The 56,715-nt window shown below is 71.7% G+C and carries 55 protein-coding genes (1 of these 55 only partly in view); 39 read left to right on the top strand and 16 right to left on the bottom strand.

From position 1 onward, the window contains the following. Positions 1-422: the beginning of a DUF4139 domain-containing protein gene (locus tag ACLJQE_RS30270; RefSeq protein ID WP_410642897.1), read on the bottom strand. 1,135 nt of this gene lie to the left of the window's left edge; the window shows 422 of its 1,557 coding nt (coding positions 1-422); the start codon lies at positions 420-422; the stop codon falls past the left edge of the window. A gap of 84 nt (positions 423-506) precedes the next feature. On the opposite strand from ACLJQE_RS30270, the gene ACLJQE_RS30265 reads away from it, so the two are divergent. Both ACLJQE_RS30265 and ACLJQE_RS30260 read left to right on the top strand, forming a co-directional pair. Next, positions 507-2,306 carry a Xaa-Pro dipeptidyl-peptidase gene (locus tag ACLJQE_RS30265; protein ID WP_410642896.1) on the top strand — a complete coding sequence of 600 codons (1,800 nt, stop codon included), beginning with the start codon at positions 507-509 and terminating at the stop codon, positions 2,304-2,306. 116 nt (positions 2,307-2,422) lie between these two features. Then, on the top strand, positions 2,423-3,820 hold the full coding sequence (locus tag ACLJQE_RS30260; RefSeq protein ID WP_410642895.1) for an FAD-binding oxidoreductase: 1,398 nt from the start codon (positions 2,423-2,425) through the stop codon (positions 3,818-3,820). 4 nt (positions 3,821-3,824) lie between these two features. Here the strand turns inward: ACLJQE_RS30260 and ACLJQE_RS30255 are convergent, their stop codons facing one another. Then, positions 3,825-4,466, bottom strand: a complete 642-nt coding sequence (locus tag ACLJQE_RS30255; protein WP_410643145.1) for a response regulator — start codon at positions 4,464-4,466, stop codon at positions 3,825-3,827. Beyond that, on the bottom strand, positions 4,463-5,575 hold the full coding sequence (locus ACLJQE_RS30250) for a sensor histidine kinase (RefSeq protein ID WP_410642894.1): 1,113 nt from the start codon (positions 5,573-5,575) through the stop codon (positions 4,463-4,465). Before ACLJQE_RS30250 ends, ACLJQE_RS30255 begins: the two co-directional genes overlap by 4 nt. A gap of 95 nt (positions 5,576-5,670) precedes the next feature. Between ACLJQE_RS30250 and ACLJQE_RS30245 the strand changes: the two genes are divergently transcribed. Further along, positions 5,671-6,525 carry a M23 family metallopeptidase gene (locus ACLJQE_RS30245; protein WP_410642893.1) on the top strand — a complete coding sequence of 285 codons (855 nt, stop codon included), beginning with the start codon at positions 5,671-5,673 and terminating at the stop codon, positions 6,523-6,525. Positions 6,526-6,718: 193 nt separating this feature from the next. Beyond that, positions 6,719-7,786, top strand: coding sequence for a DUF4192 domain-containing protein (locus ACLJQE_RS30240; RefSeq protein ID WP_410642892.1), 1,068 nt, complete (start codon positions 6,719-6,721; stop codon positions 7,784-7,786). Between the two features lie 737 nt (positions 7,787-8,523). On the opposite strand, the gene galE is transcribed toward ACLJQE_RS30240, so the two are convergent. The 3 genes from galE to ACLJQE_RS30225 all read right to left on the bottom strand — a co-directional run bounded on the left by galE (position 8,524) and on the right by ACLJQE_RS30225 (position 11,501). Further along, positions 8,524-9,504, bottom strand: a complete 981-nt coding sequence (gene galE / locus ACLJQE_RS30235) for a UDP-glucose 4-epimerase GalE (protein ID WP_410642890.1) — start codon at positions 9,502-9,504, stop codon at positions 8,524-8,526. 99 nt (positions 9,505-9,603) lie between these two features. Next, entirely contained in the window at positions 9,604-10,788 is a 1,185-nt protein-coding gene (galK, locus tag ACLJQE_RS30230; protein WP_410642889.1) for a galactokinase, read from the bottom strand. After that, positions 10,785-11,501, bottom strand: coding sequence for an iron dependent repressor, metal binding and dimerization domain protein (locus tag ACLJQE_RS30225; protein WP_410642888.1), 717 nt, complete (start codon positions 11,499-11,501; stop codon positions 10,785-10,787). The genes galK and ACLJQE_RS30225 overlap by 4 nt, the downstream gene beginning before the upstream one ends. Before the next feature lie 113 nt (positions 11,502-11,614). On the opposite strand from ACLJQE_RS30225, the gene ACLJQE_RS30220 reads away from it, so the two are divergent. The 3 genes from ACLJQE_RS30220 (at position 11,615) to ACLJQE_RS30210 (ending at position 16,527) form a co-directional block, all read left to right on the top strand. Next, a complete protein-coding gene (locus ACLJQE_RS30220) occupies positions 11,615-12,460 on the top strand; it encodes a sulfurtransferase (RefSeq protein WP_410642887.1) in 846 nt (281 codons plus the stop codon). Between the two features lie 213 nt (positions 12,461-12,673). After that, a complete protein-coding gene (locus ACLJQE_RS30215; RefSeq protein WP_410642886.1) occupies positions 12,674-13,843 on the top strand; it encodes an acetoin utilization protein AcuC in 1,170 nt (389 codons plus the stop codon). A 2-nt stretch (positions 13,844-13,845) separates the two neighbouring features. Then, the gene (locus tag ACLJQE_RS30210) at positions 13,846-16,527 is read left to right on the top strand and encodes a GNAT family N-acetyltransferase (protein WP_410642885.1); all 2,682 of its coding nucleotides are present in this window, start codon (positions 13,846-13,848) and stop codon (positions 16,525-16,527) included. 130 nt (positions 16,528-16,657) lie between these two features. Here ACLJQE_RS30210 and ACLJQE_RS30205 read toward each other — a convergent pair whose 3' ends face one another. Together ACLJQE_RS30205 and ACLJQE_RS30200 are read right to left on the bottom strand one after the other, a co-directional pair. Next, complete coding sequence (locus tag ACLJQE_RS30205) at positions 16,658-17,680, bottom strand: acyl-CoA dehydrogenase family protein (protein WP_410642884.1); 1,023 nt, start codon at positions 17,678-17,680, stop codon at positions 16,658-16,660. A gap of 23 nt (positions 17,681-17,703) precedes the next feature. Further along, positions 17,704-18,867 carry an acyl-CoA dehydrogenase family protein gene (locus tag ACLJQE_RS30200; RefSeq protein WP_410642883.1) on the bottom strand — a complete coding sequence of 388 codons (1,164 nt, stop codon included), beginning with the start codon at positions 18,865-18,867 and terminating at the stop codon, positions 17,704-17,706. Between the two features lie 103 nt (positions 18,868-18,970). Here ACLJQE_RS30200 and ACLJQE_RS30195 point away from each other — a divergent pair, with 103 nt between their 5' ends. The 13 genes from ACLJQE_RS30195 to ACLJQE_RS30135 all read left to right on the top strand — a co-directional run bounded on the left by ACLJQE_RS30195 (position 18,971) and on the right by ACLJQE_RS30135 (position 30,533). Beyond that, a complete protein-coding gene (locus ACLJQE_RS30195; RefSeq protein ID WP_410642882.1) occupies positions 18,971-19,162 on the top strand; it encodes a ferredoxin in 192 nt (63 codons plus the stop codon). 83 nt (positions 19,163-19,245) lie between these two features. Continuing rightward, complete coding sequence (locus ACLJQE_RS30190; protein ID WP_410642880.1) at positions 19,246-20,103, top strand: 3-oxoacyl-ACP reductase; 858 nt, start codon at positions 19,246-19,248, stop codon at positions 20,101-20,103. Next, on the top strand, positions 20,100-20,858 hold the full coding sequence (locus ACLJQE_RS30185) for a glucose 1-dehydrogenase (RefSeq protein WP_410642879.1): 759 nt from the start codon (positions 20,100-20,102) through the stop codon (positions 20,856-20,858). The genes ACLJQE_RS30190 and ACLJQE_RS30185 overlap by 4 nt, the downstream gene beginning before the upstream one ends. 99 nt (positions 20,859-20,957) lie before the next feature. Further along, a complete protein-coding gene (locus tag ACLJQE_RS30180; RefSeq protein ID WP_410642878.1) occupies positions 20,958-21,746 on the top strand; it encodes an MlaE family ABC transporter permease in 789 nt (262 codons plus the stop codon). Further along, positions 21,746-22,594: an MlaE family ABC transporter permease gene (locus ACLJQE_RS30175; RefSeq protein ID WP_410642877.1), complete on the top strand. Its 849-nt coding sequence runs from the start codon at positions 21,746-21,748 to the stop codon at positions 22,592-22,594. The genes ACLJQE_RS30180 and ACLJQE_RS30175 overlap by 1 nt, the downstream gene beginning before the upstream one ends. Continuing rightward, the gene (locus tag ACLJQE_RS30170) at positions 22,591-23,925 is read left to right on the top strand and encodes an MCE family protein (RefSeq protein ID WP_410642875.1); all 1,335 of its coding nucleotides are present in this window, start codon (positions 22,591-22,593) and stop codon (positions 23,923-23,925) included. The genes ACLJQE_RS30175 and ACLJQE_RS30170 overlap by 4 nt, the downstream gene beginning before the upstream one ends. Then, complete coding sequence (locus tag ACLJQE_RS30165; protein ID WP_410642874.1) at positions 23,922-24,959, top strand: MCE family protein; 1,038 nt, start codon at positions 23,922-23,924, stop codon at positions 24,957-24,959. The genes ACLJQE_RS30170 and ACLJQE_RS30165 overlap by 4 nt, the downstream gene beginning before the upstream one ends. Continuing rightward, the gene (locus ACLJQE_RS30160) at positions 24,956-25,987 is read left to right on the top strand and encodes an MlaD family protein (protein WP_410642873.1); all 1,032 of its coding nucleotides are present in this window, start codon (positions 24,956-24,958) and stop codon (positions 25,985-25,987) included. Before ACLJQE_RS30165 ends, ACLJQE_RS30160 begins: the two co-directional genes overlap by 4 nt. Then, positions 25,984-27,177, top strand: a complete 1,194-nt coding sequence (locus ACLJQE_RS30155; protein WP_410642872.1) for an MCE family protein — start codon at positions 25,984-25,986, stop codon at positions 27,175-27,177. Before ACLJQE_RS30160 ends, ACLJQE_RS30155 begins: the two co-directional genes overlap by 4 nt. After that, a complete protein-coding gene (locus ACLJQE_RS30150) occupies positions 27,174-28,340 on the top strand; it encodes an MCE family protein (protein WP_410642871.1) in 1,167 nt (388 codons plus the stop codon). Before ACLJQE_RS30155 ends, ACLJQE_RS30150 begins: the two co-directional genes overlap by 4 nt. Next, positions 28,337-29,569 (top strand): MCE family protein, encoded by a 1,233-nt coding sequence (locus ACLJQE_RS30145; protein WP_410642870.1) that lies wholly within the window; start codon positions 28,337-28,339, stop codon positions 29,567-29,569. The genes ACLJQE_RS30150 and ACLJQE_RS30145 overlap by 4 nt, the downstream gene beginning before the upstream one ends. After that, positions 29,566-30,054: a hypothetical protein gene (locus tag ACLJQE_RS30140; RefSeq protein WP_410642869.1), complete on the top strand. Its 489-nt coding sequence runs from the start codon at positions 29,566-29,568 to the stop codon at positions 30,052-30,054. Before ACLJQE_RS30145 ends, ACLJQE_RS30140 begins: the two co-directional genes overlap by 4 nt. Beyond that, entirely contained in the window at positions 30,051-30,533 is a 483-nt protein-coding gene (locus ACLJQE_RS30135; RefSeq protein ID WP_410642868.1) for a hypothetical protein, read from the top strand. The genes ACLJQE_RS30140 and ACLJQE_RS30135 overlap by 4 nt, the downstream gene beginning before the upstream one ends. Here ACLJQE_RS30135 and ACLJQE_RS30130 read toward each other — a convergent pair. Beyond that, positions 30,530-31,009, bottom strand: a complete 480-nt coding sequence (locus ACLJQE_RS30130; protein WP_410642867.1) for a hypothetical protein — start codon at positions 31,007-31,009, stop codon at positions 30,530-30,532. The genes ACLJQE_RS30135 and ACLJQE_RS30130 overlap by 4 nt on opposite strands. Positions 31,010-31,072: 63 nt before the next feature. Here ACLJQE_RS30130 and ACLJQE_RS30125 point away from each other — a divergent pair, with 63 nt between their 5' ends. From ACLJQE_RS30125 to ACLJQE_RS30115, 3 genes are all read left to right on the top strand, one after another. Then, positions 31,073-32,314, top strand: a complete 1,242-nt coding sequence (locus tag ACLJQE_RS30125; RefSeq protein WP_410642865.1) for an aminotransferase class I/II-fold pyridoxal phosphate-dependent enzyme — start codon at positions 31,073-31,075, stop codon at positions 32,312-32,314. A 116-nt stretch (positions 32,315-32,430) separates the two neighbouring features. Next, positions 32,431-33,405 (top strand): ferritin-like domain-containing protein, encoded by a 975-nt coding sequence (locus ACLJQE_RS30120; protein ID WP_410642864.1) that lies wholly within the window; start codon positions 32,431-32,433, stop codon positions 33,403-33,405. A 66-nt stretch (positions 33,406-33,471) separates the two neighbouring features. After that, positions 33,472-34,578, top strand: a complete 1,107-nt coding sequence (locus ACLJQE_RS30115) for an FAD-dependent oxidoreductase (protein WP_410642863.1) — start codon at positions 33,472-33,474, stop codon at positions 34,576-34,578. Between the two features lie 287 nt (positions 34,579-34,865). Here ACLJQE_RS30115 and ACLJQE_RS30110 read toward each other — a convergent pair whose 3' ends face one another. Further along, the gene (locus ACLJQE_RS30110) at positions 34,866-35,915 is read right to left on the bottom strand and encodes a LacI family DNA-binding transcriptional regulator (RefSeq protein ID WP_410642862.1); all 1,050 of its coding nucleotides are present in this window, start codon (positions 35,913-35,915) and stop codon (positions 34,866-34,868) included. 160 nt (positions 35,916-36,075) lie between these two features. Between ACLJQE_RS30110 and ACLJQE_RS30105 the strand changes: the two genes are divergently transcribed. Genes ACLJQE_RS30105 through ACLJQE_RS30090 form a run of 4 tightly spaced genes read left to right on the top strand, consistent with a single transcriptional unit; the run spans position 36,076 to position 40,559 of the window. Beyond that, entirely contained in the window at positions 36,076-37,356 is a 1,281-nt protein-coding gene (locus tag ACLJQE_RS30105; RefSeq protein ID WP_410642861.1) for an extracellular solute-binding protein, read from the top strand. Continuing rightward, positions 37,356-38,288, top strand: coding sequence for a carbohydrate ABC transporter permease (locus ACLJQE_RS30100; RefSeq protein WP_410642860.1), 933 nt, complete (start codon positions 37,356-37,358; stop codon positions 38,286-38,288). Before ACLJQE_RS30105 ends, ACLJQE_RS30100 begins: the two co-directional genes overlap by 1 nt. 8 nt (positions 38,289-38,296) lie before the next feature. Beyond that, a complete protein-coding gene (locus tag ACLJQE_RS30095; protein WP_410642859.1) occupies positions 38,297-39,181 on the top strand; it encodes a carbohydrate ABC transporter permease in 885 nt (294 codons plus the stop codon). A gap of 16 nt (positions 39,182-39,197) precedes the next feature. Next, positions 39,198-40,559, top strand: coding sequence for a GH1 family beta-glucosidase (locus ACLJQE_RS30090; RefSeq protein ID WP_410642858.1), 1,362 nt, complete (start codon positions 39,198-39,200; stop codon positions 40,557-40,559). Between the two features lie 122 nt (positions 40,560-40,681). On the opposite strand, the gene ACLJQE_RS30085 is transcribed toward ACLJQE_RS30090, so the two are convergent. Then, positions 40,682-42,478, bottom strand: coding sequence for an AMP-dependent synthetase/ligase (locus ACLJQE_RS30085; RefSeq protein WP_410642857.1), 1,797 nt, complete (start codon positions 42,476-42,478; stop codon positions 40,682-40,684). A 127-nt stretch (positions 42,479-42,605) separates the two neighbouring features. On the opposite strand from ACLJQE_RS30085, the gene ACLJQE_RS30080 reads away from it, so the two are divergent. The 8 genes from ACLJQE_RS30080 (at position 42,606) to ACLJQE_RS30045 (ending at position 48,153) form a co-directional block, all read left to right on the top strand. Next, on the top strand, positions 42,606-43,016 hold the full coding sequence (locus ACLJQE_RS30080) for a polyketide cyclase / dehydrase and lipid transport (protein WP_410642856.1): 411 nt from the start codon (positions 42,606-42,608) through the stop codon (positions 43,014-43,016). Between the two features lie 22 nt (positions 43,017-43,038). Further along, complete coding sequence (locus ACLJQE_RS30075) at positions 43,039-43,833, top strand: metallophosphoesterase family protein (protein WP_410642855.1); 795 nt, start codon at positions 43,039-43,041, stop codon at positions 43,831-43,833. Between the two features lie 27 nt (positions 43,834-43,860). Beyond that, complete coding sequence (locus ACLJQE_RS30070) at positions 43,861-44,295, top strand: SRPBCC family protein (protein WP_410642853.1); 435 nt, start codon at positions 43,861-43,863, stop codon at positions 44,293-44,295. 1 nt (position 44,296) lies between these two features. Then, positions 44,297-45,430 carry an ArsA family ATPase gene (locus ACLJQE_RS30065; protein WP_410642852.1) on the top strand — a complete coding sequence of 378 codons (1,134 nt, stop codon included), beginning with the start codon at positions 44,297-44,299 and terminating at the stop codon, positions 45,428-45,430. Further along, positions 45,427-45,891: a hypothetical protein gene (locus ACLJQE_RS30060; protein WP_410642851.1), complete on the top strand. Its 465-nt coding sequence runs from the start codon at positions 45,427-45,429 to the stop codon at positions 45,889-45,891. The genes ACLJQE_RS30065 and ACLJQE_RS30060 overlap by 4 nt, the downstream gene beginning before the upstream one ends. 15 nt (positions 45,892-45,906) lie before the next feature. After that, positions 45,907-46,845 (top strand): ROK family protein, encoded by a 939-nt coding sequence (locus tag ACLJQE_RS30055; RefSeq protein ID WP_043783421.1) that lies wholly within the window; start codon positions 45,907-45,909, stop codon positions 46,843-46,845. Positions 46,846-47,007: 162 nt separating this feature from the next. Further along, complete coding sequence (locus ACLJQE_RS30050; RefSeq protein WP_410642850.1) at positions 47,008-47,298, top strand: hypothetical protein; 291 nt, start codon at positions 47,008-47,010, stop codon at positions 47,296-47,298. A gap of 12 nt (positions 47,299-47,310) precedes the next feature. Continuing rightward, positions 47,311-48,153 (top strand): NUDIX hydrolase, encoded by an 843-nt coding sequence (locus ACLJQE_RS30045; RefSeq protein WP_410642848.1) that lies wholly within the window; start codon positions 47,311-47,313, stop codon positions 48,151-48,153. Here the strand turns inward: ACLJQE_RS30045 and ACLJQE_RS30040 are convergent. Genes ACLJQE_RS30040 through ACLJQE_RS30030 form a run of 3 tightly spaced genes read right to left on the bottom strand, consistent with a single transcriptional unit; the run spans position 48,150 to position 50,571 of the window. Then, complete coding sequence (locus ACLJQE_RS30040; protein WP_410642847.1) at positions 48,150-49,289, bottom strand: glutamate--cysteine ligase; 1,140 nt, start codon at positions 49,287-49,289, stop codon at positions 48,150-48,152. The genes ACLJQE_RS30045 and ACLJQE_RS30040 overlap by 4 nt on opposite strands. Positions 49,290-49,300: 11 nt before the next feature. Then, on the bottom strand, positions 49,301-49,807 hold the full coding sequence (locus ACLJQE_RS30035; RefSeq protein WP_410642846.1) for a hypothetical protein: 507 nt from the start codon (positions 49,805-49,807) through the stop codon (positions 49,301-49,303). Beyond that, entirely contained in the window at positions 49,804-50,571 is a 768-nt protein-coding gene (locus tag ACLJQE_RS30030) for an alpha/beta hydrolase (protein WP_410642845.1), read from the bottom strand. The genes ACLJQE_RS30035 and ACLJQE_RS30030 overlap by 4 nt, the downstream gene beginning before the upstream one ends. Positions 50,572-50,784: 213 nt before the next feature. Between ACLJQE_RS30030 and ACLJQE_RS30025 the strand changes: the two genes are divergently transcribed. Together ACLJQE_RS30025 and ACLJQE_RS30020 are read left to right on the top strand one after the other, a co-directional pair. Beyond that, a complete protein-coding gene (locus tag ACLJQE_RS30025) occupies positions 50,785-51,546 on the top strand; it encodes a lysophospholipid acyltransferase family protein (RefSeq protein WP_410642844.1) in 762 nt (253 codons plus the stop codon). A gap of 17 nt (positions 51,547-51,563) precedes the next feature. Further along, entirely contained in the window at positions 51,564-52,052 is a 489-nt protein-coding gene (locus ACLJQE_RS30020; RefSeq protein WP_410642842.1) for a polyadenylate-specific 3'-exoribonuclease AS, read from the top strand. A gap of 272 nt (positions 52,053-52,324) precedes the next feature. Here the strand turns inward: ACLJQE_RS30020 and ACLJQE_RS30015 are convergent, their stop codons facing one another. Beyond that, positions 52,325-53,407 (bottom strand): 3-deoxy-7-phosphoheptulonate synthase, encoded by a 1,083-nt coding sequence (locus ACLJQE_RS30015; RefSeq protein WP_410642840.1) that lies wholly within the window; start codon positions 53,405-53,407, stop codon positions 52,325-52,327. A gap of 285 nt (positions 53,408-53,692) precedes the next feature. Between ACLJQE_RS30015 and ACLJQE_RS30010 the strand changes: the two genes are divergently transcribed. Further along, positions 53,693-54,718 carry a 6-phosphofructokinase gene (locus ACLJQE_RS30010; protein ID WP_410642839.1) on the top strand — a complete coding sequence of 342 codons (1,026 nt, stop codon included), beginning with the start codon at positions 53,693-53,695 and terminating at the stop codon, positions 54,716-54,718. A gap of 132 nt (positions 54,719-54,850) precedes the next feature. Here ACLJQE_RS30010 and ACLJQE_RS30005 read toward each other — a convergent pair whose 3' ends face one another. Then, positions 54,851-56,287, bottom strand: a complete 1,437-nt coding sequence (locus ACLJQE_RS30005; protein WP_410642838.1) for an aromatic amino acid ammonia-lyase — start codon at positions 56,285-56,287, stop codon at positions 54,851-54,853. A gap of 81 nt (positions 56,288-56,368) precedes the next feature. Here ACLJQE_RS30005 and ACLJQE_RS30000 point away from each other — a divergent pair, with 81 nt between their 5' ends. Beyond that, entirely contained in the window at positions 56,369-56,596 is a 228-nt protein-coding gene (locus ACLJQE_RS30000) for a winged helix-turn-helix transcriptional regulator (RefSeq protein ID WP_410642837.1), read from the top strand. The last annotated feature ends 119 nt before the right edge of the window (positions 56,597-56,715 follow it).

The raw sequence follows: 56,715 nt of genomic DNA, 5'->3' as shown, positions 1-56,715 counted from the left end.
GAACTCAGCGCGTCGGTGACTTCGGCGACGCGTGAAGGTTCGGCGGTGCCGGCGGCCAGCGCTTTCGCGAAGCTGCCACCGCTGCGCTTCGCAAGCGAAGTCAGCAGATCCACCTTCATCGTTTCGGCCGCTTCGTCGTCCAGGACGCCGTCGAGCGTGGCTTGGCCGGCACGCCGCTGTTCGACGAGCGCCTGCAACGCCGCGTCGGCCGGGGCGGCGTGCCACTCGGTGCGCACGTCGACGCCGGTGATCAGCGCGGGCCCGGTGCCGGTGACGCGCACCGAGCCCGGGTCGAGGGCCGGGGGCAGCCCGGCGAAAGTGAGGCGCGGGCCGCCGTCGAGCGGAGCCTTGCCCCGGCGGGTGATCCGCGCCTGCTGCGGGTAGACGGTCACGGCGGTGATCGGCGCTTCCACGGTCGGCATGCCTCCGACGTTAGTCTCTTGACACCCCCGCGGGCGGACCGGAAGTGTCTTCAGGCGTCCGCTTCGCCCGGCTTGGGGGTTTGAGTGAAAGCCGCAGTCCTGCTCGCCGCCGTGCTCGCCCTACCGCTGACCACGGTCACCGCGGAAGCCGCCGCCCCGCCGTCGCCGGTGTTCACCGGCGGCCAGGCGCAACCGGTGTTCGACCCGGCCGACATCATCCGCGAAGACGTCTGGGTCACCGCGCCGGTCGACAGCGACCACGACGGCGCCGACGACCTCGTGCACGCCCAGGTCGTGCGCCCGCGCGCGACCCAGCAGGGCCTGAAGGTGCCGGTCGTCTACCAGGCCAGCCCCTACTACGCCGGCGGCAACGACGTCGCCAACCACAACGTCGACGTCGAGCTGTACGCGCCCGGCGGTGCCCGCGGCCCGGAAGGCCCGCGCGTCCCCGCGCACGGCGTCGGCCCGGCCGTCCCGATCGGCTGGCTCTACCAGAACTACTTCACCGCGCGCGGGTTCGCCGTGGTGTACGGCGAATCGCTCGGCACCGGGTTCTCGACCGGCTGCCCGACCACCGGTGACGTCAACGAGACCATCGGCGCCCGCGTGGTCGTCGACTGGCTCAACGGCCGCGCGCCGGCGCGCGACGCCGCGGGCGCCGCGGCGAAGGCGGACTGGACCACCGGCAAGACCGGCATGATGGGCGTGTCCTACAACGGGACGCTGCCCAACGCCGTCGCGAGCACCGGCGTCGAAGGGCTCGAGACGATCGTGCCGATCGCCGCGATCTCCAGCTGGTACGAGTACTACCGCCGCGCCGGCGCCGTGGTCGCCGCAGGCGGGTTCCAGGGCGAGGACGCCGACGTGCTCGCCGAGTACGTCTACACCCGCGAGGACCGGCGGATCTGCCGTCCGGTGATCGACGGGCTGACCCGCGACCAGGACCGGGTCACCGGCGACTACACGCCGTTCTGGGACGTCCGCAACTACCGCAACGACGTCGGCAAGGTGCGCGCGTCGGTGCTCGCGGTGCACGGACTCAACGACTGGAACGTCAAGACCGAGCAGGTCGCGACCTGGTACGAGGCGCTCAAGGCCCGCGGCGTCGAGCACAAGATCTGGCTGCACCAGGCCGGGCACACGGACCCGTACTCGCTGCGGCGCGACGTCTGGCTGGCGACGCTGAACAAGTGGATGTCGCACTACCTCTACGGCATCGACAACGGCATCCAGAACGAGCCGAAGGCGACGATCCAGCGCGAGGACAAGTCGTGGACCGACGAGGCCGACTGGCCGGCGCCGGGCACCGCCGACGTCCGCGTGTACCCCTGGCCCGGCGGCCGGTCGAAGGGCGCGATCGACACGCGCAACCCGGTGCCGGGCACCGCGGCCGCCGAAACCCTCGCCGACGACTCGTCGAAGACGATCGAGCAGCTGGCCGGCCTCGCGTCGTCCGGCAACCGCCTGCTGTACGCGACTTCGGCGGCGAAGCAGGCCGTACGTCTCTCCGGCACGGCCCGCGCCGACCTGGCGCTGGCGTTCGACCGGCCCGCGGCGAACGTCTCGGCCATCCTGCTCGACCGCGCCCCCGACGGCACGTCCCGCGTGATCACCCGCGGCTGGACCGACCCGCAGAACCGCACGTCGCCCGCCCGCACCGAGCCGGTCACGCCGGGCCGGACCTACCGGATCGGCGTCGACCTGATGCCGAAGGACTACGTCCTCGCGGCGGACCACCGGCTGGAGTTCCTGCTCGCCTCCAGCGACCACGACTACACACTGCGGCCGAAGCCGGGCGCGGGACTCGCGCTCGACCTGACGAGGACGTCGGTCACGCTCCCGGTCACGGGCGGCAAGCCGGCGCTGCGGGCCGCGTTCGGCTGACCCCGGGTTCCGGACGACCAGCGGCTGGTCACGCTGCGCACCGACGATCACTGAATGTAACGATCGTCGCAGGTCAGGCGACTTACCGGCGTTCTGCCCGCTGCGAGAGGACCGCGATGACCTCGACCGCCGAACCCACCTCGGAGAGCCTGCGCACCCAGCTGTCCGGAGCCGTGCTGACCGACGGCGACCCCGGCTACGACGTCGCCCGGTCGGTCTGGAACGGGGAGATCGACCGCCGCCCCGCGGTGGTGGTGCGGCCCGCCGGGCCCGCGGATGTGGCGACAGCGCTCGCGTACGCGCGCGAAGCCGGGCTCGACGTCTCGGTGCGTGGAGGCGGGCACAACTACGGCGGCGCCGCGGTCGTCGACGGTGGTCTCTGCCTCGATCTGAGCTCGCTCGACGCGATCAGCGTCGACCCGGACCGGCGGACCGCCCGGTGCGGCGGCGGGACGACGTGGGCGCAGCTCGACGCGGCCACGCAGGAGCACGCGCTCGCGGTCCCCGGCGGCACGATCAGCCACACCGGCGTCGGCGGGCTGACCCTCGGCGGCGGCTTCGGCTGGCTCACCGGCAAGCACGGCCTGTCCTGCGACAACCTGCTCTCGGCCGAGCTCGTCACCGCCGGCGGCGAGATCCTGCGCGTGTCCGCCGAGGAGCACCCCGACCTGTTCTGGGCGCTGCGCGGGGGCGGCGGCAACTTTGGCGTCGTCACCGAGTTCGAGTTCCGGCTGCACCCGGTCGGCCCGATCGTCCACCTGGGACTGTTCTTCTACGGCCTCGACGACGGCGTGGCGGCGTTGCGCCACGCCCGCGAGCTGCTCCGGACGCTGCCGGCCGACATGGGGGTGCTCGTCGCCGGGCTGAACGCGCCGCCCGCGCCGTTCGTGCCGGAGCTGTTCCGGTTCCAGCCGGGCTACGCCCTGCTGATCGCCGGTTTCGACGGGGAGGAGCAGCACGCCGAGGCGGCCCGGGCGGCGCGATCCGGGCCGGCTCCGCTGTTCCAGTTCGTTTCGCCGATCCCGTACGTCGAGCTGCAGCGGATGCTCGACGACGCGGCGCCGTGGGGCATCCTGGCGTACGAGAAGGCCGCCTACGCCGACGGCTTCACCGACGAGGTCATCGAGGTGATCGCCGGCTTCCTGCCGCGCAAGACCTCCCCGCTGTCGATCATGCCGATCTTCGCCATGCGCGGGGCCTTCACCGAGGTCGCCGACGACGCGACGGCGTTCGGCGGCCCGCGTCGGGAGAGCATCCTGATCAACATCGATTCGCTCGCGGCCGAGCCGGAGCCGTTCGCCGCGGACCGCGCGTGGGTACGGGAGTTCTGGGAAGCGCTGGTGCCGGTCTCGTCCAACTCGGCGGGCTACGTGAACTTCATGGCCGAGTACGAAGCCGACCGCGTCCGGACGTCGTACGGTTCCGGGAAGTACGAGCGGCTGGCCCGGATCAAGGCGGCCTACGACCCGCGGAACGTGTTCCACCACAACGCGAACATCCCGCCCGCGCCGTGAGGGGTCAGCCGGCGATGCCCGCCCGGTAGGCGAACGCGACCGCCTGCGCGCGGTCGCGCAGCCGGGCCTTGGCGAACAGGTGGTTCACGTGGGTCTTCACGGTCGCCTCGCTCACCACCAGGGTGCGGGCGATTTCGGTGTTCGACAGGCCCGCCGCGATCAGCCGCAGCACCTCGATCTCGCGGGCGGTCAGGCCTTCGACCGCCGTGACGCGGGACGGGGTGCCGCGGGCGGCGGCTTCGACGAGCCGCCGCTGCAGCTCTCCGTCCACTGTGGACTGCCCGGCGGCGGCCGAGCGCAGTGCCCGCGCGATGGACTCGGCGTCGGCGTCCTTGGTGAGGAAGCCGCGGGCCCCGGCACGCAGCGCGGCCAGCAGCGACTCGTCGTCGGCGTAGGTGGTCAGCACGACGACTTCGGTACCGGGGTGCTCGGCGCGGATCCGCTCGGTGGTCTCCACGCCGTCGCAGTGCGGCATCCGCAGGTCCACCAGCACGACGTCGGGGTGGCGTGCAGCGACGAGCTCGAGCGCGGCCAGGCCGTCGGCGGCGGCGCCGACCACCTCGATCCCGGGCAGCAGCCCGAGCAGCGTGACCAGGCCTTCCCGGACCACCGCCTGGTCGTCGGCCAGCACGACGCGCAGCGTCACGCCGGCACCGTCAGGTGAATCCGCCATCCGTCCTCCCCCGGCCCGCTCTCCAGGCGCCCGTCGAGCAACGCGACCCGTTCGCCCATCCCGCGCAAACCGTAGCCTGCGGCCGGCGCGTCCGGCGGGCGCCTGCCCTGCCGGTCGGCCACGGTCAGCTCCACCGAGCCGCCGCCGTAGTCCAGCGTGACGTCCACCTCGGCGTGCGCCGCGTGTTTGCGGGTGTTGGCCAGTGCTTCCTGCACCGCGCGGACCAGCGCGGTGCCGACGGCCGGGCCGAGTTCGCGCGGCTCGCCTTCGACCTTCAGGTCCGCGCGCGCCCCGCTGTCCAACCGGTACGCGGCGAGGAGGTCCGCGATCGCGCGTTCGACGCCGACGGCGTCTTCGCGCAGCGCGGCCACGGCCTTCCGGGCTTCGGCGAGGCCTTCCGACGCCAGCGTCTGCGCCCGTTCGATCTGGGCGACGGCGTCCGGGCTCGCCCCGTCGCGCACCAGCATCAGCCGCGCGCCCTGCAGGTTCAGTGCCAGCCCGGCCAGCGAATGCGCCAGGACGTCGTGCAGCTCGCGGGCGATCCGGGCGCGTTCGGCGAGCGCGGCCGCGCGGGCGTGCTCCTCGTTGGCGGTCTGCGCGCGGGCCAGCGCGAGCTCGGTCTGCTCGATGCGGGCGTGGCGGGCCCGCCGGTTCAGCCCCGCCAGCACGATCACGGCGAGGACCGCGTACGTCGACAGAGCGTCGTCCCACAGGCCGTGGCGGGCCGCCCAGCTCGTGATCACGCCGGCGGCGAGCGCGACCGCCAGCACGATCGGCGCCGTGGACTGCTTCAGGACCACGAAGGACGTGGTGCTGAACATGGCCACCGACGCCCAGCTGTCCGGCAGCAGCACCCAGAGCGTGCCCGTGCCGGCGATCAAGGTGAGCGCGAGCACCGCCGTCAGCGGCCCGGTGCCGGCGTCGTGGAGCCACAGCACCGGGATCGACAGCGCGAGGGTGAACCCGATCACGAACCAGGCGGGCGTGTCCGCCCGGGGCATGGCGGCGACGAGCGGCACCGCGACGAACGCCCAGCGCAACCAGCCTTGGAGCCGCGGGAACGCGGCTGGTCGGGTCGTCATTTCGGCAGTCCTCCGCGGGTGCTTGTACAGAAAATGTACCGACGCGGGCTTGTCTTCGTGGTGTCAAGTTGTCCCGTTTGTCAGGAGGTTTCCCCATGTCCAGGTTGCGACGGCTCGCCCTGCTCGCCGCCGCCGCGGCGCTCCCCGCGCTCGGCCTCACGCTCGCCGGTCAGACGACGGCTTCGGCCGCGCCCAACTTCCAGGTGCCGTTCAAGTGCGGGGTCACCGTGACCGCCGCGACGTTCAGCGGCCACAGCCCCGCCTACTCGGTCGACTTCCAGAAGGACGGCATCACCGGCATGCCGGTGCTCACCTCGGCGGCCGGCACCGTCACCCGGGTGGAAGACAAGGGCGCCACCAGCTACGGCAAGTGGATCGAGGTCGACCACGGCGGCGGCTGGAAGACCCGCTACGCGCACCTGTCGGCGCAGGAAGTCTCCGTCGGGACGTCCGTGGCCGCGGGCAAGCAGATCGGCAAGGCCGGGGCGACCGGCGGCGTCACCGGGCCGCACCTGCACTTCGAGCAGATCCTCAACGGCGCGGTGCAGAAGGCGAAGCTGAACGGTGTCGCGGTGCCGTACTACGGCCACACCGCCTTCACGAGCAAGAACGGCTGCGGCGGTAACCCGTACTCCGCCGACGAGGTGTGCGGCGACGGCTTCTCCGTCGTGGACCAGCAGGCGCTGGCCAACTCCTCGGGCACGGCTTACCTGCTGTACAACGCTTCCACCAAGGCGAACTGCGTGACCACGATGAAGGCCACGTCGCTCGGCACGGCGAGCCCGGTTTCGGCGTTCCTCGAGGTCGAGGGTTCGGCCCGGGTGACCGATTCCGGCAGCTTCACCTACTACGCCGGGCCGGTCACGAAGACCGCCGACTCGACCTGCGTGAAGTGGGGCGGCTCGGTGGGTGACAACACCTACGAGAGCGGGTTCGAGCACTGCGGCTGAGCCTGTGACACCCGGGGCTCCGCCCCGGGCCGGGGTCAGTTCCGGCCGGTGGGGCCGGGCAGCATAGCCCGCCCCACCGACAGGAACGTCCCGCCCGGCCGCCGCCGGGCGGTTTCCGTCCACATCGGCCCCCTCGATCCACAGATTTCCCGCCACCGCCCCATCCGGCCCCGTCCTGCCCCATCGTGGAGGCATGACCACAGCCACCCCGGCCGGCCGGACGCCGGTCGACCTCCGAAACCCCGCGCAGCTGCTGGCCGCGCTCCCGTACCTGATCGGGTTCCGGCCCGCGAAGTCCGTCGTCCTGCTCGGCCACCGGTACCCGGGCGACTGCCCGGGTCTGGTGCTGCGCGGCGACCTGCCCCGCCGGGAACACCGGGCCCACCAGGCGCGGGCGATGGCCTCACGGTTCGCCGCGGGTGACCACGTCGGCGTCACCCTGGTGATCGTCGGCGGACGGCGAAGACCCGGAAAGCCCCCGCCGCACGCGGCTTTCGTCGGCGAACTGGTCCGAGAGCTGGGGGAGTTCGGCCTCCCGGTGCTGCACGCCCTGTGGACACCCACGATCAGGACGGGCGCACCTTGGGCGTGTTACCGCAGCGAGGAATGCGGCGGCGCCTTGCCGGACCCCCGCTCGACGGTCGTGGCGGCGGCCGCGACCGAGTGCGGCACGGTGGCGTTCGACACCCGCGAGGAGCTCGAGGCGCTGCTGGCCCCGCGTTCCCCGGAGGCGCTCGCTCGCCGCGCGGAGCAGCTGTGCCGCTTGACATCCCCACCCTGGCCCGACGCAACGTGCGTCGACGAAGCGGCTTCGGTGGTCCGCGCGGCGTTCGACCGCGGTCGCCGGGGCGACGGCCCACCGACGGACGAGGAAGCGGTTCTGCTGGCGAGCGCGTTGCAGCTGCCCGACATCCGCGACCTGTGCCTGGCGATGGCGGTACCCCCGGGCACGACGTCGGCACGGGAAGCCGAGCACCTCTGGCTGACGCTGGTCCGCGAGATCCCACCCCCGCACCGAGCCGAACCGGCGGCCCTGCTGGGCTTCACGGCGTACCTGCGAGGTGACGGAGCATTCGCGGGCATGGCACTGGACAACGCCCTGGAAGCAGCACCGGATCACGTGCTGGCGTCGCTGTTGAAAAGGGTGCTGGACAGCGGAACACCACCAGAGGTGATCCACGGCCTGGCAGCAGCGGCAGCAGGCCCCCGCCCCGGCTTCGGCCTGGAACCGGCGGATTTCGACAAAGGCCAAGCAGCGTGAGGCCCGGGATTGCTGCCTGCCTGCCGGGTCGGTCGGTCTTGGTCCACTGTGGACTCCGTGGCCGGATGGTGCGGAAGCGGCCCGCCTGGCCGGGGCAGCAGCGTTCGTCCCGTCACCGAGTGTCCGCGCGGCAGTCCTCGACCCGCCCGGCGGGCGAGGCAACGGCGACGCAAGCTCCTCTACCGCGACCCCGAGGGCAACGAGCTCCGCATCGGCGGCGGGCCCGCATAGCCACCCGCAGCCGTGTCGACCCTTCAGTCACGTGTGTCGACTTCCCAGTCACGCGTGTCGTCCATTTCCGCACGGTCGGGAGTGAGTTCAGTCGTGATCAGGCGTAGAGCCACAGCTCGCCGGCCGCATCGGGCCAAGCGGGGTCGTCCGTCAGACGCCAGGCCACCGCCGCCGGGGCCGGGTGGCCGGTGACTTCGCGGCAGGTCTCGATTTGCCCGGCGGGCCGAGCCACAGCTCGTCGGCCGCCTCGGGTGCTGGCGGGTCGCCCGCCCAGCGTGGGGCGACCGCGGCCGGGTGCTCGGCGACCGTGCGGCAGGCCTCGATCCGCCCGGCCGGCGGGCGAAGGCACAGAGCCGCAGCTCGCCGGCCGCATCGGGCCAAGCGGGGCCGCCCGTCAGGCGCAGGGCCACCGCGGCCGGGTACCGGGTGCTCGGCGACCTCGCGGCAGGCCTCGACCCGCCCGGCGGGCCAAGGCACCGAGCCACAGCCCGCCGGTCAGTGCGGCGTCAGCCGCGTCGGGACTGGGTGAACTCCCAGGCGTCGCGGACGATCTCGGCCAACTCGGTCCGCTCCGGCTTCCAGCCCAGCTCCTCGCGTGCCCGGTCGCTGGCCGCCACCAGCACCGACGGGTCGCCCGCCCGGCGTGGGGCCACCGCGGCCGGGACCGGGTGGCCGGTGACCTCGCGGCAGGCCTCGATCACCTCGAGAACGGAGAACCCGGTGCCGTTGCCGAGGTTGTAGATGCGGTGCTCGCCCGCCGTGGCGTGCTTGAGGGCCAGCAGGTGCGCGTCCGCGAGGTCCACGACGTGGATGTAGTCGCGTACCGCCGTGTGGTCCGGTGTCGGGTAGTCGTCACCGAAGATCTGGATGCGCTCGCGGTCGCCCGTGGCGACCTGGAGAACGAGGGGGATGAGATGGGTTTCCGTGGTGTGGCGCTCCCCGAAGGCGCCGTACGCGCCCGCGACGTTGAAGTAGCGCAGGCTCACCGCCGCCAAGCCGTGCGCGACGGCGAAGCTGGTGATCGCGGCGTCGATGGCGAGCTTCGTGGCGCCGTAGGTGTTGGTCGGCCGGGTCGGTGCCGTCTCCGGGATCGGCGACTGCTCCGGCTCGCCGTAGGTCGCCGCCGTCGAGGAGAACACCAGGCGGGGCGTGCCGTGCTCCTGCATGGCCTCAAGCAGCCGCAGCGAGGTGACGACGTTGCCTTCCCAGTACTTCGCCGGCTCCGTCATCGACTCGCCCACCAGCGACTTGGCCGCGAAGTGCAGCACGCCGTCGAAGCCCTCGCGCAGCAGGCTGCCCGCCACCTCGGCGGCGTCGCCCTCGATGAACCGCGCATCCGGGTGGACGGCGTCGGCGTGCCCGGTGGACAGGTCGTCGACGACGGTGACCTGGTGGCCGGCTTCGACCAGCCGGGCGGCGCAGACACTTCCGACGTACCCGGCTCCGCCCGTCACGACCAGCTTCAGGGCGTTGCTCTGCTCCGACACATCCAGGCCTTCCTGCCGAGGGTGACTGTGGCTCACAGTCTTCCCCCTCGTCGACGCGCGGGTCCGCGCGGGGGTTGCCCCGTGCGGACCCGCGCGACGTCAGAGCTCGTCGCGGCCGGCGCCGCGGGAGGGCACCGCCGTGAACATCCGCGGCCGCCGGTAGCCGGCCTTTTCGTAGGCCGTCTCGACGGCCTCCTTGACCCGCTCCAGGTCGGCGTCGCGGACCAGCGCGATCGCCGAGCCGCCGAAGCCGCCGCCGGTCATCCGCGAGCCGAGCGCGCCGGCCGCCCGCGCCGAGTCGACCGCGAGGTCCAGCTCGGCCGTGGAGATCCGGTAGTCGTCGCGCATGCTGACGTGCGAGGCGTCGAGGTACGGCCCGATGTCGGCCAGCCGCCCGGCGCGCAGCAGCTCGACCGTCTCGAGCACCCGCTGGTTTTCGGTGACGACGTGCCGCACCAGCGGCGCCAGGTCCGCCGGCAGCCGGTCGAGGGCGTCGGAGAGACCTTCGACGGTGATGTCGCGCAGCGCCTTCACCCCGAGCAGCTCGGCCGCCCGCTCGGTGCCGCGGCGCCGCTCGCCGTACCCGCCTTCGGCGTGCGAGTGCTTGGTGCGGGTGTCCATGATCAGCACCTGCAGCCCGGCCTCGGCGAGACCGAACGGCACCTGCTCCTGCTCGCCCGAGCGCACGTCGAGGAACAGCACGTGGGACTCGGTGCAGCAGAGGGACGCGGTCTGGTCGAGCAGTCCGGTCGGGGCGCCGACGAAGTCGTTCTCCGACCGCTGCACCCAGCGCGCGACCTCGGGCCGCGTCGGGACGTCGTCCCGGCTGCCGTCCAGCTCCAGGCCGGCCAGCCCGAGCAGCGCCAGCGACACCGCGCATTCGAGCGCGTGGGAGGAGGACAGGCCCGCCCCCGACGGCACGTCCCCGGCGATGACCAGGTCGGCTCCGTTCGCGAAGCCCTGGTCGCGCAGCACCCAGGCGACCCCGGCCGGGTACGCGGCCCACCCGTCGACGGTGCCCGGCGCCAGGTCGGCGATCTTGAGCTCGCCGGAGCGCTGGAGCTGGCCGTCGTCGCCCAGGGTGGCCACGGACAGCACGCCGTCCGCGCGGGGTGACGCCGCCACGGCCAGCCGGTGCGGCAGGGCGAACGGCAGCACGAAGCCGTCGTTGTAGTCGGTGTGCTCGCCGATCAGGTTGACGCGGCCGGGCGCCGACCACACGCCGGCCGGCGCGGTGCCGTGGACCGTGCGGAACGCCGCCACGGCGTCCGAAGCGGGGCTCATCGGGCCTGCGCCAGGACGGCGTGCAGCGCGGAGCTGGCGACCTGGGCGGTGGTGTCGCCGCCGGTGACCTCGATGGTGCTGCCGTTGGCCTTGCCGACGGTGACCGTGCCGCCCGGCACGATGCCGACGGACTTGAGCTCGGTCATCAGCGACTCGTCCAGCTGGACGTGCTCGGCGATGCGCCGGATCTCGACGCGGCCGCCGCCGGTGCGGGCGAACTCGTCGAGCCGGACCAGGTCGGCCTCCGCGGGTGGCGCGGGTTCGCCGTCGCCCAGCTTGTCCAGGCCGGGGATCGGGTTGCCGTACGGGGAGGTGGTCGGGTGGTCGAGCAGCTTGACCAGCTTGCGCTCGACGGCCTCGCTCATCACGTGCTCCCACCGGCACGCCTCGTTGTGCACGTGCTCCCACTCGAGCCCGATCACGTCGACGAGGAGGCGTTCGGCGAGGCGGTGCTTGCGCATCACGGCGATGGCCAGCTCCCGGCCGTGGTCGGTCAGCTGGAGGTGCCGGTCGTCGGCGACCACGACCAGCCCGTCACGCTCCATCCGGGCGACGGTCTGGCTCACGGTCGGGCCGCTCTGCTGCAGGCGCTCGGCGATGCGGGCGCGCAGCGGAACGACCCCTTCTTCTTCGAGCTCGTAGATGGTACGCAAGTACATCTCGGTGGTGTCGATGAGATCGTTCACGCTGTCCCCTTCGTCCGCGTTGCTCATCGTAGTCGTTGACCCCGGCAACGGCGGCGGCCCTCGGGGGTAACAACTCGCCGGTGGGGGATATGTCCGCACCCCGGCGCGCCCGGGCGGGCGGCCGCTGGAAGATGGGAGGCATGCGTCCGCTGATCAGCACCACCGACCTCGCCGCCGCATTGGGCGGCCCGGCCGGGGACCGCCCCGTGGTCCTCGACGTCCGCTGGCGGCTCGCCGGCCCGCCCGGCGCCGAGTCCTACCGCGAGGGCCACCTGCCCGGCGCGGTGTTCACCGACCTCGGCAGCGTGCTCGCCGGCGAGCCGGGCGAGGGCGGCAGGCACCCCCTACCCGACCCGGCCGACCTGCAGCGCGACCTGCGCGCGGCCGGCCTCCGCACGGGGGTACCGGTGGTGGCCTACGACGACGCGGACGGCTCGGTGGCGGCGCGGGCGTGGTGGCTGCTGCGCTGGGCGGGCCACGAAGAGGTGGCGGTCCTCGACGGCGGTTACGCGGCGTGGACGGCCGAGGGCCACCCGGTGAGCACGGAAGAGGTGCACCCGGCACCGGGCGACATCATGGTCCGCCCCGGCGCCATGCCGGTGCTCGACGCGGACGAGGCGGCCGCCCTGGCCCGTGACGGTCTCCTCCTCGACGCCCGCGCCACCCCGCGGTACGCGGGCGAGACGGAGCCGGTGGATCCCCGGGCAGGCCACATCCCGGGAGCGGTCAACGCCCCGTTTTCGGCGCACATCGGTGCCGACGGCCACTGGCGAGCGCCGGCCGAGCTGGCGGAGAGGTTCGCGGACCTGGGCCTGCGCCCGGGCGAGCCGGTCGGCGCGTACTGCGGATCGGGAGTGACGGCGAGTTCGGTAGTACTCGCCCTGGAGCTGGCGGGCCACCCGGGAGCGGGCCTGTACGCGGGTTCGTGGTCCCACTGGTCGCGAGACCCGAACCGCCCGGCGGCGACGGGCCACCTGCCAGGCTGACGAGGGCGGCTCGCGGTTCCCCGCACGGACCGCCCGGTGGCGAGTGGCGTCCCGGGCGGCTCGGCGAGCTCACGGCCCCCGCGGCCGCCGCCGTGGAGCAGGAGCACCGGGGTGCCGGGGCCGCCGTGATCGGCGAGGTGCACCGGCGGAGCGAACCGGACCGGAGCTTTTCCAGTCCACGGATCCACCCGATCGGCACTAGAGTCGGACGGTATGTCGCCGGCCGTTGTTTGGGACCGTGCCCTGCTGGGTTACGACCTGGGTGGGGATCACCCCTTCAATCCCGTCCGGCTGGAGCTCACCGTCCGGCTGGCCACCGAACTCGGCGTGCTCTCCGGCGTCGAACTGCTCGTCCCGGGCGGCGCCGGGGACGAAGAACTCCTCCGGATCCACGCCCCCGAATACCTCGCCGCCGTGCGGGACGCGCCGCTCGTCGGGTGGGATGTCGGACACGGGCTCGGAACCTCGGACAACCCCGTCTTCTCCGACATGCACGACGCCTCCGCCCTCGTCGTCGGGTCGACGCTGCTCGCCGCGCGGAAGGTCGCCGAAGGCGAGGCCCGCCGTGCCGTCAACATCGCCGGGGGCCTGCACCACGCCATGCGTGACCAGGCGGCCGGCTTCTGCGTCTACAACGACTGCGCCGTCGCCATCTCCTGGCTGCTCGACCACGGCTTCGACCGCATCGCCTACATCGACACCGACGTCCACCACGGCGACGGCGTCCAGGCCGCCTTCTACGACGACCCCCGTGTCCTCACCATCTCGATGCACCAGCACCCCTTCACGCTCTGGCCCGGCACCGGCTACTCCGCCGAGACCGGCCGCGGGAAGGCCGAGGGCACCGCCGTCAACGTCCCGCTGCCGCCGCGCACCCGGGACCCCGGCTGGCTGCGGGCCTTCAACGCCGTCGTTCCGTCCCTCCTCGCCGACTTCGAACCGCAGCTGCTGTTCACTCAGTGCGGTGTCGACTCGCACGAAGAAGATCCCCTCGCCGACCTCTCGCTCAGCGTCGACGGGCACCGCACCATCTACGCCACCCTCCGCGACCTCGCGGAGACCTACGCCGGCGGGAAGTGGATCGCCGTCGGCGGCGGGGGCTACCAGCTGATCCGGGTCGTGCCGCGGTCGTGGACGCACCTGATCGCCACCGTCCTCGACCGGGACGTCGACCCCTCGACGCCACTGCCGCCCGGCTGGGTCTCGACGGTGAGCAAGGCCGCGCCGCACGCCGAACTGCCGCTCGCGATGACCGACGACCGCGACACGGAGTTCAAACCGTGGGGCGACGGCGAGGACGACCCCGTCGACATCGCCGTCCGGGACACGCGCCGCGCCGTCTTCCCGCTGCACGGCCTCGACCCCGACGACCCCCGGGACTGACGATGGCCGGCCGGGACCCCTTCGACTACCCCCGTGACTGGGAGGCCGACGTCGTGCTGTCCGACGGCGGCACCGTCCACCTGCGCCCGATCGTGCCCACCGACGCCGGTGGCCTCGTCGCCTTCCACGCGAAGCTCTCCGAGCGCACCCGCTACTTCCGCTACTTCGGCGCCTACCCGCGGATCCCGGAAAAGGACCTGAAGCGCTTCTCCACGGTCGACCACCACGACCGGGTCGCGTTCGCCGCGTTCCTGGGCGACGACATCGTGGCCGTCGGCCGGTACGAACGGCTCGACCACGGGCCGTCGGCTGAGGTGGCCTTCGTCGTCAGCGACGTCCACCAGGGCCGCGGGCTCGGCTCGATCCTGCTGGAGCACCTCGCGGCGGCCGCGGCGGAGTGCGGGCTGCGCCGGTTCGTCGCCGAGGTGCTCGCCGAGAACGCCGCCATGGTGCGCGTCTTCCGCGACGCCGGGTACCAGGTCAACCGCGAGTTCGAGGAAGGCGTGCTGCACCTGGAGTTCGACATCGACCCGACCGAGGAGTCCCTCGCCGTCGCGCGCTCGCGCGAGCAGGCGGCCGAGGCCCGCAGCGTGCACAACCTGCTGCACCCCCGGTCGGTCGCGGTGATCGGGGCGTCCGCCGAGCCGGGCAAGGTCGGCCACGTCGCCTTCGTGAACCTGCTGGCCGCCGCGTTCACCGGCACCGTCTACCCGGTCAACCCGGAGCACCACGCCATCCGGGGCGTCCGCGCGTACCCGTCGGTGCTCGACATCCCGGACCCGGTCGACCTGGCCGTCGTCGCGGTGCCCGCCGAGGCCGTCGAGTCCGTTTTGGACGCTTGCCTGGCCAAGGGCGTGAAGACGCTGCTGATCCTGTCCAGCGGGTTCGCCGAAGCCGGCCTGCACGGCCTGCACGCCGAGCTGCGGCTGGTCGGGGAGGCACGGGCGCACGGCATGCGCGTGGTCGGGCCGAACGCGCTCGGCGTGCTGAACACCGCGCCCGGCATCCGGCTGAACGCCACGCTCGCGCCGCGGCTGCCCGGCCGGGGTCGCACCGGCTTCTTCTGCCAGTCCGGCGCGCTGGGCACCGCGATCCTCGCCGACGCCGAGGCGCGGGGGCTCGGGCTGTCGACGTTCGTCTCGGCGGGCAACCGCGCCGACGTCTCGGGCAACGACCTGCTCCAGTACTGGGAAACCGACCCGGACACCGATCTGGTGCTGCTGTACCTCGAGTCCTTCGGCAACCCGCGCAAGTTCGCGCGGCTGGCCCGCCGGCTCGCCCGGACGAAGCCGATCGTCGCGGTCAAGTCGGGACGGCACGCCGTCCGGCCGCAGCTGGCGGCGACGTCGACGGAGATCGACGAGGCCAGCGTCCAGGCGCTGTTCGAGCACGCGGGCGTCGTGCGGGTGGAGTCGCTGGCGCAGCTGTTCGACACCGCGCTCGTGTTCGCCCACCAGCCGCTGCCCGCCGGGCCGCGGGTCGGCATCGTCGGCAACTCCAGCGCGATCGGGCTCCTGGCCGCCGACACCGCGCGGATGCAGGGCCTGCGGCTGGCCTCGGACCCGGTGGACGTCGGCCCGCAGGCCGGGCCGGAAGAGTTCGCCAAGGCGGTCCGCGAGGCCCTCACTTCGCCGGAGACCGACGCGCTCGTCGTCGTGTTCGCGCCGCCGATCGCCATCCCCGGCACCGCGTACGCGCGGGCTCTGCGGGAGACCGTCGTCGAACTGGGCGAGCGCAAGCCGATCGTCTCGACGTTCCTCGCCGCCGAAGGCGTGCCGGACGAACTGGCGGTGCTGTCCGGCGACGGCGTGCCGACGCGGGGGTCGATCCCGTCGTACCCGAGCCCCGAACGCGCGGTGAACGCCCTCGCCAGGGTTGTGCGGTACGCGGCGTGGCGGCAACGCCCGCAGGGCACGCTGGTGCGACCACAAGGGATCCACACCGAGCAGGCGCAGGGCATCGTGCGCGAGGTACTGGAGGCCGACAGCGGCAAGACGACGTTGCTCTCGGACGCCGAAGTCGTGCGGCTGCTGAACTGCTACGGCATCGACGTGGTGCCCTTCCGCATCGTGTCCACTGTGGACGAGGCGGTGGCGGCGGCGGGCGAGCTGGGCTACCCGGTGACGCTGAAGGCGGTCGACGAGCGGCTGCGCGGCCGTCCCGACCTGGCCGGGGTGCGGCTCGACCTGGCGTCCGAGGACTCGGTGCGGACGGCCTACGAGACGTTGCGCGAGATCTCCGGCGACGACGAGGTGTACGTCCAGCGGATGGCGCCCAAGGGCCTGTCGTGCGTGATCGGGCTGCAGGACGACCCGTCGTTCGGCACGCTCGTGTCGTTCGGGCTGTCCGGGCTGGTCAGCACGCTGCTCGGCGACCGCGCCTACCGGGCCGTGCCGGTCACCGACGTCGACGCCGCGACGCTGCTGCGGGAGCCGCGGACGGCGCCGCTGCTCACCGGCTACCGCGGCGACGAGCCCGCCGACCTCGCCGCGCTGCAGGACATGGTGCTGCGCGTGGCCGCACTGGCCGAGGACAACCCGGAGGTGCGGTCGCTGGTGCTGGACCCGATCCTGGCCTCGCCGGACGGCGCCTTCGTCGCCAACGCCCGCCTGGTGCTGGGAGCGCCGCCGTCCCGGCCCGACACCGGCCCGCGCCGGCTGCGCGCGATCAACCCGCAGGACTGAGCGTGCGCTGCCGGCCCGGCGCACCGGCGACCTGCCGTGCCCGGAGGGTCGGTTTGCGTACCTGGAGGGTCGGCCGGTGAACCGACCGTCCCGGTACGCGAGCCGACTGTCCGGGTACGCCAGCCGACCGTCAGGGTTCGCGCGTGAGGAGGTCGCCCAGGGTCAGGAGCTGGTGGGTGGCCGGGCCGAGCTCGAACTCCAGGCGCTTCGCCGCCGCGAAGTACCGGTGCACCACGTGGTCGACGTCGATGCCGACGCCGCCGTGGACGTGCACCGCCGTGTGGGCGACCCGGTGGCCCGCTTCCGCCGCCCAGAACTTCGCCGTCGCCACCGCTTCGGCGGCCGGGACGCCCGAGGCCAGCTGCCACGCCGCCTGCAGCGTCGTCAGGCGGACCGCTTCGACGTCCACGTACGCGTCCGCCAGGCGCTGGCGCACCGCCTGGAACCCGCCGATGACGTGGTCGAACTGCTTCCGCTCGGCCGCGTACGCCGCGGTCAGCTCCAGTGCCCGCTCGAGCACGCCGAGCTGCTGCGCGCACACCCCGGCCGTCCCGCGCAGGCGCAGCCACTCGCCGATGTCGCCCAGCGGCACCCCCGGCACTTCGGACAGCGAAAGCAGAGCAGCGTCCGCGTGGTCGACCGTCTGCTGCGGCCGCACCGTGACCCCCGGCGCCGCCGCGTCGACCAGGAACACCTCGCCGGACGCCGCCACCAGGAACCCGTGCGCGAACGCGCCGGACGGCACCGCCGTCCGCGCACCGGACACCCGGCCGTCCGCGGCCGTGAACCCGGACAGCGCCACCGCGAGAACACGCTCGCCGCGCAGCACCGGCAGCACCCAGCGGTCGACGAGCTCGGGCGTGCCGAACTCCGCCAGCGCCGACGCCGCCATCGTGATCGACGACAGATAGGGGACCGCCGCCACCGCGCGGCCGATCTCGGTCAGCACCGCGCACTGCTCGAGCAGCCCGAACCCGCCACCGCCGAGCGACGACGGCAGGGCCGCGTCCAGCACGCCCGCCTGGCCGAGTGCCGTCCACGCCGCCGGGTCGAAGCCGCCGGTGCCGTGCGGGTCGTGGGTGGCCTTGTCCGCCAGCAGCCGCCGGGTCAGCGCGGCGAGGTCGGCCGACGCTTCGGAAGGGGTGAAGTCCATGTCTTCTCCTGACTGGGACGCTCCTAGCGCGTGACGGGCAGGCCGAGTGCGGTGGCGGCGATCATGTCCCGCTGGATCTCGTTGGTGCCGCCGCCGAAGGTGAGGATCAGCGCCGACCGGTGCAGCCGCTCGATCCGCCCGGCCAGCAGCGCACCCGGCGAGCCTTCGCGGACGACGGCGGCCGCGCCGAGCACCTCCATCAGCAGCCGGTAGGCCTCGATCGCGAACTCCGTGCCGAACACCTTCGTCGCCGACGCCTCGGCCGGGCCGAGCTCGCTGGCCGCGGCCGCCCAGGCGATCCGCCAGTTCCGCAGCTTCAGGTACTCCGCGCCTGCGTGCACCCGCGCCAGGTGCAGCCGCACCCATTCGTGGTCGATGGCGCCGGTTTCCTTCGCCCACGCCAGCACGTCGTCCAGTGCCTTGCGGATCGGTGCCGCCGACGTCAGTGCGACGCGCTCGTGGTTGAGCTGGTTGGTGATCAGCGGCCAGCCCGCGTTCTCCTCGGCGACCCGCGCCGACACCGGCACGCGCACGCCGTCGTAGTAGGTCGCGCTGGTCCCCGGCCCGGCCACGGTGTGCACCTTGGTCCAGGAGAAACCGTCCGCCGACGTCGGCACGATGAGGATCGACAGGCCGCGGTGCTTCTTCGCCGAAGGATCGGTCCGGACCGCGAGCCAGACGTAGTCGGCGTACTCGATCAGGCTCGTCCACATCTTCTGGCCGGTGACGACGTACTCGTCGCCGTCGCGTTCGGCGCGGGTCCGCAGCGAAGCCAGGTCGGTGCCGGCCTCCGGTTCGGAGTAGCCGATCGAGAAGTGCAGCTCGCCGGCGGCGATCTTCGGCAGGTAGAACGCCTTCTGTTCTTCGGTGCCGTAGCGCATGATGGTCGGGCCGACGGTGTTCACCGTGAGGAACGGGACCGGCACCCCGGCGACGGCCGCTTCGTCGGTGAAGACGAGCTGGTCGAGCATCGGCCTGCCCTGCCCGCCGTACCCGGGTGGCCAGCCCAGCGCGAGCCAGCCGTCCTTGCCCAGCTGCCGCACGATCTCCTTGTACGCCAAGCCGTCGCCGTACTCGCCGCCGCCCGAGCGGAGGCCTTCCCGGCGCTCGGGCGTCATCAGCTCGGCGAAGTACTCCCGAAGCTCGGCAGCCAGCGCGCGCTGCTCCGGCGTGTAGTCGATCCGCACCCGTCACCTCCACCCGGTCCGGCTCGTTGTGGTGCCGTACCGGCTCCCGGCGTTACAGTAGAACCTGTTCTAGTTGTACCAGGGCTCGAGCGGCGGAGGAAGCATGGAGATCGGCGTCGACCGGCTGCTGTGCGAGGCGAACGCGGTGTGCGTGGGGCTCGCCCCGGACGTCTTCGACCTCGACGACGAGGAAGAACTGGTGATCCAGTCGGGTCCGGTGCCCGACGACCAGGTAGAACGCGTTTCGGCCGCGGTCAAAGCCTGCCCGAAGAATGCCCTGTTCATCAGTGGTTAGCACTGTTCACTCAGGGGCTTGCCCTGAACAAGAACAGATTCTACTGTAGGCCCGACATCCAGGACTCGACGAGGAGGTCCGCGGTGAGCTTGACCGGCAGGACGGCGATCGTCACGGGCGCCGCCGCGGGACTGGGCCGGGCCGAGGCGCTCGCCTTGGCCGGGCAGGGCGCCACGGTCGTCGTCAACGACATCGGCGAGCCGAAGGACGTCGTCGCCGAGATCGAAGCGGCCGGCGGCAAGGCCGTCGCGGTCGCCGGCGACGTCGGCGACCGGGCGACGGCCGACGCGCTCACCGAGGCCGCGCTCGACCTCGGCGGGCTCGACATCGTGGTCAACAACGCGGGCGTGCTGCGCGACAAGATGCTGTTTTCGATGTCCGACGACGACTGGGACACCGTGCTCCGCGTCCACCTGCGCGGCCACTTCCTGTTGTCCCGCAACGCCGCGAAGCACTGGCGCGACAAGTCCAAAGCAGACGGTGCGCCGGTGTACGGCCGGCTGGTGAACACGGCGTCCGAGGCGTTCCTCCTCGGCGCGCCCGGCCAGCCCAACTACGCCGCGGCCAAGGCGGGCATCACCGCGCTCACCATGTCGGCCGCCCGCGGCCTGGCCAAGTACGGCGTCCGCGCCAACGCGATCTGCCCGCGCGCGCGAACGGCGATGACCGAGGGCGTGTTCGGCGCCGCTCCGGCCGACGGCGCCGATCCGCTCTCGGTCGAGCACGTCGCCCCGTTCGTCGCCTACCTCGCCTCGCCGGCGGCCGAGCACGTCAACGGCCAGGTGTTCGTCGTGCACGGCGGCACGGTCGCGCTGGTCGAAGCGCCGCGGATCGAGCGGCGCTGGCGGCTCGACGAGCTCGAGACGTCGCTCAGCGCCTTTTTCGCCGAGCGGGATCCCGCCCGGATGTTCGCCGCCACCGAGATCCTGGGAGAGTCATGAGGCTGGACGGGAAGATCGCCCTGATCACCGGCTCCGCGCGCGGGCAGGGCGAGGCCGCCGCGCGGGCGTTCGTCGCCGAAGGCGCGCGGGTGGTGATCGCCGACATCCTGGACGACGAGGGCAAGCAGCTGGCCGCCGAGCTCGGCGAGCAGGCCGTCTACCAGCACCTCGACGTCGGCGACGAGGACGGCTGGGCCGCCGCGGTCGAGCGCGCCACCACGGAGTTCGGCGCGCCGAACGTGCTGGTCAACAACGCCGGCATCCTGCACTTCTCGGAGCTGGCGCAGACCACGCTCGCCGATTACGAACGCGTGATCCGGGTGAACCAGATCGGGGCGTTTCTCGGCATGCGCTCGGTCGTTGAACCGATGACCGCCGCCGGCGGTGGCTCCATCGTCAACGTGTCCTCTGTGGAGGGTCTGGCCGGGATGCCCTACCTCGTCGCCTACACCGCGAGCAAGTTCGCGATCCGCGGCATGACCAAGGTCGCGGCGATGGAGCTCGGCAAGAAGCACATCCGCGTCAACTCGGTGCACCCCGGCGCGATCGACACCAAGATGGTCGAGACCGCGGCGGGCGGCCAGAAAGTCGACATGTCGTACGTCGGGAAGAAGGTCGCCCTGAAGCGGGTCGGGCAGCCGGAGGACATCGCCAAGCTGGTGTTGTTCCTGGCCAGCGACGAGAGCGCGTACTGCACGGGTGCCGAGTTCGTCGCGGACGGCGGAGCCACGGCGACGCACGCCCTCAACTTCTGAAGGAGAACTGCCGAAGGGTTCAGTGAACACCGCTAACGAAAAGCGGGCACCGGGTGTGGAGAAGACTCGGAGGTCAACGGCGATCTACTGGGAGGTGTGGTGAGCGGAGGCACGGGCACGCTCCCCGGAACCGCGGCGCTGACCCAGGTCGGGCGGCTGGCGACGCTCTCCTGGGAGGTCCTGCGCGCGATCTTCAAGCGCCCCTTCCAGACCCGCGAGTGGATCCAGCAGTGCTGGTTCTTCGCCAGCGTCACGATCCTCCCGACGGCGCTGGTCGCCGTCCCGTTCGGCGCGGTGATCGCGCTGCAGCTCGGCTCGCTGACCGCGCAGATCGGCGCCCAGTCGTTCACCGGCGCGGCCAGCGCGCTCGCCATCGTGCAGCAGGCCAGCCCGCTGATCACCGCGCTGCTCGTCGCGGGCGCCGGCGGCAGCGCGGTCTGCGCGGACATCGGCGCGCGCAAGATCCGCGAAGAGATCGACGCCATGGAGGTCCTCGGCGTCAACCCGATCCAGCGCCTGATCGTGCCACGGGTGCTCGCCGCGATGGTCGTTTCGGTGCTGCTCAACGGCTTGGTCAGCGTGGTCGGCGTGCTCGGCGGGTACTTCTTCAACGTCGTCCTGCAGGGCGGCACCCCCGGCGCGTACCTGGCCAGCTTCAACGCCCTCGCCCAGGTGCCGGACCTCTGGGTCAGCGAGATCAAGGCGCTGCTCTACGGCTTCGTCGCCGGGGTCGTCGCCGCGTTCCGCGGGCTGAACCCGGCGGGCGGGCCGAAGGGCGTCGGCGACGCCGTCAACCAGGCCGTCGTCATCACGTTCCTGCTGCTGTTCCTGATCAACGTCGTGCTCACCGCGATCTACCTGCGGATCGTCCCGCCGAAGGCGATGTGATGACCGCGGATCCGCTGGACGCCGACCGGACGCTCGAGTACATCGCGCGCCCGGGCCAGAGCCTGGAAGGGCTCGGCAAGCAGCTGGCCTTCGCGGCGAAAGCGCTCGCCTGGTCGCCGCGCACGATCCGCCGCTACAGCCGGGAAACGCTGCGGCTGCTCACCGAAGTCTGCTTCGGCACCGGCGGGCTCGCGGTCATCGGCGGCACGCTCGGCGTGATGATCGGGATGACGTTGTTCACCGGCCTGATCGTCGGCCTGCAGGGCTATTCCGCGCTCAACCAGCTCGGCACGGCCGCGCTCACCGGGTTCATCTCCGCCTACTTCAACACCCGCGAAGTCGCGCCCCTTTCGGCCGGGCTCGCGCTGTCCGCCACCGTCGGCTGCGGCTTCACCGCCCAGCTCGGCGCGATGCGGATCTCCGACGAGATCGACGCCCTCGAAGTCATGGGCGTGCCGAGCATGCCGTACCTGGTGACGACCCGGGTGCTCGCCGGCGTCGCCGCGGTGATCCCGCTGTACGCGGTCGGCCTGCTGTCGAGCTACCTCGCGTCCCGGCAGATCACCATCTGGCTCTACGGCCAGTCCGCGGGCACCTACGACCACTACTTCACGCTTTTCCTGCCCCCGGGCGACGTTCTCTGGTCGTTCGGGAAGGTCATCGTCTTCAGCGTGCTCGTGATCCTGTCCCATTGTTATTACGGCTACCACGCGAGCGGCGGCCCGGCCGGGGTCGGCGTCGCGGTGGGCCGCGCGGTGCGGACGTCGATCGTGCTGATCTCGGTGCTGGACTTCTTCCTGTCCCTGGCGATCTGGGGCGCGAACACCACGGTGAGGATCTCGGGATGAGGCGCGAGCTCTGGCAGCGGCTCCGGTACCAGGTGCTGGGGCTCGTCTTCCTGCTCGTCGCCGCGCTGTTCATCGGGCTCACCCTGGCCGTCTACCACAAGGCGTTCACGCCGGTGACGCTCGTGAAACTCGAGACCGACCGCGTCGGCAGCCAGCTGCGCACCGGTGGCGACGTCAAGGTCCGCGGCATGCTCGTCGGCGAGGTCCGGTCGGTACTGGCGAAGGGCGACCACGCCGAGCTGGAACTGGCCCTCGACCCGGACAAGACGCACGTCATCCCGGCGAACGTGTCCGCGCGGCTGCTGCCGAAGACGCTGTTCGGCGAGCGGTACGTCGCCCTGCAGCTGCCGGAGAAGAAGGAACGCCCGATCGAGGCCGGCGACGTCATCCCGCAGGACCGCAGCAGCGCCGCCATCGAGCTGCAGAAGGTCCTCGACGACGTGATGCCGCTGCTGCAGGCCGTCCAGCCCGAAAAGCTGTCGAGCACGCTCACCGCGGTGGCGACCGCGCTCGACGGCCGCGGCAAGCAGCTCGGCGAGACCCTGGCCGGGCTGTCGGACTACCTCGGCAAGCTCAACCCGTCGCTGCCCGACGTCAAGGCCGGCATCACCGGCCTCGCGAACGTGGCGGACACCTACGACAAGGCGGCGCCGGACCTGCTGCAGGCGCTGTCCGACCTGACGACGACGAGCCGGACCATCGTCGACCAGCGCACGCAGCTGAGCGACCTCTACGCCACGGTGGGGGCCGCGTCCGTGGACCTCACGAGTTTCCTGCAGGTCAACAAGGACAACCTGATCCGGCTGACCACCGCCGTGCAGCCGACCCTGGACGTCCTCGCCAAGTACGCGCCCGAGTACCCGTGCCTGCTGCGGCAGCTCGCCGAGTCGGTGCCGCGGGCGGAGCTGGCGTTCGGCAAGGGCACCGCGCACCCCGAGGTCAGCCGGGTCACCATCGAGTTCGCCGCCAGCCGCGGCAAGTACCTGCCCGGCGTCGACGAGCCGAAGTACGAGGACAAGCGCGGGCCGCGCTGCTACCCGTCGGTCCCGAAACCGGGGGTGTGGCCGCAGTACCCGCCCGACGGCCCGATCGAGGACGGTTCCAGCAAGCCCGCGCCGCCGAAGGTCCCGGACGGCAGCCTCCCCGGCCCGATCACGGCCGGCGGCAGCGCGCTCGGCGGGTCCGGCAGCATCGTCGGCTCGGCCGACGAGTCGGACCTGATCGCCCTGCTCGCGTCGCCGGCACTGGGTGCGCTCCCGGACCAGGTGCCCGGCTGGGCGGGGCTGCTCGTCGGGCCGCTCTACCGCGGGACGGAGGTCGAGCTCAAGTGAGGAGTTTCGTGCCGTCGCTGGTGAAGCTCGCGGTGTTCGCCGTCGTCACCGTGCTGTTCACCGGGATCCTGGCGGCCACCATCGCGAACACCAACTTCGGCGAAACGTCGGGCTACCTGGCCAAGTTCACCGACGCGTCCGGGCTCAAGGAAGGCGACGACGTCCGCATCGCCGGCGTCAAGGTCGGCCAGGTCGACGCGATCGCGGTGGTCGAGGGGGAGCGGAACCTCGCCGAGGTGCGGTTCGACGTCGAGCACACCTACCGGCTGCCGGAGACGGTGACCGCGACGATCAAGTACCGCAACCTCGTCGGCCAGCGCTACCTCGCGCTCGGCACCGACGTCCCCGGTGACAAGGCGCTGCCCGAGGGCGGCACGATCCCGCCGGAGCGCACGAAACCCGCGCTGAACCTCACCGTGCTGTTCAACGGGTTCAAGCCGCTGTTCAAGGCGCTGAGCCCGAAGGACGTCAACCAGCTGTCGGCCGAGATCATCAGCGTCTTCCAGGGCGAAGGCGGCACGATCACCAGCCTGCTGCAGCACACCGCGTCGCTGACCTCGGCGATCGCGAGCAAGGACCAGGTGATCGGCCAGGTCATCGCCAACCTCAACACGGTGCTCGGCACGGTCAACGCCCGCGGCCCGCAGCTCGGCGACCTCATCGAGCAGACCCAGAAGCTCGTCAGCGGACTGGCCGAGCTGCGCAAGCCGATCGGCGACGCGGTCAGCGCCCTCGGCGACCTCGCCGTGTCCACGACGGGCCTGCTCGCCGACGCGCGCCCGGCGCTCAAGGACGACGTCGCGCAGCTCGGTGTGCTCTCGCAAAACCTCGGTGACTCCGGCGTGCTGCTCAACCACCTCCTCGAGGTGCTGCCGGGCAACCTGCAGAAGTTCACCCGGACCCTGAGCTACGGCAGCTGGTTCAACTACTACCTGTGCGGGATCACCGGCACCATCGGGATTTCCTCACTGGACATCACGCTGCCGATCATTCCCATCCCCGGCACCCAGCGCGCGGAGAGGTGTGGTCCGTGAAGCCGCTGAAGGAACGCAACCAGGCGGGAGTCGGCGCGGTCACGCTCGTGCTGATCGTGCTCGTCACGGCCACGACGTACTTCTCCGACCAGCTGCCGTTCTTCGGCAACGGCACGACGTACTCGGCGTACTTCGGGGAGTCCGCCGGGCTGGCGGCGGACAACGAGGTCCAGGTCGCCGGCGTCAAGGTCGGCACGGTGTCGGCGGTGAAGCTGGCGGGCAAGCAGGTCCTGGTCAAGTTCCGCGTCAAGGACGTCCGGGTCGGGGACGCGACCACGGCGTCCATCGAGATCAAGACGCTGCTGGGGGAGAAGTACCTCGCGCTCGACCCGAAGGGCGGCGGCGCCCAGGAGCCGGACGACACCATCCCGCAGGCCCGCACGCGCACCCCGTTCCAGCTGCAGGACGCCTTCGAGCAGCTGTCGACGACGGTCGGTGACATCGACACGAAACAGCTCGCGGACAGCTTCAACGCGCTCTCGGACAGTCTCAAGGACAGCCCGCAGTACCTGAAGGACACGCTGAACGGGCTGTCCTCGCTGGCGCGCACGGTGTCCTCGCGCGACAGCGACCTGCACACGCTCCTGGCCAACACCAGCCAGGTCTCGAAGACGCTGTCCGACCGCAACGCCCAGCTGCAGCGCGTGATCGGCGACGGCAACCTGCTGCTCACCGAGCTGCAGAACCGGAAGGCGGCGATCCACGCCCTGCTCACCGGCACCCAGCAGCTTTCGCAGCAGCTGACCGGGCTGGTCCAGGACAACCGCGAACAGCTCAAGCCGACGCTGGAGAAGCTCGGGAAGGTGACCGACATCCTGCAGCGCAACCAGGGCAACCTCGACAAGAGCCTGCAGCTGATGGCCCCGTTCGCCCGCGTCGGCGCGAACGCCACCGGCAACGGCCGCTGGTTCGAGGGCTACCTGTGCGGCTTGCTGCCGCCGACGATCACCGTGGGCGGCCTGCACATCAACCCCGAAGGCTGCACCCCGCCGATCGCCGCGCCGAACCAGGGGGTGGGCCGCCGATGACCATCCGGACCTATCGAGGCCGCACCCTGGTGACTTGGCTGGCGTTCGCGTGCGTCCTCGCGCTGATCGTCACCGCCGGGCTCTACCTGGTGTTCCGCGGTTCCGCCGGCACGAAGCTCTCGGCGTACTTCGGCAAGACCGTCGGGCTGTACGCCGGTTCGTCGGTGCGGGTGCTCGGCGTGCCGGTCGGCGAAGTCACCGACGTCACGCCCGAGGGGACCGCGGTCCGCGTGGACATGCGGGTCGACGACGTGCCGCTGCCGGCGGGCGTCGGCGCGGTCGTCGTCGCGCCGAGCCTGGTCAGCGACCGGTACGTCCAGCTGACCCCGGCCTACGACAGCGGGCCGGTGCTCGCCTCGGGCACGGTGCTGCCGCGCGAGCGCACGGCGACGCCGGTCGAACTGGACGACCTGTACGCGAGCCTCGACGAGCTCTCGACGGCGCTGGGCCCGAACGGCGCCAACTCCGCCGGCGCGCTGTCCGGCGTCCTCGACACCGCCGCGAACGCGCTGAAGGGCAACGGCGGTTCGCTGAACTCGACGGTCGGGCAGCTGGCCGAGCTCGCGAAGACGCTCGACGGCTCGAAGGACGACCTGTTCTCCACCGTGGAGAACCTCAACTCCTTCACCGGCGCCCTGGCCCAGAGCGACCAGCAGCTCGACGAGTTCTACGGCCGCGTCGCCGACGTCAGCCGGTTCCTCGCCGCCGACTCTTCCGAAGTCGGGGCCGCGCTGCAGTCGCTCGGTGGCGCGCTCGGCGACGTCCAGCAGTTCGTCAACGACAACAAGACGGCCCTGGAATCCAATGTGGACAAACTGGCGTCGCTGTCGAAGGTCCTCGTCGACCAGCGCGCCGCGCTCGCCGAGGTGCTCGACATCGCGCCGACCGGCGCCACGAACTTCATCAACTCCTACGACGCGGCGTCGGGCACCATCGCCGTCCGCGACAACCTGAACGAGCTGACCCACCCGCCGATCCTCACCGTCTGCCGCCTGATCAGCTCGTTCACGCCCAAGGAGGTCCCCGACACGCTGGGGAACATCTGCAAGCAGCTGGCGCCGGTCCTCGACGGTGTGCTGAAGCTGCCGACGATCCCGCAGGTGCTCAACGCCCTGCAGAACGGGACGCTGCCACCGCTGCCGCTCCCGCTCGTCGACGTGATGGAACAGCTTTCCGGCGGTGCGAAGTGAAGGGGCGACGGCGGATCGCCGGTGCGCTGGCCGGGGTGCTCGTGCTCGCCGGCTGCAGCGACGGCGGGTTCAACGGCCTCTACGGCACGCCGCTGCCGGGCGGCGCCGACGTCGGCGACCACCCCTACCACGTCACCGCGCTGTTCACCGACGTGCTCGACCTGGTGCCGCAGTCGAGCGTCAAGGTCAACGACGTCGCGGTCGGGCGCGTCGACCGGATCACCCTGACCCCGGACACGCGGTCGGCGCTGGTCGCGATGACCGTCAACGGCGACATCGCGCTGCCCGCCAACGCCCGCGCCGAGCTGAAGCAGTCTTCACTGCTGGGCGAAAAGTTCGTCGAGCTGAGCGTGCCCACGGCCGAGCCGGCCACCGCCCAACGGCTGGGCGACGGCGGGCAGATCCCGCTCGGGCGCACCAACCGCAACCCCGAGGTCGAAGAGGTGCTCGGCGCGCTTTCGCTGCTGCTCAACGGCGGTGGCGTCGAGCAGATCCAGAAGATCAGCCACGAGCTCAACGACGCGCTGTCGGGCAACGAGCCGGAAATCCGCGCACTGCTGTCCCGGGTGGACGAACTGGCCACCCAGCTCGACGGGCACAAGACCGAAATCCTGCGGGCGATCGACGGCCTCGCCAAGCTGTCCCACACCTTGACGGGGCAGACGCAGAACCTGACCAACGCCCTCGACCACCTCGCGCCGGGCCTGAAGGTCGTCACCGACCAGCGCGACCAGCTCGTCGGCATGCTGAACGCGCTGAACACGCTGTCCGGGGTGGCGGTGGACACCGTGACCAAGAGCCGCGACCAGCTCGTCGCGAACCTCAAGGCCCTGCAGCCGACGCTGACGAAGCTCGGCGAGGCCGGCCAGAACCTGCCGAACGCGTTGCGGATCCTGCTCACCTACCCGTTCCCCGACTACGCGGGCAACGTGATCAAGGGCGACTACGCGAACGTCGAGGCGAACGTGAACCTCGACCTGGACACGCTCATCTCGAACTTCACCAACTCGTCGCAGCCGCCGATCGCGCTGCCTTCCGGAATCGGTGGCCAACCGAGCGCCGCCGCGCCGCCACTGCCGCTGCCCGACCTGGGTGCGGGCCCGCCGGTCGCCGGTCCGGGCCTGCTGGGCGGGCTGCTCGGCCTGATCGGGGGCGGCCGGTGACCCGCAAGATCCGGATCCAGCTGTTCGCGTTCGTCGTCATCGCGGTGGTCTCGGTCGTCTACGCCGGCGGCCGGTACGCCGGGCTGGACCGGCTGTTCGGCAACCGCGGCTACGTCGTCACCGCGCAGCTGACCGACTCCGGCGGCATCTTCGTCAACTCCGAGGTCGCCTACCGCGGGGTCACGGTCGGCCGGGTGACGTCGATGACGCTCACCGAGCACGGCGTCGACGTCGCCCTCGACATCGACGCGGGTGCGCCGGACATCCCGGCCGACGCGCACGCGCAGGTGGCCAACCGGTCGGCGGTGGGGGAGCAGTTCGTGGACCTGCTCCCGCAGCGCAGTGGGGGCCCGTTCCTGACCGACGGCTCGGTGATCACCGCGGACCGGACGTCGCTGCCGCCGTCGCCGGACACCGTGCTCACCCACCTCGACGACCTCGTCACGAGCGTGGACCCGGAGTCGCTGCGGACGGTCGTGGACGAGACGTACCACGCGTTCGCCGGAGCGGGGCCGGAACTGCAGCAGCTCCTGGACAGCACGGGATCGTTGACGGCGGTGGCCGCGCAGTACGTGCCGCAGACGCGGGGGCTGCTGGCGAACTCGCGGATCGTGCTGGACACGCAGCAGCGGCAGGCGGCGAACATCACCGACTTCGCGTCCGGCTTGCGGACGATCGCCGGTCAGCTCAAGAAGTCCGACCCGGACCTGCGGCGGGTGATCGCCGAGGCGCCGCGGCTGAGCAGGCAGATCAGCGACGTGCTCGCCGCGTCCGGCAGTGATCTGGGCGTGCTGTTCGCCAACCTGCTGACCACCGCGCAGATCACGACGTCCCGGACGGACTCGATCGAAGAGCTGCTGGTCGCGTACCCGATCATTTCGGCGTTCTCGCCGTCGACGTCCCCGGACGGCACCGGCCACCTGGGCGTGGTGTTCAACTTCTTCGACCCGGCTTCGTGCACGAAGGGTTATGAAGGGACGAAACAGCGTCCGGCGAACGATCTCGCGGAGGCTCCGGTGAACATGAACGCCTACTGCGCCGAGCCGCCGGGCAGCCCGACCGGGGTGCGCGGGGCGCAGAACGCGCCCTACGCGGGAAAACCGCCGGCCATCCCGGCCGCGCCGCAGCAGCAGGCCGCCGCTTCTTCGCCGGCGCAGCTGCCGGGGATGCTGAGCCTGCTGAGCGGGCCGTCTTCGGGTGGGCTCGGCCGGCTGCTGGGCGCGCCGTGACGCAGCGTCTGCTGGTGGTCGTGGCGGTGCTTTCCGTGCTGGCGGCGGCGTTCGCGGGCTGGTCGTGGTGGCGGGCGGCTTCGGACGATTCCTTCGCCCGCGGCCGGGAGCGCGACGCGATCTTGGCCGCGGCGGGTCCCGCACTGGTCACGTTGAACACGATCGACTACCGCACGGCGGCGGCGGACGTGGACCGCTGGATGGCGGCGACGACGGGCCAGTACGGGAAGGACCTTTCCGGCGACCGCCAGCTGCAGATCGACCGGGCCGCTGCCGCCCGCACGGTGTCGTCCGCCGCGCTGGTCCAGGCGGCGGTGACGGAAATCGACGTTCCCCGCGGGACGGCGCGCCTCCTGGCGGTGCTGGACGTCCGGGTGTCCACGGCCGGCGCGCCCGCGGCGCCGCGCCTGAACCGCCTCACGGTGGACGTGTCCCGCTCCCCGGACGGCTGGAAGATCGCCGCGGTCCAGGCGGCGGGTTCATGACCCGGGTCCTGGTGCTGGTGGTGGCACTCGCCCTGGGCTGCACGGCGTGGTTCGGCATCGAGGCGGCTTCGCTGTCCCCGGGGGACAACCAGGCTTTGGTGGACGTGCCCGCCACTGCTGAGGTTTCGGCTTCGGTGAGTGACGCGGTGAAGGCGGTGTTCTCGTACGACTACGCGAACCTGCCCCGCACCGAGCGAGCGGCGGCCGAGGTCTTGACGGGAGACGCGGTCCGGCAGTACCAGGCCCAGTTCGCCGTGGCCCGAACCCGGGCCACGGCGGAGAAGCTGACCCGCACGACCACGGTCCGGGCGATCGGAGTCAGGTCGTTGCGGGGCGACTCGGCGGACCTGCTCCTGTTCCTGGACCAGCAGACGGTGACCCAGGGCGGCGGAGCCCCGACGTCATCGGTGGCCCAGCTGGCGGTGACGGCGAAGCGGGTGGACGGCCACTGGAAACTGGCCACGCTCACGGCGCTCTAGCCGTCCCAGACCGCCGCGCCCTGGCGGATGACCTCCACTTCGGACGGCTCCGGAACCGGCCACAGCTGGACCACGTACCGGTAGTGCTCGCCGAACTCGTGCTCGTTCCACGTCACCGCGGGCGGACCGGCAGGCACGTACGACACCCGGGCCCGGTACAACCCCGGCAGCACCGAAAAGTACTTCTCCTGCGACGGGTAGTCCGCCGGCCCGGAAATCACGATCTTGCCGCTCGGAACCGGAAGGTCCGCTTCCACCACGTGCTCCGCATCGGCGGCCAAGGCCGGCGGTGAAGGCACCAAGGTCACCGAAGACTCGACCACGTCCGAGCGGGCCGTCGCGATGGCGAAACCTCCGGGCTCCACCCCGATCCGGTGACATTCGACGGCGAGAGAAGTCCAGCCGCTGCCCGTCAACCGGAAGCGGGAGTCGCGCACCGAGAACTGGCGCTGGTCGGCGTGGACGACGAGATGCACACGAACCACCCTAGCCAGGACCCGCCCCGGAATGGTATCGACGGCGGGTTTAGCGTTGACGGCATGACCACTGCTTCCGTCGACGTCGACACGGCCCGCAGCGACTACGCGGCCCTGGTCGGCCGAGGCCTCTCCCTGGACATCACCCGCGGCAAGCCGTCCCCCGAGCAGCTCGACCTCTCGAACGCGCTGCTCGGCCTCCCGGGCGACGGCACCTTCAAGGCCGAGGACGGCTCCGACGTCCGCAACTACGGCGGCCTCAACGGCCTGCCCGAGCTGCGCCGCATCTTCGCCCCCGCGCTGCAGGTGCCCGCCGGGCAGCTGCTCGCCGCGGGCAACTCGAGCCTCGAGCTGATGCACGACGCCGTCGTCCAGGCGCTGCTGAGCAAGCTGCCCGGCGCCGAGCGCCGCTGGGCCGACGAGCCGCAGGTGAAGTTCCTCGCCCCGGTCCCGGGCTACGACCGCCACTTCGCGCTCACCGAGCGCTTCGGGATCGAGCTCGTGCCGGTCGCGATGACCGACGAGGGCCCGGACATGGACGTCGTCGAGACGCTGGTCGCCGAAGACCCGAGCGTCAAGGGCATCTGGTGCGTCCCCAAGTACAGCAACCCCACCGGGGTCACGTTCAGTGACGACGTCGTGCGGAGGCTCGCCGGCATGCGCACCGCGGCGCCGGACTTCCGGATCTTCTGGGACAACGCCTACGCCGTGCACCACCTCACCGACGACGAGCCGGAGCTGGCCGACCTGCTGGCCCTGGCCACCGAAGCGGGCAACGCCGACCGCGTCTTCGTCTTCGGCTCCACCTCGAAGATCACCCTCGCCGGGGCCGGCGTCGGCTTCTTCGGCGCTTCCGAGGCCAACCTCGCCTGGTGGACCGGCAACACCGCCAAGCGCACCATCGGCCCGGACAAGGTCAACCAGCTCCGGCACGCGCACTTCCTCAAGGACGAGGACGGCGTCCGCGCCCACATGCGCAAGCACGCCGAGATCATCGGCCCGAAGTTCGCGGCCGTCGACCGCATCCTCACCGAGGAACTGGCCGACCTGGCGTCCTGGACCAAGCCGACCGGCGGGTACTTCATCACGCTGACCGTCCCGCAGGGCACCGCGAAGGAGGTCGTGCGGCTGGCGAAGGAGGCCGGTGTCGCGCTGACCCCCGCCGGGGCGACCCACCCGCACGGCACCGACCCGGCCGACGCCGTCATCCGGATCGCGCCGACCTTCCCGAAGCTCGCCGAGGTCGAAGAGGCCGTCCGCGCGCTCGCCGTGTGCGTCCGGCTCGCCGTCGCCCAACGCGGCTGACCAGGGACAACGCAAGTCGATCAAAATTTTTTCCGGTTTGACCGAGCCGGGGGCCGCCCAGGTACGTATGACCGGTGGGTGAGGTGGACGAACTCGTCACGAGAGGACGTCCCCCGGTGTTCGGAAAACGCTACACAAAGCAGCTGATCGAGCGCAGTGCGGAGAACGCGACCGACCGCCGCCGCTTCCTCAAGGCTGCGGGAGCGGCGGGGCTCGGCGTCGCGGGCGCCGGTGCGCTCGGTACAGCGCTGTCGCTGGGCCTCAGCCCGGCCGGTGCCACGTCGCAGTACGGGCAGCAGGGAGGTGACGCGGGGAAGGAGGCGGCGAGCGACGCCGCCGTGCTGAACTTCGCGCTCAACCTCGAGTACCTCGAGGCGAACCTGTACTTGTTCGCCGTCAGCGGCTACGGGCTGAACGAGAAGTACGTCGACGGCGTCGGCAACCTCGGCAAGGTCTCCGGCGGGCACGCGGTGAAGTTCAAGAACGAGCACACCAAGCAGATCGTCCAGGAGATCGCCGAAGACGAGGTCGCGCACGTCAACTTCCTGCGCAAGGCGCTGGACAAGGCGGCCGTGGCGCAGCCGGAGATCGACTTCCAGAACAGCTTCACCGCGGCCATGCAGGCCGCGGGGGTGATCAAGGAGGGTCAGACGTTCGACCCGTTCGGCAGCGAGAACAACTTCCTGCTTGCCGCCTACCTGTTCGAGGACGTCGGCGTGTCCGCCTACAAGGGCGCCGCCCCGCTGGTGAACAACAAGACGTTCCTCGACGCGGCCGCGGGCATCCTGGCCGTCGAGGCCTACCACGCCGGGATCATCCGGTCCGCCCTGTTCGAGCGCGGCCTCGGGGACATCACGAACAAGATGTCCGACGCCCGCGACAGCCTCGACGGCAAGGCCGACGACGACGAAGGCGTCATCAAGGACGGCAAGGCGAACCTCGTCCCGACGGACGCCAACGGCATCGCGTTCGGACGCTCCGCCGAGCGCGTGCTCAACATCGCCTACCTCAACCCCGACAAGGTGACCTCGGGTGGGTTCTACCCGCGCGGCCTCAACGGCGACATCGCCACCAGCGGTGCGAAGGAGTAGGCACCGCGTGCCGCCGCCACGGTAACGTCACCGGCGGCGGCACGCGGAGTCGACGAGGGGCGCGAAGTGCGGGTACTGGTGGCGGGCGGCGGGATCTCGGGCACGGTCACGGCGATGGCGGTGAAGCTCGCCGGTCACGAAGCGATCGTCTACGAGGCCCACCCCACCGGCGGGGACGACATCGGTGCGTTCCTCACGATCATGCACAACGGCATGGACGCGCTGCGGGCGATCGGCGCCGACCGGCCGGTGATCGACGCGTCCTTCGCGGCGTACGGCGTCGAGCTCGTCGCCCCGGACGGGGAGACCGTGGGGCGGCGGGAGTTCGACACCGAAGACCTCGACGGGCCGCGGACCCTGACCCGCGCGACGCTGTACCGCGTCCTGCAGGACGAGGCCGCGCGCCGCGGTGTCCCGCTGGAGCGCGGCAAACGGCTGGTGGGCGCGAAGCCCGGCCCGGCCGGGATCACGGCGGAGTTCGCCGACGGCACCACCGCGACCGGCGACGTCCTCGTCGGCGCGGACGGCCTCCGCTCGGTCGTCCGGCAGCTGATCGACCCGGCCGCGGACGACCCGCGCTACACCGGGCTGACCGTCGTGTACGGCTACACGCGGGCGGGCGGGCTGCCCGCCGCGCCCGGGATCTACCGGATGATCCGCGGCAGCCGGGCCGCCTTCGGGTTCACCACGGCCCCGGACGGCGCCACCTTCTGGTTCGCCCGCATCCCGGACGCCGAGCGGTCCCGCGAGGAGATCGCCGCGGTCACCCCGGCAGGCTGGCGCGAGTTCGCGCACGCGGCGTTCGACGGCGATCCGCTGCCCTGCGCGGACATCATCGCCGCCACCGGGGACGAGGTCTTCGGCGGCCACTCCTACGACGTGCCGGAGACCCGGGTCTGGTCGACGCCCGAGATGGTCCTCACCGGCGACGCCGCCCACGCCGCGTCCCCGGCCGCGGGGCAGGGCGCGTCGATGGCGCTGGAGGACAGCGTCGTGCTGGCGCAGTGCCTGCGCGACCTGCCGGACCCGGCGTCGGCCTTCGCGGCGTACGAAGGACTTCGCCGCGAGCGCGTCGAGAAACTGGTGCTGGCGAGCGCGGGCGGAGACGTCGGCGAGGAACGCGGCTGGCTGTACGCACACCACATCGACTGGGAAGCGAAGATCACCGCCTAGCCCGCACCCCGCCTCGAGCGCCCCAAGGTGGCCTTCGGTGCGTTGGGCGCACCCAAGGTGGCCTTCGGTGCGTTGGGCGCACCCAATGTGGCCTTCGGTGCGTTGGGCGCACCCAAGGTGGCCTTCGGTGCGTTGGGCGCACCCAAGGTGGCCTTCGGTGCGTTGGGCGCACCCAAGGTGGCCTTCGGTGCTCCATCCATGCCCCCGCCACCACCCTCAACGGAGGCGCTTCGCGCCGCAGTGCTGATCCAACGCAACCAAGGCCACCTTGGGGCGCGTGATCGGAGTCAGCGAGGCGGGCGGGAGCCGCACGAGTCGCGCACCACGAGTTTCGTGGGCAGCAGCACCGGTTCCGGGGCCGTCGCGGTCTCGAGCATGCTCAGCAGCGCGCCGGCCGCCGCGGTGCCGAAGCCCGGCTTGTCCTGGGCCACCGTGGTGAGCGCCGGGTCCACCAGTGACGCCACCTCGATGTCGTCGAACCCGACGACGGCCAGGTCCGCCGGTACCCGCAGGCCGGCCGCGCGGGCCGCCAGCAGGGCGCCGACCGCCATCTCGTCGCTGGCCGCGAACACCGCCGTCGGCGGGTCCCTGCGGGCCAGGAGCCGCCGCATGCCGACGAACCCGCTCTCGCGGTAGAAGTCGCCGCCGATCACGAGGTCCTCCGCCACCGGCAGCCCGGCTTCGGCCAGCCCGCGCCGGTAGCCCTCGGTGCGCGCGGCGGCCGGCGCGTTGCCGCGGGGGCCGGTGATCGTCGCGATCCGGCGGTGGCCGAGGGCGGCCAGGTGCCGGACGGCCTCCGCCGCGCCCCCGGCGTTGTCCGACGTCACGTGCGTCGCCCGTGGTCCGGACAGGGCGACGTCCAGAGCGACGCACGGCAACCCGGACTGGGCGAACGCGGTGAACGCGTCGGCGTCCGTGCCGCTGTCGATGAGTACCAGCCCGGCCAGGTGGTGGCGGCGGGTCATGCTCACGTAGCCGATCGGGTCGGCCAGCGACACGCCGGGGTGCCGGTCGCGGGCGTCGTCGCTGGTCGCGAGCAGCAGCAGGTGGTAGCCGTGCGAGCTCAACGCGGATTTGAGGCCCAGCAACAGGTCCTGCAGGAACGGGTGCCGCCAGCCGGGCCGCCGGTGGTCGGTGTCCCAGACCAGCCCGATCATCGCCGACTGCTGCCGCGACAGCGCGCGCGCCGACTCGTTCGGCGAGAAGTCGAGGTCCCGCGCGACCCGTTCGACGTGTTCACGGGTCTTCGCGCTGACCGTGGCGGGGCGGTTGAACACCCGTGACACGGTGGCGACGGAAACCCCGCAGAGCTGCGCGATCTCGCGGGCGGTGACCATGGGAACCTCCGTTACTGTAACCGGTTACATCTCTAGCACATGACCTCTGGCTGCGTAAATGCCGAAGCCAGTTATCATTTCGTTACTTGACGGCGCTGTGCTGGGAGCGCTCTCATAGGACCCGCGTTTTCCGACCGGCCCGCAGAACAACGGAGATCTCATGCGCCCGAAAACGAGAAACCGCCGGATCCGCCTGCTCGCCGGGGTGGGTGCCACCCTGGTCGCGCTCACCGCGCTGAGCGCCTGCGGGGACAGCGGCGCCGCCGGTGGCAAGGTCAAGCTGAGCCTCGGCCTGTTCGGCAACTTCGGCTACACCGACCTGATCAAGGAGTACCAGGCGGCGCACCCGGACATCGAGATCACCGAGCGGACCGCCGCCTACTCCGACCACCACAAGAACATCGCCGCGCACCTGGCCACCGGCGCCGGGGCCGCGGACATCGAGGCCGTCGACACCGGGTACGTCGCCCAGTTCAAGGCGACGCCGGACAAGTTCGTCGACCTGAACACCGTCGGCGGCGACAAGCTCAAGGACCGCTGGCTGGCCTGGAAGTGGGCCGCGTCGCTGGGCAAGGGCGGGCAGCAGATCGGCTACGGCACCGACGTCGGCGGCCTGGCCATCTGCTACCGCCGCGACCTGTTCAAGACCGCCGGGCTGCCCGAGGACCGGGACGCCGTTTCCGCGCTCTGGCCCACGTGGCAGGCGTTCTTCGAGACGGGCAAGCGGTTCCAGGCGCAGGCGCCGAACGGCGTCAAGTTCATGGACGGCGGCCCGACCGTGCTCAACGCGATCGTCGGCCAGGCCCCGGTCGGCTACTACGACGAGAACGACCGGATCGTCGTGGGCAGCAACCCGGCACTGCGCCAGGGCTGGGACCTCGTGGCCGACGCGGTCAAGGCGAACCTGAGCGCCGGGCTGCTCTACAGCACGCCGCAGTGGAACACCGGCTTCACCCAGGGGCAGTTCGCGACCGTCACGTGCCCGGCGTGGATGATGACCAAGATCAAGGACCAGGCACCGGACACCGCGGGCAAGTGGGACATCGCCAGTGTGCCCGGCGGGGGCGGCAACTGGGGCGGCTCGTACCTGACGGTGCCCAAGCAGGGCAAGCACACCAAGGAAGCCGCCGAGCTCGCCGCGTGGCTGACCGCGCCCGAGCAGCAGGCGAAGGTCTTCACCAGCAAGGGCCTGCTGCCCTCCGTGCCGTCGCTCTACGACGACCCGAAGATCACCGGCTACACCAACCCGTTCTTCTCGGGTGCGCCGGTGGGCAAGCTCTTCACCGACGCGGCGAAGAAGCTGAACCCGCAGTACCAGGGCCCGAAGGCCGGCGACGTGCAGACGGAGTTCGGCAACGCGATGCAGCGCGTCGAGCAGGGCAAGCAGGACGGCGCGGCGGCGTGGCAGCAGCTGGTCGGTGACGTCGCGAAGATCAAGTGATGGCTCCGGCAAAAACGCTGACCTTCGGCGAGCGGCGGCAGAAGTGGGACGTCAAGCTGTCGCCGTTCGGTTTCATCAGCCCGTACTTCCTCATCTTCGGCGTCTTCGGGTTGTTCCCGCTGCTGTACACGGCGTTCGTGTCGCTGCAGAAGCGGAACCTCATCGACGCCGAGGGCGCGACGTTCATCGGGCTCGGCAACTACGAACAGCTGCTGTTCCACGACCCGTACTTCTGGAACGCGATGGGGAACACGGTCAGCCTGTGGCTGCTGACCACGCTCCCGCAGATCCTGTTCGCGCTCGGCATCGCGCACCTGCTCAACCGCAGGCTGCGCGGGCGGATGCTGTTCCGGATGGGGATGATCCTGCCCAACATCACCTCGGTGGCGGCGGTGACGATCATCTTCGCGCAGCTGTTCGGCCGGGACTTCGGGCTGGTCAACTGGGTGCTGAGCTGGTTCGGCGCCGGGCAGATCGACTGGCAGGCCGGCACGGCCAGCTCGCACACCGCCATCGCGGCGATGGTGGTGTGGCGCTGGACCGGCTACCACGCCCTGATCTTCCTGGCGTCGATGCAGGCCATCCCGTCGAGCATGTACGAGGCCGCCACCCTCGACGGCGCCCGCGGGTGGCAGCAGTTCTGGCGGATCACCGTGCCGCTGCTGCGGCCGCAGATCATCTTCTCCACGGTGATCGCGACCACCGGGAACATGCGGCTGCTCGCCGAGCCGCTGCTGTTCAACCCCGGCACCGCGGCGGCGACCGGCGGCTCGGACCGGCAGTTCCAGACCGCCGCGCTCTACCTCTACGAACAGGGCTTCGCCAAGTACGACTTCGGCTACAGCTCGGCGATCGCGCTGATCCTGGCCGTGGCCACGATGCTCGTCGCGGGCCTGTCGTACCTGGTGACCCGGCGCATCCAAACGGACTGAGGAGCGACATGACCACCGTGCTGACCCCGGCCGCCCCCGCGCCGCCGGTCGCGCCCGGACGGGCCCGGCGGCTCGCCCGGCGGGTCGCGAGCCCGTGGACCTACGCCGCGCTGATCGCGATCCTGGCCGGCTCGGCGTTCCCGGTGTACTGGTCGTTCGTCGTCTCCTCGCAGACGACGGAGGCGGTCGGGAGCGTGCCGCCGGTGCTGGTGCCGGGCGGGCACCTGTTCGAGAACATCGCCCGCGTCTTCGACGAGACGGACTTCGCGCTGGCGCTGGGCAACTCGCTCATCGTCGCGGGCACGATCACCGTCTCGGTGGTGCTGTTCTCGACACTGGCCGGGTTCGCCTTCGCCAAGCTGCGGTTCCGCGGGCGGACGGCGTTGCTGCTCGTCGTGATCGCCACCCAGGCGATCCCGACCGAGCTGGGCGTCGTGCCGCTGTACATGATGATGGCCGACTTCGGGTGGGCCGGGGAGCTCCAGGCGGTGATCGTGCCCGGCCTGGTCACCGCGTTCGGCGTGTTCTTCATGCGCCAGTACTTCGACCGGGCGCTGCCGATGGAGCTGCTGGAGGCCGGGCGGATGGACGGCTGCGGCTCGCTGCGGCTGTTCTGGCACGTGGCCCTGCCCACCGCCCGCCCGGCCGCGGCGGTGCTCGGCCTGTTCACCTTCATGCAGGCCTGGAACGACTTCTTCTGGCCGCTGGTGGTGCTGGTGCCGGAGAACCCGACCGTCCAGACCGCACTGTCCACACTGGCCAGTGGCTACACCACCGACTACACCCTCGTGCTCACCGCCGCCACCATCGGCACTGTCCCCGTCCTCCTCGTGTTCCTGCTGTTCGGCCGCCAGATCGTCGGCGGCATCATGCAGGGCGCGCTCAAGGGCTGACCCACCGGAGCTCACCGTGACTTCCAGATTCCCGCCCGCCTTCCGCTGGGGCGTCGCGACCTCGGCGTTCCAGATCGAGGGCGCCACCCGGACCGACGGCCGCGGACCGTCCATTTGGGACACATTCGCGGCGGTTCCCGGCGCGGTGGCGGGCGGCCACACCGGGGAACCGGCGGCCGACCACTACCACCGCTGGCGCGCCGACCTCGACCTGCTCGCCGAACTGGGCGTCGACTCCTACCGGTTTTCGGTGTCCTGGCCGCGGATCCAGCCTTCCGGGCGCGGCGGCGCCGAACGCCGGGGCCTGGACTTCTACCGGCGGCTCGTGGAAGGGCTACGGGAGAAGGGGATCGAGCCGTTCCTGACGCTCTACCACTGGGACCTGCCCCAGGCGCTGGAGGACGCGGGTGGCTGGCGGTCGCGCGACACGGCGTTCCGGTTCGCCGAGTACGCGGCCTTGGTGCACGAGGAACTCGGCGACGTCGTCGACTTCTGGACGACGCTCAACGAGCCGTACCCGTGCGCGGTCGCGGGCTACGGCGAAGGCCGCCACGCGCCGGGCGCCCGCGAGGGGCACGGCGCGCTGGCGGCGGCCCACCACCTGCTGCTCGGTCACGGCCTGGCGGTCCGGGCGATGCGCGAGCGGGCGGCGTTGCCGCACCAGTTCGGCATCGTCCTCAACCAGTCACCGGCGGTCCCGGTGTCGTCCTCGGCCGCCGACGCCGCGGCGGCCGCGCGTCAGGACACCCTGCTGCGCCGCCAGTTCACCGACCCGCTGTTCGGCGGCCGCTACGCACCGGGCCTGCCGGCGATGTTCGACGGCGTCTCGGACTTCTCGTTCCGCCACGACGAAGACCTCGAGACGATCGGGGCACCCCTGGACTACCTGGGGGTGAACTACTACTACCGCGTGCACGTGGCGGACGCCCCCCACCGCGAGCCGGAGCCGGCCCTGCGGACGGTGGCCGACATCGGCGTGGACACCACCCGCGTGCCGGACGTCCCGCGGACGGGCATGGGCTGGCCGGTCGAGCCGGAGGGGCTGACGGAAGCCCTGGTCGGCCTGCACAACCGCTACCCGGGCCTGCCGCCGGTGTACGTCACGGAAAACGGCTGCGTGTACGCGGACCGGAGCGATTTCGCGGACTACGAGCGCATCAGCTTCCTGAGCGAGCACATCGACGCAGCCCGCGCGGCGGCCGCGGCGGGGGTCGACCTGCGCGGGTACTTCTGCTGGTCGCTGCTGGACAACTTCGAGTGGGCACACGGGTACAAGCCCCGCTTCGGCCTGGTCCACGTCGACTACGAGACCCAGCAGCGCACCCCCCGGGCGAGCTACCGCTGGTACCGCGACTTCATCCGGGCCCAGCGCGAGTAGGTCCCGAGCGCCCCAATGTGGCCTTCGGTGCGTTGAGCGCACCGAAGGCCACATTGGGTGCGTTGGACGCACCGAAGGCCACATTGGGTGCGTTGAGCGCACCCAATGTGGCCTTGGGGCGCTTACTTCTTGTAGAGACCTTCGATGTCGTTCGCGTAGTTCTTCGAGACCACGTTCCGCTTCAGCTTCAAGCTCGGCGTGATCTCGCCGCCCGCCTCGGTGAAGTCGTTCGCCAGCACGGTGAACTTCTTGATCGCCTCGGCCTTCGACACCGACTTGTTGGCCTCGTCGACCGCGGCCTGGATCTCCGCGACCAGGTCGGGGTCGGTGGCCAGGTCCGCGACCGTGGCCGAAGCCGGCTTGCCGTGCTGGGACTTCCACGACGGGAAGTACTCCTCGTCCACCGTCACCAGCGCCGCGATGAACGGGCGCTGGTCGCCCACCACCATCGCCTGGCTGACCAGCGGGGACGCCTTGATCGTGTCCTCGAGGCCGGACGGGGCGACGTTCTTGCCGCCCGCCGTCACGATGATCTCCTTCTTGCGGCCGGTGATCTTGAGGAAGCCGTCGGAGTCGAGCTCGCCGAGGTCGCCGGTGTGGAACCAGCCGTCGGTGAGCGCTTCCTTCGTCGCCTGCGGGTTGTTGTAGTACGCCCGGAACACGACGTCGCCCTTGAGCAGGACCTCGCCGTCGTCGGCGATGCGGACCGACGTGCCGTTGACCGGCTTGCCGACCGTGCCCACGCGGAACGCCGTCTGGGTGTTGACGTTCGCCGCCGCGGACGTCTCGGTGAGGCCGTAGCCCTCGAACACCGGGACGCCGATGCCGCGGAAGAAGTGCGCCAGCCGCGCCCCCAGCGGGGCGCCGCCCGAGACCGCCGCGACGCAGCGGCCGCCGAGGGCCGCGCGCAGCTTGCCGTAGACGAGCTTGTCGAACAGCAGGTGCTTGGCCTTCAGCCCGAGCCCGGCGCCGCCCTTGTCCTGCGCTTCGCTGTAGGCGACCGCGACGGCCTCGGCGGCGTCGAAGATCTTGCCCTTGCCGTCGCCGTGGGCCTTCTGCTTCGCCGAGTTGTAGACCTTCTCGAACACGCGCGGCACCGCGACCACGAACGTCGGCCGGAACGTGCCCAGGTCGGCGACCAGGTTCTTGATGTCCGGGGTGTGCCCGAGGGTGACCCGGGCGGTCAGCGCGGTGACGGCGATCGCGCGGGCCAGCACGTGCGCCAGCGGCAGGAAGCACAGCAGCGAGTTGCCCTGCTCCATCAGCTGCGGGAACGCCTCGATGTCGGCGCGGATCTCGGCCAGGAGGTTCCGGTGGGTCAGCTCGACACCCTTGGGGCGGCCGGTGGTGCCGGAGGTGTAGACGATCGTGGCGAGCTCGTCCGCGGTCACCTCGCGGCGCCGGTCGTGCAGCTCGTCGTCGGAGAGGCCGGCACCCAGCGCGGACAGTTCTTCGACGGCGGGGGAGTCGCCTTCGATCTGCCACGTGTGGGCCAGGTCGGTGAGCCGGTCCCGGACCTCGTCGAGCGTCGCGACGTGGGCGTTCGTCTCGACGAACACCCCCTTCGCGGCCGAGTCGGAGAGGATCCAGTGGACCTGCTCGGGGGAGGACGTGTCGTAGATCGGGACGGTCACCGCGCCGGCCGCCCAGATCGCGAAGTCGATCAACGTCCACTCGTAGCGGGTTTTCGACATGATCGCGACGCGGTCGCCGCGGCCGATCCCGGCCTTGGCCATGCCTTTGGCCACGGCCAGCACTTCGGCCGCGAACTCCTTGGCGGTCACGTCCAGCCAGCTGCCCTCGACCTGGCGGCGGAAGCTCACCACGTCGGAGAACCGCTCGGCGTTCGCCCAGACGACGTCGGACATGTTTTCGTCGTCGGCCACCGGCTTGCCGGCGGGAGCGCTGTATTCGCGCACGTGGACCTCCGTGTTCAACGCGTGCGGCAGGTGACACCGCTGTTACCCGCCAGTCAACTTAGCGTGGTGTGCACCTTAAGACCATGCTGATCGGCGCGGCGAGGCGAGGCCGTGACATTCTTCGCACGTGAACGCGCCACCCTCACTCGACATCGTCGACGAGACGTTCCTCGCCGTTCCGCCGGCCACCGTGGCCGCGGTCTTCGCCGAGCCGGCCTCCTGGCGGCGCTACTGGCCCGACCTGGTCCTCGAGGTCTACACCGACCGGGGGGACAAGGGCCTGCGCTGGACCGTGCGGGGCGCGCTCGTCGGTACGATGGAGGTCTGGCTCGAGCCGGTGCTCGACGGCACCCTGCTGCACTACTTCCTGCGGGCGACCCCCGCCGACGCGGCCGGGGCGCCTCGTGAACTGGCGCCGCGCGACCTGCGCCGGGAGTTCGACCGGCGGGCCCGCGCGGCGAAGGCGGTCGCGCTCGGGCTCAAGGAGATCCTGGAGGACGGGCGCGAGCCCGGCGTCCCTCCGCGAACCGAAGGCTGAACAAAAGGCTAGGGGGCCAGGGGTGCGGGTACACGTCGTCTCGGACGTGCACGGCAACGCGGACGCGCTGAAGCGGGCGGGCGACGGGGCGGACGCCCTGGTCGTGCTCGGCGACCTGATCGACTTCGTCGACTACCGCGACCACGACAAGGGCATCATGGGTGCCCTGTTCGGCGCGGAGAAGGTCGGCGAGTTCGCCCGCCTGCGCCGCGAGGGCACCCGTGACGAAACCGTTGCCTATTCGCGCACGCTCTGGGCGAGCCTCGAAGACCCGGGAGCCGCGGTCGACGAGGCCGTCCGCGCCCAGTACGCGACGCTGTTCGCGGCGATGACCGCGCCCACCTACGCCACCCCCGGCAACGTCGACACCCCGGCGCTGTGGCCGGAGTTCACCGGCGAAGGCGTCCGGGTGCTCGACGGCGAGGTCGCCGAGTTCGGCGGCCTGCGGTTCGGCTTCGTCGGCGGCGCGCTGCTGCCCGACGGCGTCGTCCCGCGGCCCCGCAAAGGCGCCGCCTGGCGGCCCTACCTGCGGGATCGCGCGGAGTACGACCGCAGCGTCGCCGAGCTCACCGAGGTGGACGTGCTCTGCACGCACGGCCCGCCCGCCCTGCCGGAGCTGACCTACGACGTCGTCGCCCGCCGCAGCGAGATCGGCTCGACGGCGCTGCTGGAGCTGATCCGGGCGCAGCGGCCGCGCTGGTCGGTGTTCGGGCACGTGCACCAGCCCCTGTCCGCCCGCGCCCGGGTCGGCCTGACCGAGTGCCGTAACGTGGGTCACTTCAAGGAGACCGGGCAGCCCTACGTGCTGCGCTGGTGACCAACCGCGGCGGCTACGCTTCGACCCATGGCCGAGCAGTCCACACAGTCCATCGAGGTCGACGCCGAGCCCAGCCGGGTGATGGCCGTGATCGCCGACTTCCCCGCGTACCCGGAATGGGCCAAGGCCGTCCGGCAGACCGAGGTCCTCGACACCGATGCCGGCGGGCGGGCCAAGCAGGTCAAGCTCACCCTCGACGCCGGTCCGATCAAGGACGTCTACACCCTCGAATACGACTGGGACGAAGACGGCCTCGGCGTCAGCTGGCACCTGGTCAAGGGTCAGATGCAGAAGGCGCAGAACGGCCGCTACGCGCTGGCCGACCTCGGCGGCCGGACGCGGGTCACCTACACGCTGTCGGTCGAGCTGGCGCTGCCGATGATCGGCCTGCTGCGCCGCAAGGCCGAGAAGATGGTCATGGACACCGCGCTGAAGGAGCTCAAGAAGCGGGCCGAGGGCTAGCGTGCGGATCCTGCTGTGCACCGGCAAGGGGGGTGTCGGGAAGACCACGCTGGCCGCGGCCACCGGCGCCGCCCTCGCCGCTCGCGGCAGGAAGACCCTGGTCGTGTCCACGGACCCGGCGCACTCGCTCGGTGACGCCTTCGGGCAGTCCCTCGGCACCGAACCGTCCGAAGTGGACACTCTCCTCTCGGCCGTGCAGGTGGATTCGCGCACCCTGGTGGACGCCGGCTGGCAGCGGCTGCGCGGCGAGCTGCGCGCGGTGCTGTCCGGCGCGGGCCTGGACACCCTCGACGCCGAAGAGCTCACCGTGCTGCCCGGCGTCGACGAGCTGCTCGCCCTCACCGAGGTCCGCCGGCTGGCCGGGGACGGGCCGTGGGAGACCGTCGTCGTCGACTGCGGGCCGACGGCCGAGACGCTGCGGCTGCTCGCCCTGCCCGAAGCCGTCTCCGGCTACCTGACCCGCGTGTTCGGGCCGCGCGGCCGCGTCACGGACTCGGTGCGCCGCCTCGGCGCCCACCTCGACGGCCTGCGCGCCCTGCTCACCGACCCGTCGGTGACGACGGTCCGGCTGGTCCTGACGCCGGAGCGGGTGGTCGTCGCCGAGGCGCGCCGCACGCTCAGCTCGCTGGCCCTGCGCGGCATCGCCGTCGACGGCCTGATCGCCAACCGGCTGATGCCGGCGCCCGGCATCTGGCGCGGGGGCGCCGCGTCGTGGCTGCGCACCCGGCGGACGCAGCAGGACGCCGTGCTCGCCGAGCTCGCCGCGGCCGGGATCGCGCCGGTCGCCCGGGTGGAGCACCGGGCCGTCGAGCCGGTCGGGCTGCCCGCGCTGCTGGAGATCGCCGCCGAGCTCTACCGCGGCGAAGACCCCCTCGACGGCGACGGCACGCCCGTCACCCCGCTGCTGCGCGTGCGGCCCGCCACCGGCGGGTACACCCTGCGCGTCGCGATCCCGCTCGCGCGGGACGCCGAGGTCGACCTCGCCCGCGTCGACGACGACCTGGCGATCACCGTGGACGGCTTCCGCAGGCTCATCGCCCTGCCGGAGCCGCTGCGGCCGTGCCGGATCACCGGCGCGGAATCCGACGCCGACGGCCTGGTCGTGCACCTGGCCGGGAACCGGGGACGCGGGTGAGCGAAGAGGAACACGGGCCGCGCCTGACCGAGGAGATCCGCCTGCTCGCCGAGATGGTGGCGGAGAAGGCCGCACCGTGGCTCGAGGACGTGCTCGCGGCCGGGCACGGCAGCTTCTTTTCGGGGGTTCCGGGTGGCGAAGCCCCCGGCCCGGGGCGAAGCCCCGGAAGCTACGGAACCCCTGACGAGGCGAAACCGGACGGTTCGGCGTGCGGCTGGTGCCCGCTCTGTGCGATCGTCGCGGTGGTGCGGGGGGAACGGCCCGAGCTGGTCGCGCGGCTGGCCGAGCAGCTGGCGCAGCTGGTCGCTCTGCTGCGCGCGGTGCTCGCGGACCGCTGGGAGCCGGAGGAGGGCGTGCACATGCCCGGGTTCCGGCCCGCGCCGCGGCCCGCGGACCCGCGGTCGTCGCCGCGGGTGCAGCACATCGCGGTGGTCCGCCGGCGCGACGAGTGGGAGAGCTGAGTGCGGACGATAGGGGTGGACGTCGGCGGGACGAGCATCCGGGCCGGCGTGGTGGACGAACGCGGCTCCCTGCTCGACACGGCCCGCGTCGCGACGCCGACCGAGGAAGGCGCCCTCGAGGACGCCATCGCCGGCGTGGTCGAGGACCTGCGCAACCGGCACGACGTGGCCGGCGTCGGGCTGGCGGTGGCGGGCTTCGTGGCACGCGACCGCCGGTCGGTGATGTTCGCGCCGCACCTGGCGTGGCGCGGCGCCCCGGTCGCGGACCGGATCGAAAAGCGCGTCGGCCTGCCGGTGCTGCTGGAGCACGACGTCAATTCGGCGATCGTGGGCGAGCACCGCTTCGGCGCGGCCCGCGGCGCCCAGGTGGCGGCCCTGGTGGCACTGGGCACGGGCATCGGCGCGGGCCTGCTGCTGGACGGCAAGCTGTACCGCGGCGCGTACGGCGTGGCACCGGAGCTGGGCCACCTGACGGTGGTCCGCGGCGGACGGCCCTGCCCGTGCGGCAAGTACGGCTGCTGGGAGCGCTACTGCAGCGGAACGGCACTGGCGGCCACGGCGGTGGAGCTGCTCGCGCGGCACCCGGGCCGTTCGACCGTCCTGGCGCCGCAGGTCGCGGGCGACCCGGGCTCGGTGACGGGCCGCCGGGTGGCCGGCGCGGCGCGCGACGGAGACCCGATCGCCCAGCTGGCGATGGCGGAGCTCGCCAAGTGGCTGGGCGAGGGCCTGGCGCTGGTGGCGGACGTGTTCGACCCGGAGATCATCGTGATCGGCGGCGGGGTGTCGGAGTCGGCCCCGCTGTTCCTGGACGAGGCCCGCGAGCACTACGCGGGCGCGATCACGGGCGCCCGCCACCGCCCGCTGGCCAGAATCAGGACGGCCCACCTCGGCGACGACACGGCGATCGTGGGCGCGGCGGCCCTGGCCCTGGAAGCGGCGAAGACCCCGGTCTGAGCTGGCCGGCCTTCGCGATCGGCGAAAGTTGTGGACAGCTGCCCCGGCGAGGAGTTCCGCCCGGGCGGAACTGTCGGTGCCTCCCGGTAGCGTGGAAACCGGGGCTGCTCAGCCGCGCGCCACCCGTCCCGACCTGCGGTCACTCGACGATGGAGGGCACAGATGCCGACGCCGGTCTGGATCGGACTGGGCGGCGCGGCCGTGATGATCGCCGCGGGGGTGATCCGGCGTAGGGCCCACCGCCGCTGGGCGGCGGTGGCCGCGTCGCTCGTGGCGCTCGCCGGCTGGGGCGTCATGGTGCAGTTCCTGATCAAGCCCCTGGTGTCCGGCCCCGCGCTCGCCGTCATCATCCTCGGCGGCATCACCGTGACCATCTTCCTCACCGCGATCGTCGGCGGCCGCGCGAAGCAGGCCCCGGAAAGCGATGACCGGCGATCCCCGCCCGACCTGTGACACGCTGGACGGGTGAGTCACCTGTCCGCGAGTGTCTTCGTCCGCTGTTCCTGCGGGCACGTGCACTGGGGCCGCTACGGCGCGGCCGGGCTGCTGCTCGTCGATCCCGCCCGCGGTGTCCTCCTGCAGCGCCGCGCCTGGTGGGTGCACCACGGCCGCACCTGGGCGCTGCCCGGCGGCGCCATCGAAGCCGGGGAGACCGCCAAGGGCGCCGCCGCCCGCGAAGCCTTCGAGGAGACCTCGGTCCCCGCCGAGGCCTTCCGCGCCGTCTCGGCGTCCGTGGTCGACCACGGCGACTGGAGCTACACCACCGTGCTCGCCCTCGCCGACGGCGCCGAAGCGCGCGTCGCCAACACCGAAAGTGCGGAGGTGCGCTGGGTGGACCCCGACGACGTCCCCGGTTACCCCCTCCACCGCGACTTCGCCGCCGCGTGGCCGGACCTGCGTGACCGCGTCGGCCGGGAGCTCGTCCTGGTCGTCGACGCGGCCAACGTCGTCGGCTCGCGCCCCGACGGCTGGTGGCGCGACCGGCACGGTGCCGCCGAGCGCCTCCGCGACCAGCTCGCCAAGCTCGCCGACGCCGGCGTGCCGGACCCGGACGACGCCGCCGTGTCCTGGTGGCCGCGGATCATCCTGGTCGTCGAAGGCCGGGCCAAGCACGTCGACGGCACCCCGGGCGTCGAAGTGGTGGCCGCCGACACCGACGGCGACTCGAAGATCGTCGAGGTCGTCGCGCGGCAAACCGCCAAGGTGCTGGTCGCGACGGCGGACCGGGAGCTGAAACGACGCGTCGAAGCGCTCGGCGCGTCGATCATCGGGCCCGGCACGCTCCGCCGTCAGCTCGACGGGTTCTAGTCCTTCGCGATCCCGTCCCGCATCTCGGCCACCAGCGACGCGACGACGGCCTTGAGGCTGCCCTTGTGCCGTTCCGCCACCGCACGCTGCCGCCGGTAGCTCGGCCCGTACCGCAGGATCGTCTCGACGTCGCGCAGCTCGGCCACGCAGTCCAGCCGCCGCGCCACCGGCTCCAGCCGGTCGAGCAGGTCGGCCACGTCGTCGGTGACCAGCCGCTCGCGGCCGGCCGCGTCCAGGATGACGATCGCGTCCGTGCCGTAGCGGGCCGCGCGCCACTTGTTCTCCTGGACGTGCCACGGCGGCAGGGTGGGGAGGATCTCGCCGTCTTCGAGGCGCTCGACGAAGTCGTCGACCAGGCACTGCGTCAGCGCCGCGATCGCGCCGACCTCCTCCAGCGTCGGCAGGCCGTCGCAGACCCGCATCTCGATCGTGCCGAGCCGCGGCGACGGCCGGATGTCCCAGCGGATCTCCGAGAAGTGGTCGATCACGCCGGTGGTGAACATGTCCTCGACGTAGCTTTCCAGCTCCGCCCACTTCCGGAACTGGAACGGCAGCCCGGCCGTCGGCAGCTGCTGGAACATCAGCGCCCGGTTCGACGCGTACCCGGTGTCCTCGGCGCCCCAGTACGGCGAGGACGCCGACAGCGCCTGCAGGTGCGGCGCGTAGTTGAGCAGCGCGTCGAGGACCGGCAGCACCTTCTCGCGGTGGTCGACCCCGACGTGGATGTGGACGCCGTAGATCAGCATCTGCCGCCCCCACCACTGGGTGCGGTCGATCAGCTTGGCGTAGCGCTCCTTGTCGGTGACCTTCTGCTGGTACCAGTTCGAGAACGGGTGCGTGCCCGCCGAGAACATCTCCACGCCGAGCGGGTCGGCGACGCCGTGCACGACGTCGAGCGAGTCGTTCAGGTCGGCCTTGATCTCGGCGATCGTGCCGCAGACGCCGGTGATGATCTCGATCGTGTTGAGCAGCAGTTCCTGCTTGATCTTCGGGTGCTCGGCCTGCCCGTCGGGCCGGACGGCCTCGAGGATCTGCTCGGCCACCGAGGACAGCTCGCCGCTGCGGCGGTCCACCAGGCCGAGCTCCCACTCCGCGCCGACGGTCGATCGCCGCGAAGGACTGAACTCGATGTGCATCGCCGTCGGCGTCAGACCTGGGCGCCGTTGCTGGGATCCGCGCCGGGTGGCGGACCCTGGCGCACGCGCAGCAGCAGCAGTGCGATCGCCGTGGCGAGCGCGAGGATGCCCAGCGGCGTCGCCACCGTCTGGCCGACGCCGATCGCGCCGGGCAGGATCAGCAGGCACAGCCCGGCCAGGAACAGCAGCAGGATGAGGAACGCGCCCATCTTCGGCCGGGGCAGCGGCGGCGGCTCCGGCGGGACGTAGTGCTCGTCGTCGCCGGCCGGGTCGTCGGAGAACATCGTGGTGTCCCACGACGTGCCCCCGGACCGCCAGCCGGGCTCCGGCGGGGCCTCCACGGCCGGTGGTTCGGCGGGCCGCTCGGGCGTCCTGCGCGACTCCGGCTCCGCGCCGGCGGTGTCGGCGGTGTGCGCAGTGCCGTCTTCGGGGAGCCCGAACCCGGCGGCCCGCAGGTCGGCGACGATCTCGGCGAACGTCGCGTCGACGTCCTCCGGCCCGTCCTTCCCCCGGCTCATGCGGTCTCCTCGGGCTGGGCGGCGTGCGCGTTCGCGAACTCGACGCTGCGGGTGAAGATTACTTCGGCATCGTTGTCCTGTGTCGCCACGTGGTAACTGTTTTCGAGCACGACCTCGGTGACGTCGGTGCTCGAGACGCCCTTGAGCACCAGCTGCGAGTTCACCGGCTCGACGACGTGGTCGACCGACGAGTGCAGCAGCAGCACCGGCTGCGTCACCTTCGCCAGGTCGGCCCGCACGACCGCCCACAGCTTCGCCAGGCTCGCGGCCGCGCGCACCGGCGTCCGCGGGTAGGCCAGCTCCGTCTCGCCCGGCTTCTTGATGTCGTTCGCGATCGCCGGCACCGACGGCACGATCCGGCCCAGCACCGGCAGCAGCCGCGTGTCCCACTTCAGCCGCGTCACCGACGGGTTGACCAGCACGATCCCGGCGATCCGGTCGCCGAACTCCTCGGCCAGGCGCAGGGTCAGCGTGCCGCCCATCGAGAGGCCGCCGACGAACACGGTCCGGCACGTCGCCAGCAGCGCGAGCAGGGCCTCGCGGACGGCGCCGTACCAGTCTTCCCACGTCGTGCGGTTGAGGTCCGGCCAGCGGGTGCCGTGGCCGGGCAGCAGCGGGCAGCGCACCGTGAACCCGGCCCCGGCCAGGTGGTCACCCCAGGCTCGCATGCTCGCCGGGGTACCGGTGAACCCGTGGCAGAGCAGGAACCCGGTTTCGGCCGAACCGGTGTGGCCGAACGGTTCCGCGCCGGCGAGCACGCCCATGCGATCGCCTTCCGTGTGAGCGGTGCAGTCCGTCCATGCTCTCACGCCCGGCGGACGTTGTGGGGGTCCGCCCGTGCCCCGAATTCGCTGTGAGATCGATCGCTGCCGAAGCGGTAACCGGGTGGTCTGCGTTGTGCGGCGGCCACCCGGGTTCGTAGGCTGTTCGTCTCGGGTGAACAGGGGTTGCGGCCGCGATGGAGGACTGAGGCACCGGTGCTGTACTGGCTCATGAAGTGGGTGTTCCTCGGACCGCTGCTCAAGACGCTCTGGCCGACCAAGGTCGTCGGCGCGGAGAACATCCCCGAGACGGGTGGCGCGATCCTGGCCGGCAACCACCTGGCGGTCGCGGACTCGTTCTTCATGCCGCTGCGGGTCAAGCGCAAGGTGACCTTCCCGGCCAAGTCCGAGTACTTCACCGAGCCCGGCTTCAAGGGCAAGCTCAAGAAGTGGTTCTTCACCGGGGTCGGCCAGTTCCCGATCGACCGCTCCGGTGGCAACGCCGCACAGGCCGCCCTCGACACGGCGATCCGCCTGGTGCGCGAAGGGCACCTTCTGGGCATCTACCCGGAAGGCACCCGTTCCCCGGACGGACGGCTGTACAAGGGCAAGACGGGCGTCGCGCGGATCGCCCTGGAGTCCGGTGGCGTCGTGATCCCGGTGGCGATGGTCGGCACGGACAAGGTCAACCCGATCGGCTCGAAGATGTGGTGGCCGCGGCGTCTCGAAGTCCGGTTCGGCAAGCCGCTGGACTTCTCGCGCTACGAGGGTCTCTCGGGTGACCGCTTCATCGAGCGGTCGATCACGGACGAGATCATGTACGCCCTGATGGAGCTGTCGGGCCAGGAGTACGTCGACATCTACGCGGCGAAGGCGAAGGAACTCCTGGCGGCGGAGGCGGCCGGGATCAAGCCCGCGGTCCCCGCCCAGCCCGGCGCACGCGACGCGGCCCGGGTGCCGGACTCGAAGGTCGGCTGACCCACTACTGTTCACCAGTGCGTTTTTTCTACGACACCGAGTTCATCGAAGACGGCGTGACGATCGATTTGGTGTCGATCGGAGTGGTGGACGAGCGGGGCCGCGAGTTCTACGCGGTCTCGACGGAGTTCGACCCCTCGAAAGCGGGACCGTGGGTCCGCGACCACGTCCTGGACAAGCTGCCGTCCCCGGCCGACCGGGCGTGGCGCAGCAGGGAGAAGATCCGCAACGACCTGCTGGAGTTCTTCGGCAAGCCACCGGGCGGCATCGAGCTGTGGGCCTGGTTCGCGGCGTACGACCACGTGGCACTGGCCCAGCTCTGGGGCCCGATGCCGGCGTTGCCCCGCCAGCTGCCCCGGTTCACCCGTGACCTGCGCCAGCGGTGGGAGGACGCGGGGAAGCCGAAGCTCCCGGCAGCGCCGACCGACCAGCACGACGCACTGGCGGACGCGAAGCACAACCTGGCCCGCTGGGAAATCATCGAAAGCTACTTCCCGCGCCGCTGACCCGCGCCGCTGACCCCGGCCCCGAACGCCCCAATGTGGCCTTGGGTGCGTTGGACGCACCGAAGGCCACATTGGGTGCGTTGGGCGCACCGAAGGCCACATTGGGTGCGTTGGACGCACCGAAGGCCACATTGGGTGCGTTCAACGCACCGAAGGCCACCTTGGGGCGCACGGGACCAGCGGTCGTCCCAGCCTCCGGGCGAGCCGGTCGCCCGGAATTGTCGGGGGTCCCCGGTAACGTAAAACCGGGGGACCCCCAGGCCGGGGACCTCTCAGCGGCGCGCCCGCACCGCCGAGGCCAGCTCGTCCAGCAGCGGCGCCGTGTCGTCCCAAGCCAGGCACGCGTCCGTGATCGACTGCCCGTAGGTCAGCTCCGATGCGTGTCCCAGCGAAAGCTCCTGCCGGCCCCCGGCGAGGAAGCTCTCCATCATCAGCCCGGAAAGTCCACGCTCACCAGCGGAAATCCGGGCAGCCAGCTCGCGCACCACGGCACCCTGGCGCACGTGGTCCTTGCCGCTGTTGCCGTGCGAAGCGTCGATGATCACCCGCTCCGGCAGCCCCGCCTTCGCCAGCCGCGCCAGGGTGTCGGTCACCGTGGCTGCGTCGTAGTTCGGGCCCGCGTTGTGGCCGCGCAGGATCACGTGGCAGTCCGGGTTGCCCGACGTCGTCAGCAGGGCCGCCAGGCCGTCCGTGTTGATGCCCGGGAACACGTGGCTCGCCGCCGCCGCCCGGGTGGCGTCGATCGCCACCTGGACGTCGCCCTCGGTGGAGTTCTTGATGCCCACCGGCATCGACAGCGCGCTGCACAGCTGGCGGTGGACCTGGCTGGCCGCCGTGCGCGCGCCGATCGATCCCCACGTCACGATGTCCGCGATGAACTGCGGCGTGATCGGGTCGAGGAACTCGCACCCCACCGGCAGGCCGAGCGCGGACACGTCGAGCAGCAGCTTGCGCGCCATCCGCAGGCCCTTGTTGACGGCGAACGTGCCGTCGAGGTCCGGGTCGTTGATCAGGCCCTTCCAGCCCAGCGTCGTGCGCGGCTTCTCGAAGTACACGCGCATCACGACGTGCAGTTCGCCGCGCAGCTCCTCGGCCTTCGCGGCGAGCCGTCGGGCGTAGTCGAGGGCCGCTTCCGGGTCGTGGACCGAGCACGGGCCGACCACGACGAGCAGCCGGTCGTCGCGGCCTTCGAGGATGTCGACCGTTTCGGCGCGGCCGTGCCGCACCACCTTCGCGACGGCGGCGTCGACCGGATGGTCTTCGCGCAGCATCGCAGGCGAAATGAGCGGACTGATCGACGTGGTGCGCGCGGCGTCGAGGTCACCGATGGTGGCCGGTCCGGCGGAGAGCGTCATGGCGGGGGTGTTCCTTCCTGGTGGACACCGACCCGCGGGGGACTCGCCGAGCCGGTTTCGAGATCCGGCTCGGGGTGGGAGTCAGCGCAGGTTCACGCCGCCGTGCCCACCCGGGGCCGGCTTCGTAAACCAGAAATAGCGCTGCATGCGCACCAACGTAACACAGGGCGTCACCGGAACCCGATCCGGCAGGTGGTACGGCCTGCACCGATCAAGACGGGAGCCGCTACGCTGGTGGACGACGAAATGTGACTGTCATCTCCCGAGAACAGACGGAGGCTTCTCATGCGTGTCGGTGTGCTGACCGGCGGCGGCGACTGCCCGGGGCTCAACGCGGTGATTCGCGCGGTGGTGCGCAAGGGCATCGAGGTGCACGGCTGGGACTTCGTGGGCTTCCGCAACGGGTGGAACGGCCCCCTCACCGGCGACAGCCGCCCGCTGGGCCTGAACGACGTCGAGGACATCCTCACCCGCGGCGGCACCATCCTGCGGTCCTCGCGCACCAACCCGTACAAGGTCGAAGGCGGCGTCGACAAGATCAAGCAGGTCCTCGCGGACCAGGGTGTCGACGCGCTGATCGCGATCGGCGGCGAGGACACCCTCGGCGTCGCGAAGCGGCTGACCGACGACGGCGTCGGCGTCGTCGGTGTACCGAAGACGATCGACAACGACCTGGGTGCGACCGACTACACCTTCGGCTTCGACACCGCGGTCTCCATCGCGACCGAGGCGATCGACCGGCTGCACACCACGGCCGAGTCGCACCACCGTGCGCTGGTCGTCGAGGTCATGGGCCGGCACGCCGGCTGGATCGCGCTGCACTCCGGCCTGGCCGGCGGCGCGAGCGTCATCCTGGTGCCGGAGCGGCACTTCAGCGTCGACCAGGTCGTCTCCTGGGTCGAGCGCCGCTTCGAGAAGGAGTACGCGCCGATCATCGTCGTCGCCGAGGGCGCGCTGCCCGAGGGCGGCGAGGAGAAGCTGCTGACCGGCGAGAAGGACGCCTTCGGGCACGTCCGCCTCGGCGGCATCGGCACCTGGCTGGCCGACGAGATCGCCCACCGCACGGGCAAGGAGTCCCGCGCGGTCGTGCTGGGCCACGTCCAGCGTGGCGGCACCCCGACGGCCTACGACCGCGTCCTGGCGACCCGCTTCGGCCTCAACGCGGTCGACGCGGTCGCGGACGGCGACTTCGGCGTGATGGTCGCCCTGAAGGGCACGGACATCGTCCGCGTGAAGCTGTCCGAGGCGACGGCCGAGCTGAAGACAGTCCCGGTGGAGCGCTACCAGGAAGCCGAAGTCTTCTTCGGCTGAGTCTGCTGCCGAGGGCCGCTCCGGGAGTCCCGGGGCGGCCCTTCGCGCGTTCAGGGCCGTTGCCGCACCGCGTCGTCCCCGGCTTCACCTGGTGAACTCATGAACCGCCTGCCTGGTCGGTCCGGGTTCCCGCTAGATGCGGGCCAGCACGTCCAGTACCCCGACGGCGGCGGCGATGTCGCCGGTGAGCGGCCGGTCGTCGAGGCCGGGATCCAGCACCGCCGACGCCGCTTCGAAGGCGTCCCGCACCGGCAGTTCCACCAGGTCCGCCTCCCGCATCCGCAGCGCGCGGACCGCCGCCACCAGCTCGCACGCCAGCACCTGCTGGTAGGCCGCGCACGCCGCGGTCGCCGCGCGGGCCGCCTGCGTCGAGAAGCTCGCGTGGTCCTCGATGCCGCGGGACACCACCGCCGTGCCGAGCGTCGCCGGGAGGGCCGCCTGGCGCAGCTCCGTCAGCGCGTCGTGCGCCACGTACTCCAGGATCATCACGCCCGAGCTGCCCGGCGGCCCCGCCGCCAGGAACGGCCGCAGCCCGGTGAACTCCGGCTCCACCAGGTCGCCGAGGCGCGCCACCGACAGCTCCGCCACCTGGTGCACGGTCGCCCGGGCCTGGTCCAGCGCCGTCGACACGTACGCGGTGTGGAAGTGCGCGTGGTGGTACGCGTCGTTGTGCACCGTCGAGATCATCGGGTTCTCCGTGCTCGCGTTGATCTCGACGGCGAGCACGTCGCGCAGGTAGTGGATCGCGTCCAGTGCCGGGCCCTGGACCTGCGGGAACGCCCGCAGCCCGAACGGGTCCTGGATCCGCCGTCCCGGCTTCGGCGTCTGGTGCATGCCCAGCAGCCGCCGCATCTCGGCCGCGCAGGCGACCTGCCCGGCGTGCGGCCGCGCCTCGTGCACCGGTGTCGCGTACGCCTCGGGGTTGCCGTCGAGCGCGACGTACGTCAGCGCCGCGACGGCGTGGCTCGCGCGGGTCAGCGTGTCCAGCCGCATCGCCGCGAGGGTCGCTTCGGCGAGCGTCGCGGCGTTGCTGCTCATGAACGCCAGCGCGTCGCCCGCCCGCACCGGCACCGGCGGGACGTGCCCGGTGACCCACGGCCGCTCGCCGGTGAGCGCCAGCGCCGCCTCGGCCAGCGGCGCCAGGTCGCCGGTGCCGATCGCGCCGAGCCGGTGCACCAGCGGCAGCGCGCCGGTGCGGACCGCTTCGGCCAGTGCGCCGATCAGCTCGGGGCTGATCCCGGACCGGCCGGACAGCAGCTGGTTGAGCCGGATCAGCAGCATGGCCCGCACCTGGCCGGGCGGCAGCTCGTCCCCGCTGCCGCCCGCGTGGCTGCGCAGCAGCCGCAGGCCGTGCTCCACGGAGCTTTCGACCGGGTCGTCCTTGTTGGCCCCGACGCCGGTGGTCCGGCCGTAGACCACCCGGCGCGTGCTCAGTTCTTCGGCCAGCTTCCACGCGTGCTCGGCCGCCCGCAGCGCGGCGATCGAGACGTCGATGTCCAGCGGCCCCTCGGTGCGCGCCGCGGCGACGACGTCCGCGCACCTGAGGGTCCGGCCGTCCACTCGGATCAACGGCAGCCTCCTTCCGGCTGCCCTCACTATGCGGCCAGGGCGACGGCGGCTGCCAGGGCGGTACCGGCTCGTGGAGGCACGATGAAGCGGTACCACTGCGCGACGGAGCTGGCGGCGGACGGCCTCGTCCGCCGCGAGGAGTTCGACGGCCGGGTCCCGCACGTCGAGTACCACCTGACCGAGGGGGGCGAGGAGCTGCGCCCGGCACTGACGGCGCTGTACGAGTGGGGCGAGCGCCGCGCGACAGAGCGCGGCATCACGTTCGGACCCCCCGACCAGAGCGCCCCAATGTGGCCTTCGGTGCGTTGAATAGGGCTTTGTTAGGGCGGGAGTGGTTGTTGGCATAGTGCGCAGGCCCCGGTCCAGCAGGTGAGCAGGTTCTGCAGGAGCAGGCTGGTCTGTCCGAGTGTCAGGCCGGGGCCACGAGT

It is taken from the genome of Amycolatopsis sp. lyj-346 (assembly GCF_046548975.1).
In the GTDB taxonomy this organism is placed as follows: domain Bacteria; phylum Actinomycetota; class Actinomycetes; order Mycobacteriales; family Pseudonocardiaceae; genus Amycolatopsis.
This window is presented reverse-complemented; position numbering and strand designations above follow the sequence as displayed.

Bases quoted from the DNA above. Each gene is read 5' to 3' on its own strand.
- ACLJQE_RS30260 (WP_410642895.1), top strand. From the start codon at position 2,423: ATGACCTCGACCGCCGAACCCACCTCGGAGAGCCTGCGCACCCAGCTG.
- ACLJQE_RS30250 (WP_410642894.1), bottom strand. From the start codon at position 5,575: ATGACGACCCGACCAGCCGCGTTCCCGCGGCTCCAAGGCTGGTTGCGC.
- ACLJQE_RS30245 (WP_410642893.1), top strand. From the start codon at position 5,671: ATGTCCAGGTTGCGACGGCTCGCCCTGCTCGCCGCCGCCGCGGCGCTC.
- ACLJQE_RS30240 (WP_410642892.1), top strand. From the start codon at position 6,719: ATGACCACAGCCACCCCGGCCGGCCGGACGCCGGTCGACCTCCGAAAC.
- galK (WP_410642889.1), bottom strand. From the start codon at position 10,788: ATGAGCCCCGCTTCGGACGCCGTGGCGGCGTTCCGCACGGTCCACGGC.
- ACLJQE_RS30225 (WP_410642888.1), bottom strand. From the start codon at position 11,501: ATGAGCAACGCGGACGAAGGGGACAGCGTGAACGATCTCATCGACACC.
- ACLJQE_RS30220 (WP_410642887.1), top strand. From the start codon at position 11,615: ATGCGTCCGCTGATCAGCACCACCGACCTCGCCGCCGCATTGGGCGGC.
- ACLJQE_RS30215 (WP_410642886.1), top strand. From the start codon at position 12,674: ATGTCGCCGGCCGTTGTTTGGGACCGTGCCCTGCTGGGTTACGACCTG.
- ACLJQE_RS30210 (WP_410642885.1), top strand. From the start codon at position 13,846: ATGGCCGGCCGGGACCCCTTCGACTACCCCCGTGACTGGGAGGCCGAC.
- ACLJQE_RS30205 (WP_410642884.1), bottom strand. From the start codon at position 17,680: ATGGACTTCACCCCTTCCGAAGCGTCGGCCGACCTCGCCGCGCTGACC.
- ACLJQE_RS30195 (WP_410642882.1), top strand. From the start codon at position 18,971: ATGGAGATCGGCGTCGACCGGCTGCTGTGCGAGGCGAACGCGGTGTGC.
- ACLJQE_RS30185 (WP_410642879.1), top strand. From the start codon at position 20,100: ATGAGGCTGGACGGGAAGATCGCCCTGATCACCGGCTCCGCGCGCGGG.
- ACLJQE_RS30175 (WP_410642877.1), top strand. From the start codon at position 21,746: ATGACCGCGGATCCGCTGGACGCCGACCGGACGCTCGAGTACATCGCG.
- ACLJQE_RS30170 (WP_410642875.1), top strand. From the start codon at position 22,591: ATGAGGCGCGAGCTCTGGCAGCGGCTCCGGTACCAGGTGCTGGGGCTC.
- ACLJQE_RS30155 (WP_410642872.1), top strand. From the start codon at position 25,984: ATGACCATCCGGACCTATCGAGGCCGCACCCTGGTGACTTGGCTGGCG.
- ACLJQE_RS30135 (WP_410642868.1), top strand. From the start codon at position 30,051: ATGACCCGGGTCCTGGTGCTGGTGGTGGCACTCGCCCTGGGCTGCACG.
- ACLJQE_RS30125 (WP_410642865.1), top strand. From the start codon at position 31,073: ATGACCACTGCTTCCGTCGACGTCGACACGGCCCGCAGCGACTACGCG.
- ACLJQE_RS30110 (WP_410642862.1), bottom strand. From the start codon at position 35,915: ATGGTCACCGCCCGCGAGATCGCGCAGCTCTGCGGGGTTTCCGTCGCC.
- ACLJQE_RS30105 (WP_410642861.1), top strand. From the start codon at position 36,076: ATGCGCCCGAAAACGAGAAACCGCCGGATCCGCCTGCTCGCCGGGGTG.
- ACLJQE_RS30100 (WP_410642860.1), top strand. From the start codon at position 37,356: ATGGCTCCGGCAAAAACGCTGACCTTCGGCGAGCGGCGGCAGAAGTGG.
- ACLJQE_RS30095 (WP_410642859.1), top strand. From the start codon at position 38,297: ATGACCACCGTGCTGACCCCGGCCGCCCCCGCGCCGCCGGTCGCGCCC.
- ACLJQE_RS30070 (WP_410642853.1), top strand. From the start codon at position 43,861: ATGGCCGAGCAGTCCACACAGTCCATCGAGGTCGACGCCGAGCCCAGC.
- ACLJQE_RS30050 (WP_410642850.1), top strand. From the start codon at position 47,008: ATGCCGACGCCGGTCTGGATCGGACTGGGCGGCGCGGCCGTGATGATC.
- ACLJQE_RS30040 (WP_410642847.1), bottom strand. From the start codon at position 49,289: ATGCACATCGAGTTCAGTCCTTCGCGGCGATCGACCGTCGGCGCGGAG.
- ACLJQE_RS30035 (WP_410642846.1), bottom strand. From the start codon at position 49,807: ATGAGCCGGGGGAAGGACGGGCCGGAGGACGTCGACGCGACGTTCGCC.
- ACLJQE_RS30030 (WP_410642845.1), bottom strand. From the start codon at position 50,571: ATGGGCGTGCTCGCCGGCGCGGAACCGTTCGGCCACACCGGTTCGGCC.
- ACLJQE_RS30015 (WP_410642840.1), bottom strand. From the start codon at position 53,407: ATGACGCTCTCCGCCGGACCGGCCACCATCGGTGACCTCGACGCCGCG.
- ACLJQE_RS30010 (WP_410642839.1), top strand. From the start codon at position 53,693: ATGCGTGTCGGTGTGCTGACCGGCGGCGGCGACTGCCCGGGGCTCAAC.
- ACLJQE_RS30000 (WP_410642837.1), top strand. From the start codon at position 56,369: ATGAAGCGGTACCACTGCGCGACGGAGCTGGCGGCGGACGGCCTCGTC.